This window comes from Enterococcus caccae ATCC BAA-1240, from assembly GCF_000407145.1.
Classification (GTDB): domain Bacteria; phylum Bacillota; class Bacilli; order Lactobacillales; family Enterococcaceae; genus Enterococcus_L; species Enterococcus_L caccae.
Genome location: NZ_KE136473.1, coordinates 608,840 through 666,510 on the forward strand (window position 1 = coordinate 608,840; position 57,671 = coordinate 666,510).

Consider the following 57,671-nt stretch of genomic DNA (forward strand, 5'->3'; position numbering starts at 1 on the left):
AGCGTTGAAAGAAATGTCTTCACCAAATGCGAATATTCGTCGTGATGGTCACGTAATTACAGTGAAAAGTGACGAGTTAGTACCTGGAGATATTGTTTTATTAGAAGCTGGAGATGTTGTACCAGCAGACTTACGTTTGTTGGAAGCCGCTAGTCTTAAAATTGAAGAAGCAGCTTTGACTGGTGAATCTGTACCAGTTGAAAAAGAAGCAACTGTTTTAGAAGGAACATCTGACGATATCGGTATCGGTGATCGGATCAATATGGCTTATTCTAACAGTAATGTTACTTACGGCCGTGGAATCGGTGTAGTTGTCGGTACAGGAATGAACACAGAAGTTGGTAAAATCGCTGGCATGTTAGCCAACGAAAAAGAAACAGAAACACCATTAAAACAAAACTTAAACCAATTAGGTAAGATGTTGACGATTGCAATCTTAGTGATTGCAGCTGTGATGTTTGTTGTGGGTATGATGAATGGTCGTACATGGATCGATATGTTATTAACATCGATTTCATTAGCTGTTGCAGCGATTCCAGAAGGATTGCCAGCTATCGTTACGATTATTTTAGCTTTAGGAACTCAAAAGATGGCGAAGAAAAATGCTATCGTCCGCAAATTACCTGCAGTTGAGACATTAGGTAGCACAGACATTATCTGTTCTGATAAAACAGGTACTTTAACTTTAAACCAAATGACAGTTGAAGCACTTTACACAGACAATGAAGTAAAACCTGCAACAGATGCCGTTGCAATGGACAATATGGCATTAAAAATCATGAACTATACAAATGATACAAAAATCGCGCAAGACGGTTCGTTGATCGGTGATCCAACCGAAACAGCGCTTGTGCAATATGGTTTAGACCATGACTTCAATGTAACAGAAAAAGTTGCGGCTGAACCTCGTGTGGCTGAAATTCCATTTGATTCAGATCGTAAGTTAATGACAACTGTTCACCAATTAGCAGATGGTACATTCTTAGTCGCTGTAAAAGGTGCACCAGATGAATTACTAAAACGTTGTAAGGAAGTTTTATTAAACGGTCAAACACCAGCAATGGATGACAAACAACGTCAAGAAATTTTAACAACCAACACAAAATTAGCCAAACAAGCATTACGTGTTTTAGGGATGGCATACAAAATCGTTGATGCAGTTCCAGCTGAAATGGATTCTGATTTAGTTGAAAAAGACCTAGTATTCGCAGGGCTTGTCGGCATGATCGATCCAGAGCGTAAAGAAGCAGCGGAAGCTGTTAAAGTGGCAAAAGAAGCGGGCATTCGTCCAATCATGATCACAGGTGACCACAGAGATACAGCAGAAGCAATCGCAGCTCGTCTTGGTATTATTAAAGAGGGCGATGATGATGCCGTAATCACAGGTGCAGAACTAAACGAATTATCTGACGAAGCATTTGCTAAAGTCGTTGAAAATTATTCCGTTTATGCACGTGTTTCTCCAGAACATAAAGTACGTATCGTTAAAGCATGGCAGCAAGAAGGTAAAGTTGTAGCCATGACAGGAGACGGTGTCAATGATGCCCCAGCTCTGAAAGCAGCCGATATCGGTATTGGAATGGGGATCACTGGTACAGAAGTATCAAAAGGTGCCTCTGATATGGTTTTAGCGGATGATAACTTCTCAACAATTATCGTAGCGGTTGAAGAAGGGCGTAAAGTCTTCTCAAATATCCAAAAAACGATTCAATACCTACTTTCTGCCAACCTTGGGGAAGTATTAACACTATTTATCGCAACAATGCTAGCTTGGGATACCTTACTACCTGTTCACTTATTGTGGATCAACTTAGTAACCGATACCTTCCCTGCAATTGCATTAGGTGTAGAACCTGCTGAACGTGACGTGATGAGCCATGCTCCACGTGGGAAGAAATCAAACTTCTTCTCTGGTGGTGTCTTGAGTAGTGTGATTTATCAAGGGATCACGCAAGGTGCATTGACTCTGATCGTATACAAAATGGCGATCGAATTCCCAGCTCATACAGCAGCCAATATGCCAAACTTATCTGCAACAGCATTGTATGACCTACAACATGGTGATGCGTTGACGATGGCCTTTGCAACATTAGGCTTGATTCAATTGTTCCACGCATTTAACGTGAAGTCTATTTACCAATCAATCTTTAAAGTTGGCTTGTTTAGAAACAAATCATTTAACTGGGCTATTTTAGTATCGTTCCTATTACTTGCAGCAACGATTCTAATTCCAGGATTCAATGACTTGTTTAGCGTAACGTCGTTAGATGCTTACCAATGGGCCATTGTTGCCGGAACATCATTTGCGATTATTCCAATCGTTGAAATTGTAAAATTTGTTCAACGTAGAATGGGTAAGAGCTAAAATAATAAGCCTGAAGTAGGAATGTATCTAAGGATACGTTCCTGCTTTTTTTGTTATAGTAAAATAACTTACAAAAAAATAATTTTTTAAGGTCAAAACAAGTCAAAAAAGTGGACAAATTTTCAGATTGCGGTATTATTAATATAGATATTTAGCTTTAAACTATGGAGGTTACAGATATGAACTATTTAGATGAAAATGAAGAAACAGAAGAAAAACAACAACCTAATGCGTTTATGAAAAAACTTTTTGAAGAACGAACAATTTTGATTTATGGCGAAATCAATCAAGATTTAGCACGAGAAGTGACTTCTCAATTACTGTTGCTTGCAGCAATGGGGGATGAACCAATCAAAATTTTCATTAATAGCCAAGGTGGACATGTTGAAGCTGGCGATACGATCCATGATATGATCAAATTTGTGAAACCAGAAGTGATCGTAATCGGAACAGGTTGGGTCGCAAGTGCTGGTATTACGATCTATTTAGCTGCGGATGCGAAGAACAGATACAGCTTGCCAAATACACGCTACATGATTCATCAACCAGCTGGTGGAGTCCAAGGGCAAAGTACAGAGATTCAAATCGAAGCCAAAGAAATTATCCGTATGCGTGAACGTGTAAATCGCCTGATTGCTGAAGCGACAGGTCAAACATACGAAAAAATCGCGAAAGATACAGACCGTAACTTCTGGATGTCAGCGGATGAAGCCAAAGAGTATGGTATGATTACTAAAATTATCAAAACGAGCGACGAAATTAAATAAAACGGCAAAAAAACTGCAAACAATTTTTTGTTTACAGTTTTTTTGTCTGAAAATTTAGCAGTATACTCTACTTTTGCAGATTTTTCTTGTCATATACCACTGAAAAAGTGTAAAATTGAGTGATTACTAAAAGAAAGTAGGAAAGAATGTGAAACCAAATTTAGGGTATTATGTGCAAAATATCAATGATATTGTAAAAGAAACAGAAGAAGTCGGCGAAAAAATGAACGACTATTACGAAGAAGTTCGTAAAGCAATTGATGAAGGAAAAGCATCAGATTTATCGCCAGAAAGAATTGCAGAGATTCAACGCATCTTTCAAGATGGAACAAAAGAATATACAACGATGTTGGAAAAAGTTTCTCAGTTACGCCCACCAGCACGAGTAATGGGCATCCATAAAAAATTCGAACGTTCATATATCGAATATTTAGCTGGATGCAACGAAATGATTTTATCTTTAGATCCTGAAAAAGGTGTGGATATCGATTTATTCAATCATTCAGAAGAAAAACAAGATAAAGCGACAGATGATATTTCATTTGCCATCACGCGAATGAGCAATCTTTTGCTGAAAAAATAAAAAAATAAATGAAAAAATGACGAAAAAAAGTCGAGGTTAATTTGTTTTTAATGTTATTTTTAGTAGACAAAACAAAAAAAGTGTTGTATTATGTATTCATACCAACAACAACCTTTTTATTTTTCATTTTACTCTTATTGAGTAATACTCCTTTTCCATCGGCCTCTTCAGCCGGTGGTTTTTTATTGTTTTTACTTTTTATTAATTGTTTAATATAATTAATATGATTTATTTTTTATATAGATTGTTATATTATTTTTTTGTTTTTTATGGAAGAATTTTTTATTAAATAGAAAAAGGAATCAAGCAAAACGACAAACGTTTTGCTTGATTCCTTTTAGAATATGTTACAGTCGTGTGGCTTAATTTTCTACGTTACGAACATAATCATCAAAATACTGAACCAAATCTGATTTGATCTTTTGATATTCAGCTTCTGTATACTCACGTTCTTCAATCGTTCCATTAAAAAATGGAATCTCCAACTCTTCGCGTAAGCGATCTACAACTTCGCTTTGATCCATTTGGGCACCTTCTTTACCTGTTGTCTACTCTATTATAAAACATTAAAATCATTCGTCAACTGCTCAAAAGATTCTTTCATAGCAGATAACTTACTGTAAAGTATGGTGCTATCGTCGTCTTCAAGGAAAAAGACTTGTTTTAATTCAAAATAAAAATCTTCAAAAGCTTTAAAAAAAGGTTGAACCTCTGAGGCAGCTAGTTCACTGTTGCTATAGTAAAAAACACGTACACTATGATAATACGTAAACACCTCATTGACATTCAACAGAATGCGCGTGTCCTCAGGTCGTGGACGACTAGTGACTAGATCATATAAAGATAAACTTTTCGTATGGATCTCAGATAGATAAGATAAAAGTAACTCTACTTTTTCATTGCTTGCTGACATTAAATCGACCTCCAATTTCTCTTATTATAATAAAAAATGGAAAGAAAGAGAAATGGGACACTCAAGTAAAAAGAAAAATTTGCGAAAAATGAAAATAAAAGAAAAATGTTGACAAAAAAATGAGGATACTCTAATATTAGTTTCAATAATAAAACTCATTGAAAAGAAGAGTACACAAGCAGACATTAAACTCTAGCTGTTACTGGCTAGAATCAGAGAGCTTTCATTTGGTGAAAGAAAGTAATGAACACTTGTCGAAAATGATCTTGGAGAGGAAAAGTCAGTTTGATTTTTACGGCAGCTACCGTTAACAAGGCACCAAATCAAGAAGCAATTCGGCGTTTGGATCGAGATGGAAATATTTTCCAATAAAGGTGGTACCGCGACAGTCGCCCTTTACTAGTCTAAAGCTAGTAGAGGGCGGCTTTTTTATCCCTTTTTAATGAGAAGAAATAGAAAGAGGTGGTCATTATGCAAGAAGATGACATGTGTATCAGCAGTGTAAAAACAATAAATAAAATAAAAAATAGAAAAGGAATGAAGCATAATGACAAACACTAACTATCAATTCGAAACGATCCAAATTCACGGTGGACACACACCGGATAAAGAGACGAATTCCCGAGCGGTTCCAATTTACCAAACAACCTCTTATACATTTGATGACACACAAGATGCGGCTGAAAAATTTGCGTTATCTAAAGCAGGCAATATCTATACAAGGATCACGAATCCTACAACAGCAGTATTGGAAGATCGTTTGAACGAATTAGAAGGCGGTGTTGGTGCTGTTGCAGTAGCATCGGGGACAGCGGCTGTTACGTATGCAATTCAAAATTTGGCAAGTGCAGGTGATCATATTGTTTCAGCATCAACATTATATGGCGGAACATTTAATCTATTTGCACATACATTACCAGAATTTGGAATCACAACCACATTTGTTGATCCAGATCAGTTAACAAATTTTGATGAAGCCATCAAAGAAAACACCAAAGCAATTTTTGTAGAAACGATTGGTAATCCAATCACGAACGTAGCAGATTTGGAAGCCATCGCAGAAATTGCTCATAAACATGAGCTACCACTAATTGTGGATAATACATTTGCAACGGCCTATTTAAATCGTCCTTTTGATTTTGGCGCGGATATAGTTGTGTATTCAGCGACAAAATTTATTGGCGGACACGGTGTTGCTTTAGGTGGTGTCATCATTGATTCAGGCAAGTTCAATTGGGCGAATGGCAAATTTCCCAAGTTAGTTGATCCAGATCCAAGTTATCACGGACTTTCTTATACAAAAGACATAGGCGCAGCCGCTTATATTACACGTTTAAGAGTTTCTTTATTAAGAGATACAGGTGCAGCCATTTCCCCTTTTAATAGTTTTTTGCTGATCCTAGGTTTAGAAACATTATCTTTAAGGCTAGAACGTCATGTAGAAAATGCCCAAACAGTAGCAGAATTTTTAGCGAAACACTCGAAAGTTGAATGGGTCAATTATCCTGGTTTAGTGCACAACAACTATCATGGACTGGCAGAAAAATATTTACCTAAAGGTGCAGGATCAATCTTTACATTTGGTGTGAAAGGCGGTGCGGAAGCAGGAAAAAACTTGATTGATCATGTTGAATTATTTTCACTACTAGCCAATGTAGGTGACGCAAAGTCATTGATTATCCATCCCGCTTCAACCACGCATTCTCAATTAAGTGAGGAAGAACTAAAAGCATCTGGTACTTCTCCAGAGCTAATCCGTGTATCCATCGGGATCGAGAATATTGAGGATATCTTAGCTGATTTAGAGCAAGCCTTGGATAAATTGTAATCGAAAATCAAGTGCCAAAATAAAACTAAACATCAGTTTTGTTTTGGGCTTTAAATCTGAATAAACGGTTGGAGCAGAAGCAACTACTACGTTCTACTTCTGTCACATTACTCCCTCTATTTCCTGAGTGCTAAAGCACTAAGCTTTGAAGGCTTCGAAATAAGAGGAGTTAAAAATTTCTGTTCTAACCTCTATCTTAAAAAATTCTCATAAAACTATTGACTTTGATTAAAAAGTTCTGTATCTTTAACACTATAGTTTGAATTATTAAAAAATTCTGACAATAAAGGATGTTGAAAATAATGAACAAGCAGACAACGACAATTACATTCTTATTATTACTGAAGGACTCATCACACTGATTCTAGAAACCAGCTGCCATATAGCTTTTTCTTATCAGACGTTGAGAGTCCTGTTTTCGCATTGCATGAACGGGATGAGCAAACATCCCATATTCGTGGGATGTTTTTTTATTGCAAAACATGCTGAGAAATACAATGAATGAAGTGAGTTGATGATGAACAGTACAAGATTTGCAAAGCAAAGTTTGCGTCCAAAGAGCCAGTGTTACGCAATACTTGGCGAACGAAGAGAGGGGTCTCATTCGTTTCATTTAACCAAATAATTAAAAAATGAAGATTGTAGAAGGGATGTATGAACATGAACACTATCCAATTTTTTGACACCACTTTAAGAGACGGCGAACAAACACCAGGTGTAAATTTCAATACCAAAGAAAAAGTCCAAATTGCCAAACAACTAGAAAAATGGGGGATCGATACGATCGAAGCGGGATTTCCGATTGCATCCGTTGGTGATTTTGAAGCGGTCAAAGCCATCGCAGAAAATGCTGAAAAGATGACCGTTGCAGGACTTGCTCGTTGCCAAAAAGCCGATATCGATCGCGCCCATGAAGCCTTGCAAAATGCTAAACATCCGCAAATCCATGTGTTCTTAGCGACAAGTCCAGTTCATATGGAATACAAACTAAAAATGACACCAGATGAAGTGATTGCTTCTATTAAAGAACATGTCAGCTATGCTAAAACAAAATTCGAGAAAATCCAATTTTCACCAGAAGATGCAACCAGAACAGAAAAACAATTTCTATTAAAAGCCGTTCAAACCGCAATCGATGCAGGTGCTACGATCATCAACGTTCCAGACACAGTTGGCTATTCTAACCCAACGGAATACGGGGCACTATTCAAATTTTTGATTGAAAATATCCAAAGCGACCAAGAAATTATTTTCTCTTCTCATTGTCACGATGACCTAGGAATGGCGACGGCCAATGCCTTAGCAGCTATCGAAAACGGCGCTCGTCGAGTGGAAGGAACAATCAATGGTATCGGTGAACGAGCGGGTAATACCGCACTTGAAGAAGTAGCGTTGGCACTATATATTAGAAAAGATTTCTACGAAGCCCAAAGCAACATCACACTGAACGAAACTAAAAGAACCAGCGATCTCGTCAGCCGTTTATCTGGTGTGGCAGTACCAAGAAATAAAGCCATCATTGGAGCAAATGCTTATGCACATGAATCTGGCATCCACCAAGATGGCGTATTGAAAAACCCAGATACTTACGAAATCATCACACCATCACTTGTTGGGGTAAACGAAAACTCATTGCCACTGGGTAAACTTTCAGGACGACACGCGTTTGCTACAAAAATGGATGCACTTGGTTATCAACTAACAGAAGAGGAACTAAAAGATGCCTTTAAACGTTTCAAATCACTAGCGGACAAAAAGAAACAAGTTACAGAAGATGATCTAATCGCACTAATGGTTGGACAATCTCAAGAATCTAGTGAAGATTACCGCTTAGAACGTGTCCAACTACAATACGTTTCTGATGGTAGTCAAGGAGCTATTGTCTCCATTAATACAGGAGAAGATGAAAGTAAAACAGAATCAGCGATCGGATCTGGTAGTATCCAAGCGATTTATAACTCGATCGATAAAATATTTGTTCAAAAACCAGAACTACAAGAATATTACATCAAAGCCATTACAGGTGGTGAAGATGCACAAGCAGAAGTACATGTAACAATAGCAGATAGTGAAAAAAATAAACAATTCAACGGCATTGGGATCGATTTTGATGTCCTACAGGCTTCAGCGAAAGCTTATGTCAAAGCCAGTGAACAATTTCAAAAAGAAGTGGGGAAAAACAAATGAGTAAACGTATCGTAGCATTACCAGGAGATGGCATTGGAACAGAAATCATGGATAGTGCACTAACCATTTTAGAGGAAATCATGGTTCAGGATAATCTTGATTTTGACATTGAACATTTTGCTTTTGGTGGTGCTGGCATTGACGAAAAAGGTGATCCCTTACCAGAAGAAACTCTGAATGCTTGTGAGAACGCAGATGCTATTTTACTTGGCGCTATTGGTGGGCCAAAATGGGACAATGCGCCAAAGCGACCTGAACAAGGTTTACTGGGTCTGAGAAAAGCCTTAGGACTTTTTGCCAATATCCGTCCAATTTCCGTACCTGATGCAGTGATTCATTTATCTCCATTAAAAGAAGAAAATGTTCGTGGTGTTGATTTTGTGGTCGTACGTGAACTAACAGGTGGTATCTACTTTGGTGAAAAAAAACTAGGGGAAACAGAAGCCTCAGATCTTTGTACCTATTCAAAAGGTGAGATTCAACGAATTATCAGAAAAGCTTTTGAAATTGCTCGTACTAGAAAGAAAAAAGTCACTTCTGTCGATAAAGCTAATGTCCTAGCAACAAGTAAATTATGGCGTAAAACAGCAGAAGAAGTGGCACAAGAATTTCCAGATTGTACATTAGAACACCAATTAGTCGATTCAGCGGCAATGGTCATGATCCAAAAACCAAAAGCCTTTGACGTGATCGTTACAGAAAATCTATTTGGCGATATCCTAAGTGACGAAGCATCAGTGATTCCAGGCTCATTAGGGATGATGCCAAGCGCTAGCCACAGCGAATCGGGCCCCTCATTATACGAACCAATTCACGGATCAGCACCTGATATTGCGAATCAAAATATCGCCAATCCAATGTCGATGATCTTATCCGCAGCAATGATGTTACGCCAATCATTTAGCTTAGAAAGTTCAGCAAAGAAAATCGAAGATGCCTGTGATCGTGTCATGAATCAAGGGATCCTAACAACAGACTTAGGTGGTAAAGCGACAACTACAGACTTTACCGAATCCGTACTAAAAGAATTGAGAGGTGCTTAGCATGGGAAAAACACTATTTGATAAACTTTGGGAACAACATGTGGTATCAGGCGTCGCTGGAGAACCGCAACTACTTTACGTCAATCTTCATCTGATCCACGAAGTAACGTCGCCACAAGCATTTGAAGGACTAAGAGAAGCAGGGCGAAAAGTTCGCCGACCAGATCGAACATTTGGCACGATGGATCACAATGTACCCACACAAGATATCTTTAATATCACCGATTTGGTAGCAAAAAAACAAATTGAAGCTTTGCAGAAGAACTGTGAAGAATTTGGCATAACTCTTTGTGATAACGGCAGTGATCGTCAAGGAATTGTGCATATGGTAGGACCAGAAACAGGCTTGACACAACCAGGAAAAATCATCGTTTGTGGGGACTCTCATACGGCTACACATGGCGCATTCGGAGCGTTGGCATTTGGTATCGGAACAAGTGAAGTGGAACATGTTTTTGCCACACAATGTATTTGGCAAAATAAACCAAAATCAATGGGTGTGAAAATTACTGGAAAACTTGCAAAAGGCGTGTATGCCAAAGATATAATTCTAGCCTTGATCGCAAAATATGGCGTTGATTTTGGTGTGGGACATGCGGTTGAATTTTACGGCGAAACGATTGAAAATCTAACGATGGAAGAACGCATGACCATTTGTAACATGGCCATTGAAGGCGGCGCAAAAATGGGGATGATGGCGCCAGATGAAAAAACTTTTGAATATGTACGTGGCAGAGAATATGCGCCAGAAGATATGGAAGCGGCAATCGCTGATTGGAAAAAACTACCCAGCGATCCAGATGCGGTTTACGATGCCAATTTAGAACTAAACGCTGACGAATTGGTCCCATTTGTAACATGGGGCACAAATCCGGAAATGGGCATCCCGATTACAGGAACTTTCCCTGAAATCAAAGATATGAATGATGAACGTGCGTATAACTACATGGATCTAAAACCAGGACAACGCCCATCAGATATCGAAATCGGCTACGTTTTTATCGGCTCATGTACCAACGGTCGACTATCCGATTTGGAAGAAGCGGCTCGTATCGTAAAAGGCAAAAAAGTCAAAGAAGGTATTACCGCAATCGTAGTACCAGGGTCAAGACCTGTAAGAAAAGCCGCTGAAAAAATAGGGTTAGATAAAATTTTTACCGAAGCAGGTTTTGAATGGCGTGAACCAGGTTGTTCCATGTGTCTAGGCATGAACCCCGACCAAGTCCCAGCTGGCGTTCACTGTGCCTCAACGTCCAATCGAAACTTTGAAGGACGCCAAGGCAAAGGCGCAAGAACGCATCTTTGTAGCCCAGCAATGGCGGCAACCGCAGCAATTATTGGAACATTTAAAGATATTAGAGAGGAGCTTGGTGCATAATGGAGGCATTTACACAACATACAGGAACCACGGTTCCACTAATGAACGACAATATCGATACCGATCAAATCATTCCAAAATCATTTCTAAAACGAATCGAAAAAACAGGTTTTGGTGAGTTTCTATTCGATGAATGGCGTTACTTGCCAGACCGTACACCAAATCCTGAGTTTACGTTGAACGAACCACAATACAAAGATGCGACAATTTTGATTTCTGGTGATAACTTTGGGTCCGGCTCATCGAGAGAACATGCGGCTTGGGCGCTTGATGATTATGGTTTTAGAGCAATTATTGCAGGAAGTTTTAGTGATATTTTTTATATGAATGCCACGAAAAATGGCTTGCTGCCGATTGTCTTGAAACATGAAGAATTGGATGCCTTGGCTGGACTTGGAGCGGATGAAACGATCACAATCGATTTACCTGCCCAACAAGTCATCACGCCGAATGGGACGTATTCATTTGAGATCGATAGTACTTGGAAGCATAAGTTGGTGAATGGGTTGGATGATATTGCGATCAGTTTGACGCATGATGATGAAATTGCAGCTTACGAAGCGAAGATTCCAGCTTATTGGCGATAAGAAATAGAAAAAGTGCTACATCGATGAATGATTTCGATGTAGCTTCTTTTCATTACATCGTTAGGAGCGTGAAATCAATGGAATGGGATGCAAAGAAATATAACACGACACATGATTTTATTTTTAAATATGGGGCGGGTTTGTTGGGATTATTGCCGAAAGAACCGAAAAAAGTATTAGATATTGGTTGTGGGACAGGCGAATTGACGAATCAAATGGCGGAACTTGGGCATGAAGTGACGGGGATCGATCAATCGGTCAATATGATCAATCAAGCAAAAGAAAGCTATCCTGATTTGATGTTTTTGCAGGAGGATATCTTAAATCCCTCTGATCAAATTGGATTGTATGATGTTGCTTTTTCAAATGCCGTTTTTCATTGGATATCGGATCAGGATTTATTAGTGAAAAATATCAGTGAACATCTAAAGCAAAATGGGCAGTTGATTTGTGAGTTTGGTGCTGTTGGAAATGTTCAGGCGATTAGAGAAGTTTTTGGGCGTGAGTTAAATGCGTTGGGCTTCCCTTTCGTGGAGCCGTTTTGTTTTACGTCAGTTGAAGACTATCGGGTTTTACTTGAAAAGAATCATTTTGAGGTAGTCGAGATTTTAGAATATGAACGGCCGACACCGCTTAAAGGTAGCGAATCTGGTTTGAAAGAGTGGATGGAACAGTTTTATGCTGTTGAGTTGGGGGAATTGTCAGATGGTCAGAAAGAGAAGTTACTGGCGAATATGGAGCGAGATTTGAAGCCAAAATTGTGGAAAGAGGATCATTGGGAAGCGGATTATCGGAGATTGAGGATAAGAGCTTGCAAATTATAGGTAACAGTAGTCTTGGAGATTACAGGAATGCATTTAATATAAGTAATGCGAAAAAACGTTTTCATTTTTTGTCTCTTATGGTAAGATATAATTAACAAAAACAAAAGAGTGATTCAAATGAAAAAATTTAAAATGTTGTGTGTTGTTATTATGATGGTATATTATGGGACTTTGTCGGTAACCAATGTTTATGCTAATGAAGCAGAGAAGACTCAAGTAAAGTCTCAACAGTTATCAGAAATACAAAAATAAGAAGTGATTCAATTAGCACAAGAATTAGGCGTTAAAACAGATACCGATGAAATAATTATAACAGACAGTCAAATGGTTAAACTGCTTGAAAAAAGCGGTGTTGATACTAGTCAAATAATGTTACCTAGAAGAGATGGCGTTACGAAAATCATATCACGAGGTAGGGGTTCTTGGGATGTGTATATTAGTGCTACATGGATTCAAAATTATTATTGGGTGTTGGGAGCGGCTGCGGGTGTTATTGCAGCAATTGCACCAGGAATTGGATGGGGATTAGCCTATTCTATAGTAGCTTCTGTTGCAGGTCTTGTTGGACAGAATAGCAAAAATGGTGTAATTGTTCGTGTAAGAAATTGGGGAATTTCTTCTATGTCTTATCAATAAAAAAGAAAGAATGTGATTGATGATGACGATGAATAAGCAAAAAAGATTTATAGGTGCACTATTTGTGTTTGTCATTTATGTAGGAGCAAATTATTTTTTGATTCATGGGAATATCGAAAATAATTATTTGGTAAGTTTGTTGATGGTTCTTGTAAATAGCATTTTTATTATAATGTTGAGAATACTACTGAATGGACTTTTTGAAGTTAGCAAAAGTTTAATCGTTATTTCGATTATAGTATTATTGATACTATTAGGAGTACCTTTATTGTTTGTTGTTTTGAATTAGTCAGTAACTTAGGTTATGGGTGTTTTATAAATAAAGTTTCTATAATAATATGTAAGAAAAAAATACTATTACACTAGAGATACAAACAGAAACATGCAAATTTGTCAGCGCAAAAGAATTCGTAATCAAAGCCTATAAAAACAAAAACTGAATGGCTAATTTCAATGGAACGATAACAGTTTATCTTTTTCCTAGTCATTGGTCAATGACTAGGAAAATGCGAATGATTCAGAGGAAATCAGACAGTTAACACAAAGTATTTTAGATCAAGCAAGGGTAGTTAGTGTGAATGTAGGGAATCCAAGAGATGTGATGGATTTGATTAGGATGCAAAAGTAAATATATGTACATCAACAAGACAGATAGTTTGGGAAATGATAATTTTCTAGGTTATCTGTTTTTATATACAATTTAGAAACTAAAAATAGTACTTAAACTGGTATTGATGACTGAAAGTTATAATTTTTTCAAAACTAATCATATTAAACATTTAAAATATATATATTTACATTTAGTTATTTAAGAATTACAATTGAGTGTATATACTATCATGCAATCTTAGTAGCTAGACGTTCACTTTTAACCACGGGAGGATAAAAGCTGCTAAAAGAACGATAATTAATGGATTGTAGATATGAGGAATTTAAACACAAACAAGCATCTGGTGATTGGAGTAGTACTAATTATTTGTTTAACAATGGCAGTAGTAGAGGGAAGTTATAAGAACTCCAATACTATGTTTGATCCGACAAAACAAATTACAAGTATGTTATAGTTTACTTATTAATGATGAGGTGTAAGGGATGATTACAAGAAAATTTATAGTAATAGGAGTAGGAATAGTTTTAGTTATTATTCTAGGTATCGGAGGGAAAGTGTATATGGATAACAAACGATTCAATGATGAAATGGTAAATGTGGTAAAAAGTGGTCAAGCAAAAAGGGAGATAGAAATAGGGTTAAAAAACTTGGATTCAAAAGCTTTAACACCAGAGGGAATTATCAAATCTTATGAAATAGATTATGAGAGTATAGAACACAATCCTATGGGAGGAATTATGTTTGACGTAATTATAAATGATGATGAAAAACTTAGAGTGTATAATCTTTTAAATAAAAATACAGAAGATGGCACTTTAGAAAATTCTGGTGGTGGAAATACAGCGGAATTAGAAGAGTTGTTAAAAAAAGGAAAGAATTAGTATGGGATATTCTGATAAAGAAAATGTCGATATAGCGCAAATGGAGTATCGTTCATATAAAGAGGGTGACCCAGTTAAAATAAATAATAATGGTACTACGATAGGCTATGTATCAAAAGTAGTAAATGATAAAAAAACAGGGGAACAGTCTTTTATCATCACTGACGGCAATCCCAAAGTACAAAAACCGTCAGAAGTGAATAACGTAACGGTACTGTATCAAGGTTCTACAAGTCCAGAGAAAATAGGCAGTCAAGCTGGAGAAGTGAAGCGTGATTGGTGGGATAACAATAAGCAAATACTAAGTAATATAGAGAAAAGTTATAAGAATCCTAATACTATATTCGATCCGACACAACAAATGAAATCTTCTGCTAAAACGTTGAATAATGCGATGGACAAGTATTTAAATGCTCGTTTTGATGTATATGGTCATTCCCAAGCTTCTTCAAATGCACAATATGCTTTAGGAGCATTAGATTCAAAAGATAAGTTGAACCGAGTGAATGGTGCCTTTCTTTATCAAGGGCCGAATGCGTATTGTATGATGACAGAAAAGCAACGAAAACGAGTAGCTCAGTTAAAAGACCGTATCTTTAATTTCGTAGATGAAAAAGATATTGTTCCGATTGGATATAGACATACGGATTGGAACATTAAATTGCGACATGTAGGAACGCTTATTTTTATTGATTCAAAGAAAAAAGGAATGATTGACCAACATATGTGGGGTGGGTATCAGTTTAAAAATGGACAATTACAAGTAACGAAGGAATCGTTAGTACAATTCCAACAAGCAAAACATGTCTATAATAGGTTGATCATGCGTGATCAAGTAAAGAACTTGGAACAATTAAGGAAGAAATTTACTGCAAGTGGTGGCAGTTTATCTGCGGGTGAGCAAATTTATTTAGATGATAGTCAAGCCTTAGCAGTTGTGAGTCATGCTTCCTCAGAATTTGAAACGGCAATGTTATCAGTTGTGATGGTGTATCAAAAAGGCATACAAAACGCAGAAAAATTATGGACAGAAACGTTAACGGATGCTCGTTCGATCGGAGTAGAGTTATCAGAAAGTGAAATCATCTCTGCATTAGCAAGTGGTGGTTGTACGAAACAAAGTATTGTGACTGAACCCGTGAATGAGTATAAAGAAAAGATAAATAAAGCAAAAAAAATGGCTGAAAAATTCCAACAATTAGCAAAAGAAATACGAGGTAAGATTACCGAATTAGTCCAACGAGACCAAGAATTAGCAAAACAATTAAAAGGGCTTGTGTCGTAAATAATGGAAGCAGAAGAATTACTACGAGATTATCAAAGAAATAGGGCAGAATTAGAAGAACGAGAAGATACCGTGAAACGATATATGCGAAATGGACAAGACTATACCCAAGACATCTTTTTTCAGGTGCGTCAGTTGCTAAGAAAAAGAGGCACTTCTGTGGAATCAATAATGGAAACCCAACGAGAATTACAGCGAAATGAAGACCATTATTTAGAAGAATTAGCACAGGAGCGCAAAGAGCTTATGTTGCAACAAGAAGAAGTCGAACAATTTTATCGAAAGAAACGTCAAGAATTAAAATAGCAGGAGGAAAAAGTTGTTGGTAAAAGCTGAAAAAAAGCGAAAGGAACGAGAAAAAGCGTTCCGAAAAGAGAGTCAGCGACTCGCAATAAAAGGGCTTGGAAAAAGTACGAATGAACAAAAAAATAAGGACAAAGAATCAATAAAAACACAAGGAGAAACCGAATTGAAAGAGGCAACTGCGATGATAGGGACGACAGGAAACTCATTTCAAGAATCGGTAAAAGGACAATTCGGGAAAAAAGTGACAGAAGTGTTTGAGCAGCAAAAACAAACACTGGATAATTTTTAAAAAGATGAATATTTTTGTTCTTTTAGAGTAGGTTCTAAAGTATAGATATTTTTTTCAAGGCCCGACATTACTTTTGAAATAGATAAACGTGCAACATATTTACTGATGACTTTATGGTTGTTGACTCTTTCTCTATACGGGATAATATATATAGTAAAATTTATGTAAAGTCCTTAAAAAAGACATGTATATATTTATTTCTCTTTGTTAGTATATAATTACAAAAGAAATCATTTCGCGGAGAGGAAGACTATTATGTCAACAATTATTCTTGTAATAGCTCTTTTAGCCCTTTTTTTAAATCGATTTTTTCTGCAAAAAATGTAGTGAGTTACTAAGCTCTTATAAAATTGTTTTAATAATCATAGTCATCTTAGAAATACTGAATGGATGCTGTAGCACCCATCTATTCTTTTTATCGATTTGAAATGGAAGAAATACACCGATTTCTAACTCTAACAATAATCCATGTTTGATTTCACCCTTAATATGATTTGCGGTATCTGTAACTGTACTTGCAGATAAGTCAAGTAATAATCCTCCTGAAAGTATAGCAATTGCGACGATTAACGCACAGCCTAAAATAGTTGCACCTCAATCATACCTTCTTAAAAAGTACCGCTAAGAATATATCCCATGAGCCGAAACCTTTTATCAGTACAACTATTTAGGTATAAGAACGGTATTGTTTTTTTGTTGAGAAGAGTAAGTCTGTATAGATAAATCATATGCGTTGATAATAGAGTGAACTTTTTTCTGTGCTATAATATGAGAACAGTAATTTGTTGATTGAAAATATGAAAATTACTAGTATCTTATTTTTAGCGTTTGGAGAGTTGATTACTAATGGTTTTAAAAATGATAGATTTGTGTGCAGGAATTGGTGGCATTAGGCGAGGATTTGAACTAACAGGGGAATTTAAAAATGTTTGTTCTGCAGAAATTGATCAATTTGCAATAAAAACATATAAGCATAATTTTGGTGATGATCCTACAGGAGATATAACTTCTAGACATTTTAAGGATAAATTAAAAAAAGTAGATTTTGATGTTTTATTAGCGGGGTTCCCCTGCCAAGCATTTAGTAGAGCTGGAAATCAAAAAGGATTTATGGATGCAACACGAGGAACAATATTTTTTGATATTGCTGAAATAATTGAAGAAAATAAGCCGTCAGTATTTCTTTTAGAAAATGTGGATAATTTATTTTCTCATGACAAGGGTAATACTATTTCTACTATTATGGAAGTATTGGTGCATGAATTGGATTACACTATTATTGGTGTTGAAGAAGATGATTTAGGAAATTTAACATGGGACCGAAGTTCATTTATAAGAAATTCTCGAAATTTTGGAGTTCCTCAAAATCGGCCTCGTGTGTATATAATAGGATTCAATAATAGAGTTTATGGACGAGATAATTTATTGGAAGCTGTAGAAGAACTACCAAAAAGAAGAGAGGATATAAATTTGTATAATGACTTAAATGATTTGATTGAAAAAGGGGCTCCTGCTAAATATTATCTAGCAGAAGGGATGTTAAATACTTTGGAAAACCATCGTAATAGGCATTCAAAAAAAGGAAATGGATTTGGTTATATGGTTGTAAACGATCCAGCCAGAAATTCTCCGCTTATATCCAATGCTGTTTTGGCTACAGGTGGATCGGGAAAAGAGAGAAATTTAATACTTGATAGTAATGAGTTTGCAGGAGTACATGTTAGTAATAAACAGACACCAATCAATTCTAAAGGAATTAGAAATATGACACCTAGAGAATGGGGGAAACTCCAAGGATTTATTAATTACGCTTTTGTAGATAAAAAAGGTCACGATCAATTTGAGTTTCCAAAAGATATATCTGATACTCAAAAATATAAACAGTTTGGAAATGCAGTAACCATCCCTGTAATTGAGAGTATGGCCAAGCACATAGTTAAAATATTACGTAAATTAGGAGATATATAATGAGTAATCTAAGAGGTAATAAGGGCGAATGGAGTGAACTATACGTACTTCTTAAAGTATTGGCAGACGGAAAAATTTATGGAGCAGATGAATTTTTAAATTTAAGAGAAGATATTTTCTATAATATATTAAAAGTTATGAGGTTGGAAAAGAAAAATGGTGTTTTTGAATATAATAGAAACTTAAAAAATATTCAAATAGTAGACATTGAAAATGAAATTAGTATAGAAGTTGATATATCTAAATTCATTTATTATTCTAATTTTTTATTTGACGAAATTAAAAATATTAAAGGTAGAGAAAAGAATTATATTACTGAAATTGATAGCTTTTTGAAAAGCATAAAAGTAAACAAATTAACTGCTGATAATAGTACAAAGAGTGATATAACCATTCAAGTTAGGGATTCAAATACTGGTTCTGAACCTATACTGGATTTTAGTATTAAATCTCAATTAGGCTCTCCACCAACACTATTGAATGCAAGTAAAGCGACTAATTTTAAATACGAGTTATCTGAAGTTTTGGAATTTAGTGAACTTAAAAGAATTAATAGTATAGAAGGGGGACCAAAATTTAAATTAAACGAGCTAGAGTCAAAAGGAATTAGTCTAGAATTTAAAGAATGCATGAATAAAAATTTTCAGTTTAACTTGCAGATGATAGATTATGAGATGCCTAAAATAGTGGCTGATGCATTATTGTATTCAAATTCAAAACAAGTTACTAAAATATCTGATATTTTTACAGATGAACATATCGAGGATAAAGATGATTTATGTCTGTATACACATAAATTCAAACAATTGTTAATGAATGTAGCTCTAGGAATGATGCCCAGTAAAAAGTGGAGTGGTGATGATGAAGCAACGGGTGGCTATATTGTTGTTAAACGGGATGGTGACCTAGCTTGTTTCCATTTGTACAATAGAAACTCACTTAAAAATTATTTATTCATCAGTTCTAAATTTGAAAGTGGCTCACAAAGTAGACATGATTTTGGAAAGTTATATAATGAAAATGGCAAAACTTTCTTTAATTTGAATTTACAAATTAGATTTGTAAGTTAGTGCTATTTGAACTATGATAATGTTAGGTGAAATTTAAGATCTCATAAAACAGAAATAACTCATAGAGGGTGGAACATTGCTTCCATCCTCTTCTTACATATAAGCAAATCACCTCAAAAATAAAGACGTACTTAATTTATTCAATCTGAAAGGACTGCAGCTTAAATTGCTAAACAACCTCATAGAAATAATGACAAAAAACGATTCCATTTTCGCCAAAAAAGAAGACGGAACAAATGTAAATTACTACATCTTTCCAGAATTCGAAATCCATCTAAACTCCGTCCCAGGAAACACAACCCAAGGATGGCACACCCACCAAAGCATCGAAGAAATACTAGTAATAACCGATGGACAAATCAGAGTTGAAACAATAGCAGACGGTAAAAAATCCCATAAAGATTGTCAAAAAGGTGATGTAATCCGCATGAATAACAGTCTACATAGAATCCTAAATCTTCAAAATACCGAAGCAACATTTGCCGTATTCAGATTTGTCCCTCAAGGAATGGATAATCGAGAAATAATAAAAAATGACAAAAAAGAATATAGCGATAGCGAAGTAGCAACCATTTTAAATAAGGAATAAAGCAACATTCAGAGGATGGATCATCTCCATCCTCTTTTATAACATACGCACTCTATTCCAAATCCATTTTCCTAACCTCAACCCCAGTCCCAACCTTCTCAGCCCTAACCATCTCCATCACCAATTCATCCCCCAACTCAATCAACCGATTATAATCCTCATAAAAAGCATGAAACATCTGCGCCCGAGCATAATACTCTTTCACAATCCGTTTCTTATTAATCGGCCCAGACCGAAACTGAAAAAAATGATCCAAAATCGCTAAAGGCTCCTGCCAAGAAGCCATCTTCTCCATAAAATCCCGTAACTCAATAATATCCTGATACGTAACCGCCTTTAAATGCTGTCCTTGTTTATCCATTCTCCTGATCTCCTTTAAATAAGGCGGAGAAAAGCCGATAAGCGCCAAACGAAACCCAAGCTCAAACCCAACTTCTCCCGCCAGTTTTTCCACTGAATTTCTGAATTCAGCGACTTTTTTCTATATACGCATTGACGAGGCAAACCTATAACCCAGCGTTACAAACGACTTTCAAAGCCTTGCGGTATTCATAACGCCTTTTCCCAGAGTAAAACAAAAAACGATACCGAACCAGTCAATACCGTCATCAATCAGCCAAACCAAACCCACAATTCACTCCTAAACAACCATCAACCTCATGAAATTCCCAAAACCAACTAGAATTTCAAAAGAAAATTAGGTACAATAAAGAAGCTAGTGCTTCGGTGCTAGCAAATTGGCAACTTGTATAGATTGGCTCTTAACTTTCTATGCAAGGCTTCATCGTGTGGTTGCCGCCAAACGATGAAGTGCCTTTTTGTTTTATCCAGTTTTTCATCGATTTTTAAAACGTTCCTCCTTTCAAACATAGTCGTAGGACAGAAAAAAAACGGCATTGAGCAGATGCCCAATACCGTCGACAATAGTCTAATCCCATATACACAACAACCAATCACGCCCAGAAAAAGCAAAGATTCCCTAGAAATCTCACCCTATTTTAGGTACAATAAAGAAGCTAGTACATGTTGCTAGCACTATTGGCAACTTGTTTGGACTTGCTCTTAAAGTCTTAACAAGGCTTCGATCGTAAGGTTGCCGCCGAACGATTGAAGTGCCAATTTTTATTTATATGTTTTGAACAGAGATTGAGAAAAAAACGTCTAGCTCCGAGAAGTAAGAAGGAATTCACGAAAAAAGTTCTTCAATTTTTTGTGAATTTCAGCTTATTTCAGTAGGAGCTTTTTTTGTACCACCGTTTATCCCAATCTCGATCCGAATTTCTATCCTACACAATTTATTATACAGAAAGCCAATCCCCACCGCAACGAAATTCAGCATTTCTACCCATTAAATAACATCAAAAACAGCTCTCTTATATATAAGAAAAAATAACAAAACTTTTATATTTTTCAACAATCAAAAATACGTGTTTTGATGCTAAGATAAAAAAATAATTTGCGAATCTTGGTCAAATCAAGCGTGGGTTTTTGTAGTTTATTGATAACAAGATTACTCTGTGTTAGTTTTTATATTTAAATTGTAAAATATGATTATCAATTATTGATGACAATCAAAAATATATTTGCTAAAATTATAACTAAAAAAGGAGTAAAGTGATGAGAAAGAAAAAAATAAGCTGGGGAATTTTGTTTAGTTTTTTTGTTGGTAGTCTAGTGTTTATGAATCCCCAAACGACAGTAGCACAAAGTAATTATGATTTTATTGAAGTAGATTTTAAAACAAGAGAGGAAAAACGTGTTTCGTTTGAGGAAGTCATGTATGAAGGAATGCCAGAAACCTTAGATGCGTATGATCCATCAAATCCGACAGGAAGAAAGATCGGTATCATTGGTGAAGACGATCGAAAACGGGTTGAGGATCCAACTCTATTTCCTTATTCACCAATTTCAACTGTCTTAACTTATAGAAATGCGGAAGGTACAGGAGGGGCTGGCCAAGGTAGTGGTGTTTTGATTGGTAAGGATACTGTATTAACTTGTGCGCATGCTGTATGGAGCAAAGAAAATGGTTTTTCTAAGCATACGAAAGTGACACCAGGAAGAATTGGTTGGAATAATTTGCCATTCGGAGAAACGACCGTTAGAAAAATGTATATTATGGCAAACTATGTAGAGAAGTCCAGTACGGTTGATTGGGATATCGCTATCCTGAAACTGGATAAATCGATTGGGAACCACACAGGTTGGTTAGGTGTCAATTACTTGGAAAATGAATCTGATGTATTCACACTGACTGGTTATCCGGGTGAATTTAGTGCGACAATGTATACAGATTCTAAAACGATTCCTGAATTTATCGATGGTAAACTTGCATGGGGAAAAGATGCGGTAGCCACAAAATTTGATGCTACAGGTGGTAACAGTGGTTCGCCAATTTATGATAGCAATAAACGCGTAAACGCAGTGATGTCTACAATTTATGGCACTGCAGGATGGGCGGAAACCGTTTTATCAAAAGGAAGTAGAATATCGAAAGAAAAATTTGCCATGATTTATCAATTTGTAAACGAGGCAGCTGTTGCTTCACCTGAAAAAGTTCAAATTCTTGATAAAAAAGAATTAGACAAGGTTTTATATAAAAAACCTCAAATATTTCAAGCTAAAATTTTACCACAAGAAGCCGATCAATCGATCAAATGGGAAAGTGCTGATCCAAGCATTGCATCCGTTGATAAAACAGGAAAAGTGACAGCACATAAAGTGGGTAGAACAGTGATTACTGCTCGTTCTGAAGAGAATCCTGAAGTATCAGATCATTTTACTGTGGTGACAGATGATCATTCTGATTATTATAGTGGTGAAGCAACGGCTGTTCTTTTAGGCGAAGAAATGACAGGCTATTTTGATTACGACTCGAGTGAGAGTATCGATTTAACTGGAAAATATGATGGAGATCAGGATGTATTTCTTTTTACAGCACCAGAAGATGGAGAATACAGCTACTATGATTATTCAGCAGCATCTCAATGCATGACACGCTTTATGTGGTTTTACGATACAGGAGAAAAGGGCTGGTCTAATTTTGGTTCGTTTCAAACATTCTCAATGAAAAAAGGGGAACGATTATTTATTGAGTTAGAAGAATTTAATTTATATGGACCACGTATGAATGTAGGTGGAAAATATAATTTTATCATTGATAAGAAAGAAAATGTTCATTTAGGAAACATAACAATCAAAGATGCACGAAATCAAGTGGTAACAGATCAAGTATTGGCTGGAAAAATAGGAGACAGCATTCAATTGCAACATGAGCTAGTAAATACAACAATTTTAAATCCGACATATAAAAATATTTTCTGGAAAAGTAATGATGAGTCAATTGCTACGGTAGATAAAAACACTGGACTTGTCACAGTGAAAAAATTAGGACAAGCAACAATTAGCGCCTATAATAGATATAGTTTCCTGTGGAATTATTCGAATCTTGAAGCTAAAGTACACTTAACAATAAAGTAAAGGACTAGTAAGTGGATTGAATTTGAGTAAATTTTTCAAGTTCATAAACAGTAAATTGTGCCTGAAGTTTATTTAATATATAGTCAAATTCCTCGGAAACGCCTACTGTAATTGACCGTTCTTCAAAATTAACTGATAACTTTTTAAATAGAGTCATCACTTCAAATTTTTGTTCAGTTTCTTCGTAATAGGTCAACTGAGCAATTTTATTGCTACATTTTTCATTGTCAATTCCCAACGTTGTTGGTGCTTATCAGAAAATTTAGCTAAATCTTTTAAATCATCAGTATGGAATAAAAGAGATCTCCCGCCTAAATATGCTCACTTTTTACCTCAACGAGGTTCGCGAAGATTAAACTTGGAAAATAAGACCTCCAAAAAAGGAGTGTGAGAATACCCCTCATACATTTTACTTGCAGCGGTCGCCTTTGGCTCCCTCGCTAAAACCTAAAACAAAGAATTTAAAGAGGTCATTGGAAGCCTCTCATCACTTGTGTAAGCCGTTTTAACTGTTTGCTTTAGTTATAATTATTTTCTGGTTACGGAGCCTTACAGGCGGTCAGGGAAAGCCCTAACAACCCTGTTGAAATAAGTCTTTTTTTTTAGCATTTCTTTTTTGACAAGCCAAAAACAGAACTAGTAGAATTAAATGCCGTTTAAAAGCCCTGAAATTCGATTTAAGGACTTTTGTCATCAGAATCGGCTAAATTTTCATCAGTCAGAAATCAAAACCGTTTAAAATGACTTTTAAACGCTATTTTTAGTGTGTGAGAAATTACATTCGTTATGCCGAGAAAACAATCGATCAGGATAAATTAAATAGGTGTTTTATAGTAGTTCAGGCACGTTTTTTTTAGAAGATTTTCAAGTTTAGATCGGTAAACACAAAAAAGGACACTCTCATGAGTATCCTAAGATGTCTTTTGACCGAATCACCAGAAAAAGACAATGAGCCGGAAAGAAAACGCTTGCTTAAAGTGAACTATGGTAAAATAGCATTGTAGTGAGAACTAAAAAAAGGATATGAAAATCTCTTTTCAAGTTTTTTCTTGTCGCTAGGCTCAAAAAATGATTATTGCGAGAGCATAAGGTAAAAATGGGTCCAAAAGCGGACCCAACCCGACAATGTCGGGATTTTTTTTGGTACCATGAAACGGATTGTTTTTACAGATTTGGTGCAACCATTCACATTTCTTTTAGCATGCAAAAACATTAAAATTAATTGGTTTACTTCTGAATTAAAAAAATACCTTACTAAATTTATCTATTCTCAGTTTTCTTTTAAAATCAAGTTGTTTTTGACCCATATTTTTCTTTCCATAAGCTCATTCTAGCGGAAGAAGACATAGTTGTTTTTTCCTCTGCTTCTATTTCAGAAACTGATTTTGTATCTTGTCCAGGAAATTTATAATTTTTTTCAAAGAAAGGATCAGCTAAACCATTTACATACTCAATATCCGATTCAAGTGATGCAGGTACAGATATTTTTAAATTTTTATTCTCATTAACATATCCTTTAATTGAGAATCCACCCATTGGATTTTTATTAGCTTGCGTTAATGTAACTGATTTAATATTGTTATAATTATATTTTAAAAACTTTTCAATTCTTGGTTTCTGTTCTTTCATGTAATAATTCATTTCGCTCTCTTCCATGCTTTTACATCCTCCAAACGCTAGTATAATTGTCAATATTAAAATACTTAACCATATATATTTTTTTCTTATCATAACACACCTCTTGTGATAGTATAGTTATTAATTACTAAATGATAATATAAGGAGGACTCGATGTCTAATAAAATTAAAGATGAAACTTTTTCAAAGTTATCTTTCGATAGTTACGAAGATGAAAATTTAACTATGGGAGCGGTGCTAAAGACAAATCTCAGTTTTCTTTTAAAATCAAGTTGTTTTTGATCCGTATTTTTCTTTCCATAAACTCATTCTAGCGGAAGAAGACATAGTTGTTTTTTCCTCTGCTTCTATTTCAGAAACTGATTTATTGTTGTTTGATTTATTATTTTTTTTATCAAAGTCAATATTGAGTCCATCAACATATTCAATATTTGTTCCAACTTCTCCTTGAACAGATATTGATAGATTTTCATCTCCGTTAATATATCCCTGTATAAAAAAACCGCCCATAGGGTTCTTTTGAGTACCTGTTAAAGTTACAGAATCGATGTTATTATAGTGATATTTTAAAAATTTCTCAATTCTTGGTTTCTGTTCCTTCATGTAATAATTCATTTCGCTCTCTTCCATGCTTTTACATCCTCCAAACGCTAGTACAATTGTCAACATTAAAATACTTAAACATATATATTTTTTTCTTATCATAACACACCTCTTGTGATAGTATAGTTATTAATTACTAAATGATAATACAAGGAGGACTCGATGTCTAATAAAATTAAAGATGAAACTTTTTCAAAGTTATCTTTCAATAGTTACGAAGATAGTCTTTTAAAAGTAGGTAGTGTTATTAGAACTGTAGATGGAAAGTTTGTTGTAATTAATTCTATTGATAAAGAATCCGGATTACAAGCAGTTGCGGTAGTAGATCAAGCTGATTATGACAAAATCCAAAATGGTGGACAACCTGATAATATTATCTTTGTTTCTCGTGGCTCTTCTGAACTAAAAGATTGGACGACAAATTTTAATCAATTAGGAACAAACCTATCAATAGATAAAATAAAAGAGAATTCTTCCAAAACGCAATACGTGAGATTTATTGCAGAAAATGCATCGAATACTATTAAAAATCCTATCCTTTCTCATTCATTAGCTGGCTGGAGTAAAGGTTCTGCCAGTGATAATCATCAATTTATTGAATATGAAAAATGGGTAAATAAGGTAGTAAATAATAGAAAACCTGCTGATTATAGTTTTACAGGTCATAGTCTAGGTGGTGCATTAGCTCAATTTATGGGCGTTATGAATAATAAAAATGCGACAACTTTTGCCGCTGCTCGCTGTTATCGTATTTTACCTAAAAAATACCGAGATTTAGTTGATCAAGGGTACTACAATAATAGAATTAGAGATTATAGACATGAACTTGATCCAGTGGGGTTTGTTCCTTTAGGAAAAACAATAGGTAAGCGTTTTTTAGTGCAGTCAAATTCTGCAAAATTTCCAGTAGTAGGCCATATGAATAAGTCATTTTCAGGTATATTCAATTCTGATGGGAGTATTAAAATATTCTATGATCCCTCTACTTTAAATGCATCAGGAAGAGATTTTATAAATCTTTCAGAATCTCTATTAAAGACATTACGACAACTTCAAAATTTTGAAGAGCGTGAAGGTATGGCTATTATGAATTTAATGAAATCGATTCAAAATGGACTGAATGGTGGCTGTTATTCTGAATTATCTGATTCAGACGTGAACGAAGTTATTCAATCAGTTTTCCCGTTTTGCAAAGGAAATACTCCAAGTACTTACAATACTGACGTATCACTTGAATTAAAAGCAAATATAAAAAAAGCAAGTCAAAATATTAGGAAAATAGGCATTGCTATGCAGAATTCGGCTACAAAAGCTGTAGACGAGGATAGAGCAGAAGCCAATTCATTCAAACTATAAAGAGGTTATTGACTATGAAGTTAGACGCATCTTATCAATCAAATATAAATTATTATCAGAGAAAAATTGATGAATACAATAGAGAAGCTCAGAAACCTAGTGATAAACAAAGCTTAACACACAAAACTACGAATGTTACTCTGTTGAAGATAGAGCTCGATTACTACAAAAAACAAGAGAAAAAGAGAGTACAAAAATTAGCGTTAATACAAGAATGTAAAACCGTCTGCAACGAATACAAACCTGGAGCTAAAAAAACTAAAAAAAATCTTAATTCAGATGCACAAAATGCAAGTAAAAAAGTTGTTGCGATAAAAGGAAAACAAATGATTAAAGGGAAAAGTGGTAAAAAATTGGAACAATCCTTGGTTGCTGTCCGTAACTCAGTTAATACCATTGAATTTAACAGTAATTCTTTTAGCTAACGCGATCATCTATAAAAAAGAAAGTTATGAAATAAAACTATAAATATTGAATCAAAAAAGGAGAGAATCAAAAGGTAGGAGCAATTTCAGTCACACCCGAACAACTAAAATCGCAAGCAAAGGTTTACACTCAATCTCAACAACAAATTCAAGATGCAATTTATAAAGTGAATTCTATGAATCAACAAATCGCGCAAGAATGGAAAGATCAAGCATTTCAATCGTATTTAGAACAATACAATCAATTAAAAGGAAATGTAAAAAAATGGAAGAATTACTGATTAGTATTAATAGTCAATTGAACAAATACGCGGATACAGTGGCGCAACGTGACCAACAAGACGCAAGCTCTTTTGGTTTGAATCAGACGTTATTTAATCACTTAGTAGACATAATCCAGATTAACCTTAGCAGCCCGCCTATCAACCGATAAGCGGGCTTTCTTTGTGAATTTCAATTGGTATAGGTAAAGAGGGCGTATGAGCACTAACTTTTATCAGTCAAAAACTTTGTGAAAAAGAACGTTAGCAGAGCGACTAGCGTGTTATATTCACACGTGCTGTTTGTCAGGATAACACGTGTGAAAGAGCATAAGGGAAATCTGTACCCACATGTTTAGGTATTCTAGCAGTGCTAGGTGTTTTGTGCGGGTACCTGAAAAGAGAGTGAGGAACACAATTCGAACATGTTTGGGACACGTTAGGAACATAGTAAGAACATATTTGGAACATAAAAAGAGCTTAGATATCTTCTGATAAAATGACCACTAAAATTTATAGTGCCCAAATATACCCATCTTTTCAAAAGGTGGAATTTTTGCGTGCAGTGACTTTCCATTGATCAAACCAAAAATCAAGAATCTCTCCGGAGAAAATGCCACCACTTTTTGTCCGGCATCAAATCAGGATCAGTTTTTGGTTCTTCAGCTGAAGGCTGTTTCTCTTCAGGATATTGAGATCCAATTTGCAATTGAGCTTCTAGCTGCTCGATTTGTTTATTTGACTGGAGGGTGAGTTGTTATTACTAATCGAGTAGTTTTTGCATGGTAACCAGTTGTTCATCTTTATTTGCGAGTTGAGTATTCTTATCTTCAAGTTCTTTTTTCAAAATATTAAAAGTTGAATCTGTCAAATTTTGGGTATGTGAAGCCGCGGAAGAGGATGGGACAGAAGTGTTTAATCCCGAGAAATAAGAAGGAATTCACGAAAATTGCTCTTCAAATTTTTGTGAATTTCAGCTTATTTCCGAAGGGATTGCTTCTGCTCCCACCGTTTATACGGATTCCACGTGAGTGGGATATGACTCGAAGAGTTATGTCCCGCTCACTTCTTCTAAAATTTTTTTATATCCGTTATTTCTAAGGCATGTAATTCCATTTTTTTGGTACGTAAAATTCCGTGGTAATTTCCCCGCTCTGTAGCGTGCCTTATCTTTAGAAATTCCGAGCTCATCAGCAATTTCTTTTATAGTTTTATTAGCCAATATTCTCACCTTCAGACTGGGCATCATTAAGAACTTGATCCCAATATTTTTCTAAGTCAAAATTTATAAGGGTAGCTAAGGTGTCTAAAAAATGTGTAGCATTTGGCATTCGGTAAGTATCAACTTCTCTAGCTTCAGAAAACAACTCAGCTTGTACTTCAAAAGAGAGATCACGGAATTTCATCGCTTTTTGAAAAAACTCTTCTTGAAGTTTTTTCTTTCTTCATCTTCTCTTTCAGCAGCAAGAATATCTTCTGGTACAGATTCTGAACGAATAGGTTTCGTTTTTTGATACCCAGAAGCACTAGATGAACTAAATTAACTTGTTAGTAATGGAGCGTAGAGGCTGATACGCTATCAAAATTATTTTGGAACATAAAATTATTCAATATCCATCAAAAAGTCAATAAATTCATTCTTTTTCTGCCAATCCAAAAATGATACGATAAAAGAGGTATAAATAAACAAAAAGGAGAAAAAAATGGAGTTGGGAAGGGTATATTCCGATGCTTATCGGAGAGGAATTTTGTTGGGGTTATTCTTTTTAGTGCCAGCAATAGTGGTGTATGGATTTATTCTATTTGGCAATGCAGACCAATTAGGGATACAGATTGGATTAGTGATTGGGACCGTTTTTACGGTCTTAGCGATTTTTCAATTTATCTTTAGAAAAGATGGGCTATACCTATATGAGGTTGGTTTGGAGCTAGTTCATTTTAAGCGTAAGAAAGTTCTGATGTATGAAGAAATCAGCTATTTTACGATTACCAGCAGTTGGAATCTAGCAGGGATTGGTTCAAGTTTTATCTCTTTTCGAAAGTCACCACATATTGTGATTTGTCTAAAGAATGGGAAAATGATCAAAACTTTTTTTGAAGCAAATCAGTTTGCTGCAAGTGAGTTAGGAAATAAAGTAACTTATGTAAAATCATAGTGTTTTAAGGTAAAAAACTGTCGAGAAGTTGTCGACAGTTTTTTTACGATTGTATAGAAGTATTTGATATCTTAAACTAAAAAATACACATACTGAGGATGGACAGAAGTGTAACGTAGGAGTTGCTTCTGTGCGTTACTGTTTATTCGGATAGGGTATGACTTGTCGCATTATGTCTCAGTTACTTGGATCCTATTATATTTTATATTGAAGTGACTTTGAAATTTACTATACATCAGCACTTGAAAACTGTTTTTCTATTATTTCACTATTTTTTTATTTTAACTATTTGTTATTATGTTTTTTTGTAATAATTATCATTTTATACCACAGATTTGCAATTTTTTTGTGTCACAAAGAAATATTTGATAGCTATAAGACATGTAAATGTGTCAAAATGGAAGTTGAAGTATTATAAGCTAGAAGACCATAATAGTAGGTAGAGGTGTTCGAGATATGTCAGGTATTAAAAGGAGTCTAACCATGGTGGGGAGCGTTTCAGCTCGATTTAGCCAAGTTGCTAGCGAATTTTTATCGGTAAATGAGGCTGTACACAAAGCAGAACGAACTACGGTTAGTGGGAATAGTAATGCAAAAAATAGCTTAACTAGTATTTACAGTTGTGGGCAACGTGTTTCCAAGATAATTGCTCGTGACAATCATACTATCCATTCGCTAACAAAAGAATCTAGCAAGATGGATCAAAAAATCAGAAAAGACGATGATTTTGCTCCATTCTCTCTAAAATTTGGAGGTGACAAGCACAAATGATTAAAGAAAAAGAACGCATAATCAACCAACGCTTACAGCAGATCAGTATTGATCAAGAAGAAAAACGCCAAGAGATATGCGAATTGGAAGAGTTGGAAGCGGATTATTTTTCAATCCATTATCAAGAACAACGCTATTACCAAGAACTGATCGGTAATAATCAAGGCTCACAATTTATCGATTATTTTATGGAATTAGATGATCAAGCTAATCGGTTACATCAATATGAACGCCAGCGTTTAGAAGACATAGCGGAACGTTTGGTAGATGAGGAAGTCCAGTTAAGGGATAGAAAAGAAGCGTTATTCCTTGAGAGGACTAGATTGTTTGCTGATAAGACCGTCGTGGAGGAGAATTGTTATGGCTATTGATTTTTATATAAGCGAAGTAAAAGCTCAAAGTGCGGTTGCAAAACAAATGGCCAAGGAATATATCCGATTTTGCAATATGCTGACAGATAGCGTTAATACATTCATGCATGCGCCGTTATCCAGTGAAACGTATGACTCAGCAAAGTTGTATTTCTCAGTTGTTTATCCTTCTTTAGCAAAGGGATTTATATTAGCATGTGAGGCTTTAATTGAAGCGCACAGTAAATTCCCAGAATCGTTTCAATCGTCGGTTGACACATGTGATGTAATCGAAGAACAAATAAGAGCTGAAATCGCCCAAGGACAAGCTTTATTGCAAAATATAGCACACGCGATGGCTAAAGAAAAAGAGCCTAACCCACGCATGCAGCAACGCTATCTAGGGGTACAAAGTTCGGTTCAGAAAAATGAAGAAAAACTACAGAAATTATATGAGTTTAATGCAAGTTCGCCCAATTTATTTTCAGAATTTGAAACACAGTTAGCTAATTTAGATGCAGGATTGGCAGAAGTAGAAAAAGGTGTGGCGTGGAATCCTGTTTCAGGAACTTTTGAGTTGTCTAGGATGAGTTTAACTTGGACGAAATCGATCGGGAAAGAGTGGGATAAACGGCAGAAAAAATTAGGTTCGTTTAAACATACTGAGATGCAAAAAAATTGGAAGGTTTACAGAATGGAGTCGGATACACGAGAACCCAACTTGAATTAATAGTGGGGAACTGGAAGAAGTAGTGCTAAATGAAGTTCTGTTAAGAACGAATGGTGAGCTTGAAGAGATAACTTTTATATGAAAAAAATTCGAAGAAAGAAGGATTGAAAGAATTAAAAATATTATAAAAGAGAACATAAAATAAACGCCAGCAGTGATGAAACAGACTGCTGGCGTTTATTCCCTCTTTAAATCTTTTCCCAAACTGGAGAACTTCCAGGCTGATTGCCTTGCGTCCACCATTTTGCTTTAAATGTTTGGCCTTGGAACGTCACAGTATCACCGCCACTATAAGCTTTTTTCGTTTCCCATTCCATAACAATAGTGGAAAGTGTTTTCCAAGCGTCTGATTGATCAGGGCGATTTCCTTGTGTCCACCATTTTGCTACGTACTCAATTCCATTATAAAGAACCTTATCACCTGCCGTATAAACCTTATTGTTTGCCCACGCAGAAAGGTTATTATCAGCTTCTTTGGTTTTTATTGTAAAGCGATCACTTTTGCTGGATTCTTGATTTCTATTATCAAATGCTGCAATTTGATAGGTGTAGGTTGTATTTGATTGCAATTGAGTGTCGCTAAATGAAGGTATTCTGACAGTGCTGATTTTTACACCATCACGGTAAATAGTGTAGCCAGCAATACCAATGGAGCTGCTTGAAGGAGCCCAATGTAACGTAAGAGAATCTTGGGTGATGTTGCTGGAAACAAGATTCGTTGGCTTACTTGGTGCAGGAGTTTCAACAATTGGTGCTGATAGTGTTTTTACTTGTAGATTTGCACTGTTAGCAGAAGTTTCTCCTGCTGTATTGACTGCAGCAACTGTATAGGTATAGGACGTTGCTGGCTGAACTGTTTTATCTATCAGTTCAGTTGTAGCTGTTCGAGCAACTTCTTTGCCATCGCGATAGACGATATATTCTTTTATGGCGGAGTTTCCTTGACTAGCCAACCAGTTCAATTTTACTGCATCATGTTTTACATCAAGTACAGAAAGGTTAGTGGGTGCTGCTGTTTTTTCTGGCTTGGCTGGGTCGATTGGACTGATTGGATTTTTTAGCTCATCACGGTATTCCCAAATTTTATGGGTCAATGCTGGGTATTTTTGAACGGCTTGTCTTGTTTCAGCTGTGCTAGGTAAGCCCCACATGTCAAAATAAGGGAGTAAATTTTTATTGGCAATTTTTGAAGCCGAAAGGATCAAGTATTGTTGTTTTTCTACATCACTCTTTAGATTTTTTGCTTCTTCTCTATATAATTTGTGTAGTTGAGGATAGAAATTATCTCCAAACGCTAATTCTAATTGCCAAAACATCCCTAATTTTACAAAAAGATCCGTGTTGCTATCGTAGTTTTTATTAGGTTGTTTAAAGTAGGTGAAGATTTTGTCATAGACATTGTTTCGCTCTAAGCGACTTCTAACCCCTAGTTGTTTTTCGCTACGCAAACTATAAATATTTACAGTTACTTCTGTTTGGTTTTTCCAAGTCATCCGATTCATTTGATAGGTATGACCTAATTCATGCATCGGGCCCCAAATAGAATCGATGTTAGCCGCGAGAAGGTTTGTCATTCCAGTACCTTTAGAATAAGCAGTGTGACTAAACCAAGCATACATGTAATAACCAGGTTCTTGAGTTTCACGCATATGTTGGATTAAGCCACGGTTTTTTCTGTGTAGAGAAGAACTGTCATCTAAGCCTGCGGTCTGATCATGAAAGGTAATCACTTTATCGTAAGTCTCTACGATTTGTTTTGGATTTTTTACTTTGTCTATGGTTGCTTTAGAGCCTGTGATCAACATACGTGTTCCCAATAGTTCATATCCTGGTGCATTGGGATTTTGCTGTACTTGTTTTTGCCAATCAGCTTCTGTTGTTTTTCCTAAAATAAATCGAGGAAGCCGAACGCCACCATCGACTGATACAACCAACTTTTGTTGGGCAGTAGCAGTAGTAATGTTTTGTAAATGAATAATCCCTTCATTGGTATTATTGATCGTATTCTTTCCTTTTTTCAAGGGGATTCTTTGTGGATTCCCATCTCGGGATTGTGTTAAAGTAATTGGCGAAATCGTATAGGTTGGCATCTGTGTTTGATCTGTGTTTTCGTCAATATAGATTGTGATAGTGTCTGTACTTCTTTTGTAAACCCCAGTTGATTGGTTATTACTAGGACCAAACGTATTGTCTAATTGATTTTTTCGATAAATAGCTGTGTCTTCTGATTGCAAAAGTTCTGATTTAACACCTGGCTGTTGCTCACTAAGTTTTAGTTGATTTTGTACAAGTGTTTCACCGTTTACAGATTGAGCATAGACATCGGGTGTTTGGAAAAGGCCAGTTGCAGCCAACGCTAACAGTGAAGTCCCCAGTGAAATATAATATTTCTTCTTTTTCATTTTATTTTTGCCCCGCTTTCTTTTTAATTAAATTCAGTATAAATTAGTGTTTTCTCATTTTTTAGCCAAAATTAGTCAAAAAAATTCTGTTTTTTGATCGCCAGCTACTGTTTTCTAAACAGTAACATGACGAAAGATGTGATTAGGATGAAATTTGGATTTGATTTCACTGAGTGGAGTTCTTCGTTTTTGACCAGTAGAAAAATATCTAACCAAAAAAGGGCGTAAAAAGCTCTCTTTTTGGATGACTAAAATAGTTGTTAATAGGATTCTCTTATTTTTAGGAATTTAATATCATTTAAAATTTTAGGGGTGTATATATTTAATCCTTTTAGATTAAATATATACACTTTTTTAATTTATAAACTATTTTTTTGAAATATTATTTCGTTTTTTATTTAAAAATGTTGAAAAAAAGATTCTTTAAATGTATGATGAGGGTGTCGATAAAAGCAAGGTCTGACATCGATAGATTTCTGCTTACTTTATTAATGAACAAAACGAACAACAGAAGGGGAGGGAACGGAAGAGAAAGTAGGTTGATTCGTAGTAGACAGTGTTTAGTTTGTCGGAATAAAGAGGCAGGTTTGTGCAGGTATGCAATAGTGTAGGTTTTAGTTTGAATTTTTTTGTAAGGGCTTTTATACGAGTTGAATGTGAAATAGGAGATGAGAGCATTGAAAAAGTTTACTGAATTTATTGAAGAACATTTAGCGGGTCCTATGGCGAAATTAGCGAATCAACGTCATTTGCGTGCAATTAGAGATGGGATCATCGCAACATTACCATTGATTATTATTGGTTCTTTTTTCTTGATCATTGCCTTTCCACCGCTGCCGGCAGATTGGGGAATTACACAGTTTCTAACGTCAAATGCCGCAACGATTTTATTGCCATATCGAATGACAATGTTTATTATGACTCTTTATGCAACGTTTGGTATTGGAGCAAGTTTATCTAAAACGTACAATTTAGACGTTATTTCAGGCGGGATTTTAGCGACGATCGCCTTTTTATTGACGTTTGTTCCAGTCAACATTCCAGAGGAAGCATTAGATGTAGCTGGTACCACTGGGTTTGTACTGCCGATGGCTAATTTAGGTGGTGGCGGGATGTTCGTTGGTATTATTACATCCATTTTGGCTGTTGAAATTTATCGAATCACAGACAAGTCAAGATTTAAAATCACCATGCCTGAACAAGTACCACCAGCCGTGGCTCGATCTTTTGAAACCTTGACACCCACGTTGATTGTTATTTTAGGTATATCAACACTGACTTACTTTATTGGGTTTGATTGGCATTCAACAATTTCTAAAATTGTAAGCCCTTTAGTAAGTGCAGCAGATAGTTTACCAAGTGTTTTATTCCTGATTTTTATGATTACATTCTTTTGGTCTTTCGGAATCCATGGCGTATCGATCGTAGGGTCATTAGCAAGACCATTATGGTTACAATTGTTAGATGGAAATACTGCAGCAATGGCTGCTGGTAAAGAGTTGCCAAATATTGCAGCAGAACCGTTTTATCAATGGTTTATCTGGATCGGTGGTTCAGGTTGTACGATTGGTTTAGCCTTATTGCTAGCGTTTAAGACAAAATCTCAATTTGCTTCAAAACTTGGAAAAGCAACCTTAGCACCAGCTATTTTTAATATCAATGAACCATTGATTTTCGGAACACCGATTGTGTTAAATCCGATTTTGATTATTCCGTTTATTTTAACTCCAATGGTTACAGCGACGATTGCTTGGTTTGCGACACAATTAGGTTTGGTAAATCGTGTGATTTTTACTGCACCTTGGACATTACCTGGACCAATTGGTGCATACTTAGCAACGGGTGGTGACTGGCGAGCAGCTGTATTAAATGTTATTTTGATTATTATTTCAATTGTGATCTATTATCCATTTGTTATGATTTATGATAATAATGAACTAGAAAAAGAACATGCTATCGTAAAATAAAGCGAGTGCAAGAGATTAGAAAGAGTGGAGCGAAACCGTCTCTAAACGAGTTTTCGTTCCTCATTTCGTTTAAAGTTGGAAGATAGGAGGAAATAAAAATGACGAAAATCTTGTTTATGGCAGTAAGTATTTTGTTTATCATCGGTGGGTTGATGTTAACTCATTATTTAAAAAAGAAGAATTTATTGCCTAATCGTTGGTTGATCGGCTGTTCTGTTTTTTTGATTGCATTAATACCGACCCTGATGTTTCCAACTATGTCAGAAATAATCAAACAGGTCATTTATGGGGTTAGTGGGCTATTGGCAGTCGTCTTTTTTGAAAGCAACCGTTTGCAAGTAGAAAAAAATAGGACAACGCAAAATCGATAAAGAAAGTAGGTATTTCAGTTTACCAAAATTCTAGTAGTATAGCCGAAATCTAAACGGAGATGAATTTAATAGCAAAATAAATTTTTAAATGAATAGTATTAAATTAGTAGAATAGAGGAGAAAAGATGGTGTATGCAATTGGTTTAATGTCTGGTACTTCATTAGACGGTATCGATGCAGCATTGGTGGATATTTCTGGTAAAAATGAAACAACAACCGTCAAGTTGATAGACTTTTTAACAGTGCCTTTTGGGAAGCCAACACTACAAAGAGTTCGTGAGGCTTTATCATTGGAGCATTCGGATGTAGAGAAAATTTGTTCGTTGAATATTGAGTTAGGTCAAGCTTTTGCTCAGGCTGCCTTAGATGTTTGTAAAAAATCAGGCATTTCTTTAGATGATTTAGCATTCATTGGTAGTCATGGGCAAACCCTTTTCCATATTCCCTTTGCTCGAGATACATTTTATGCTTCAACATTGCAAATTGGAGATCCAGCAATCATTTGTGAATGGACGAAAACGACTGTAGTTTCGAATTTTAGAGAGCGGGATATGGCTGTCGGAGGTCAAGGTGCGCCGATTGTTCCATATTCCGAATATGTGCTATATCAAAAATCGGATACAACAAGATTATTACAAAATATTGGTGGAATCGGTAATGTGACAGTGATTCCTAAATCAGGAGAAATCACAGACATGATTGCTTTTGATACTGGTCCAGGCAATGTTATCATGAATGAATTATGTTTGCAGTTTTATAATGAAGAATATGATAAAGGTGGAACCTATGCCAGTCAAGGGAAAGTAAGTCTAGCCTTATTAGATGAATTGATGGCACATCCTTATATTCAAAAACCATATCCAAAAACAACCGGACGGGAAGATTTTGGCAAACAATTCACTACAGCTTTGCTTGAAAAATGGCTGCTTGAACCAAATGATTTTATCGCAACAGCCACAATGTTTACTGCAAAATCAATTGCTAAAGCGGTTCAACCTTTTATCGCAGGACCAACTGAGTTGATTATTGGCGGAGGAGGCAGTTATAATCAAACGTTAATTGGAATGATCAGAACAGAACTTCCTGAAGTTCATGTACTGATTCAAGAGGACCTAGGCTTTTCTTCAGAAGCAAAAGAAGCAATTGCTATGGCGGTTTTGGCAAACCAAACATTACAACGTTGTTCAGGAAATGTACCCAATGCTACAGGTGCTAAAAAATCTGTCCCCTTAGGTAGCATTACCTATTATTGATAGTATCTTAATCGATGGGCGAGTAGACAAAATTCGCCCTTATTACATACAATGAAATGAATGAAGAAAAAGGAGCTGAAACAATGAGTGGCGAAAATATCCAAGGAAGAATTGTCAGTATGCTTGATGTATTACCAAATTCTGAACGAAAAATTGGTCGGACCATATTAGATAATCCATCAATGGTGATCGATATGACTGCTTCTGAGTTATCAAACTATGCTGGAACAAGTCCGGCAACAGTGATTCGTTTTTGTAAAAAAATCGATGTCCCTAGTTTTACTCAATTAAAAATCCGCTTGTCAGCTGAAATCGAAGCGCCTATTTATGAAGGATACTCGGATATCACGGCAAATGAATCAGTAGATGAAATCAAAACCAAGCTATTAGGTAATGCGTATCAATCAATGCAAGAAACAGTAGCTCTATTAAAAGAACAACGAGTTGAAACAATCGTGGATGTATTAGTTGCTGCTCCGATCATTTATGTTTTTGGAATCGGCGCTTCTTATTTAGTTGCCGAAAATATTGCGCAAAAATGGAATCGGATAGGTAAAACGGTTGTCTGCGTTCAAGACCCACATGTATTAGTGACGATTTTAGTTTCAGCACCAAAAGAAGCCGTGTTTTTCTGTATTTCACATTCGGGAGAAACAAAAGAAGTAGTAAGATTGCTTGACGTAGCAAAAAAGCATCAATTGAAAACAATTGGGTTGTCACAGTTTGGCAATAATACGTTGACAAATAAAGCGGAATACATGTTGCAAACAGTTCGTTCCAATGAAGCTGCATTAAGAAGCGCCGCAACGACTTCCCTGCACGATCAATTTATTGTGGTAGATGTTTTGTTTTATGCATATGCTTCACGAAATTTTGAACAAACAATAGAAATGATTCAAGAATCAAAAGCGGAAGTGAGAAAATATGAACATTAGAGCAGTGATTGTATTGTCTCTCTTTTTAATTTAGCAAAAGAGAAAAGGCTATTATCAAAGTTGTTTTATCACTTTGATAACGGCCTTTTATATTTTTTTCTAAATTTTCAAAGAAAGTGACGCAAAGTAAAAAACAAGTGCGGTGGCGTTCTTTCTATTTAAAATATACACACACACATTCAGGTGCATAAACATCTTTTTGAATCATAGTCAAAAGACCGGTTGCTTCATCACGACGATAAAGCGTTAAGTTATCGGTATTTTGATTTGCTGCAACGACAAATTTACCTGTAGGATCTAAATCAAAATCTCTAGGAATCTCGCCTTCTGTAGCAATCAATTGGATACGTTCTACATTACTGCCATTTTCTGCTACTGCGAAAACCGCAATCGAATCATGTCCACGATTTGATGCGTATACAAAGCGTCCATCAGCTGATATCCGAATCGCAGCACCACCATTGAATTCATTGAAACCATCTGGTAAAGTGGATACTTTTTGCACTTGTTCAAAGGAACCATCTGCTGCATTGTATGCTAAAACAGTCACTGTGCTGTCCAACTCACCAAAAAGATAGGCATATTGATTATTTGGATGGAAGACTAAATGACGAGGACCTGTTCCAGGTTCAGCGATATATTGAGCTACCTCAGATAATTTACCATCTTCGCTAACGTCATAGGTATAAACACGATCGGTGCCAAGATCACAAACTGCTAGCCGACGATCTGGCGTTAAGTCTGTATAATGAACATGCGCATTGTCTTGATTTTCATGAGGTCCAGTTGGCTCATCATGAACGATTTTATCAGTATGTTCCAACTGTCCATCCGCTAAAATACGATAAACATGAACAATTCCTTGGTGATAATTTGCACCAAAAACGAATTGTTTTTCTTCATCAATCGCCACATAACATGGAGGAGCGCCAGCTTCCGTTACTTTATTAAGTAAGTCAAAGTGCCCATTGTTATGTTTGTAAGCAGCCATACCACCTTCACCATCAACGGAAGTGACATTGAATAAGTCGCCTTTTTGATTGAGTGCTAAGTATGTTGGGCTAGTTTCTTCTACTAATAAAGTTGCGTCTGAAAGTGTTTCTTTTTCTGTATCCAGTGCTATCTGATAAATCCCTTTACTTTCTCTACGTGTATACGTCCCTAATAAAATTTGTTCCAGCATGAAATTCCCTCCATTTTTTACTGAATGTTTATAAGAATCAGCAATTGATTTAACTCTTTTAGTATACCATAAGAATTCCTTTATTTAGTAAATCTTTATAAATCCAATGTTCGCATTTTCACTTGATTTATGCTATTATATTTTAAGACTGTAACGACAGTCATTTTTAATTTTAGAGAGGTGACACGCATGTACGATAATACAAATAGCAACAATGGTGCAGTTCGCTGTTCATTCTGTGGTAAAACACAAGAAGAAGTGAAAAAAATCGTTGCTGGACCTGGTGTCTATATTTGTAATGAATGTATCGACCTATGTAAAGAGATTATTGATGAAGAATTTTACGATGAAGCCGTACGTGAATTAACGGATGTCCCGAAACCTCAAGAAATTTTGGATGTCTTAAACGAATATGTCATTGGACAAGATCAGGCAAAACGCTCATTAGCAGTGGCTGTCTATAATCACTATAAACGTGTAAATCAATCAGAAAATTCAAGCTCTGAAGATGTAGAATTACAAAAGAGCAATATTTGTTTAATTGGCCCAACAGGTTCTGGGAAAACATTTTTAGCCCAAACATTGGCTAGAACTTTAAATGTACCATTTGCGATTGCTGATGCAACTAGTTTGACAGAAGCAGGATATGTAGGAGAAGACGTAGAGAATATTCTATTGAAACTATTACAATCTGCTGATTTTAATGTGGAACGAGCTGAAAAAGGCATCATTTATATTGATGAAATCGACAAAATCGCCCGCAAGAGTGAAAATGTGTCGATCACAAGAGATGTTTCAGGTGAAGGAGTACAGCAAGCGTTACTTAAAATTTTAGAAGGAACAGTTGCCAGCGTGCCACCGCAAGGAGGACGCAAACATCCACATCAAGAATTCATCCAAATCGACACAACGAATGTCTTATTTATTGTCGGTGGAGCTTTTGATGGTATCGAAACAATGGTCAAAAATCGTTTAGGCGAAAAAACAATTGGGTTTGGTACAAATAACAGTAAGCTGAACGAGGATGAAAGTGTGATGCAACAAATCATTCCAGAAGATTTATTGAAATTTGGTTTGATCCCTGAATTTATCGGACGCTTACCAGTTACAGCTGCATTAGAGAAGTTGACGACAGATGATTTAGTTCGTATCTTAACTGAACCTAAGAATGCTTTAGTGAAACAATATCAAAAATTATTGTCTTTAGATGACACGGAACTAGAATTTGAAACGGATGCTCTTCGTGCGATTGCGAATAAAGCAATCGAACGCAATACTGGGGCTCGTGGTTTACGTTCAATCATCGAAGAGATCATGATGGATGTAATGTTTGATGTACCATCTGATGATACAATCGAAAAAGTTATCATTACTGAAATGGCTGTAGAAGGTACAGGCAAACCGGTAATCGTTTCAAATAAAAAAGATAAAAAAGCTGGTTAATTGAGGTTGGGACAGAAGTGTTTCGTTCCGAGAAGTAAGCGGGAATTGATGAAAAGTGTTTGTCAACTTTTTCAATTTCAGCTTAGTTCAGAGGAGTTGCTTCTGTTCCGCCGTTTTTTATTGAAATCAATCGGATCGGAGGTTAGAATATGAAGGTTCATAACGCTGAAATTATTATAAGTGCTGTATCACCAAAGCAATATCCAGAAACAGAACTTCCAGAAATCGCTTTAGCAGGACGTTCAAATGTTGGTAAATCATCATTCATCAATACGTTGATCAATCGCAAAAATTTAGCTAGAACCTCTGGAAAACCAGGGAAAACCCAAACATTGAATTTTTACCTGATTGAAGATGCATTGCATTTTGTGGATGTTCCAGGATATGGTTATGCCAAAGTTTCTAAGACAGAACGGGCTAAGTGGGGCGAGATGATCGAAACTTATATGACGACCAGAGAACAATTAAAAGCGGTCGTATCTTTAGTTGATTTACGTCATGCACCAACACAAGAAGATATTCAAATGTATGAGTTTTTAAAATACTATGAGATTCCAGTAATTATTGTGGCAACGAAAAAAGATAAAATTCCTCGTGGTAAATGGAACAAACATGAAAGCATCATCAAAAAAGCGCTGAATTTTGACAAATCTGATGACTTTATTCTTTTCTCTTCACAAACTAAAGAAGGGAAAGAAGAAGCATGGCAAGCCATTGAGAAATATTTACCATAAAAAATAGCGCCGACGACTTCATTGAGACGTCAGCGCTATTTTTTATTGTTCTTTTTTCTTCTCTTCTTTTTGTTCGGCTTTTGCTGCTTGCTTTTCTAATTCTTCTTTTGGCATTTCGACTTTTTTAGGATCAACTGCAAAAGAATCGAATAATTTATCTAGGTCGTCTGTGCGTTCAAATTTCAAGCCCATAGTGATTTGCTCCATTTCATTTTAGATTGGATAGAAGCTTATGCGACTGATTAGCGCTCACTTCTTTTCTCTAGTTTAGCATCCTTTCAGAAATTTGAATAGTTTTCTTTTTCAAATTATAAGAATTTATCTAGAAATAGTTCTACTTTCAATTTGTAAACTTGCATTCGATTATAAAACAGGGTATAGTTTTTTCGAATAGAGAAAAGAGGGACGAAATGGCAGGAAATATTTTTGTAGGTATGGTGCGTGGCTATCAGCGTTTCATTTCGCCTGGACTTCCAGCTAGTTGTCGCTATCATCCAACATGTTCACAATATATGATTGATGCGATTCAAACACATGGCAGCATCAAAGGTGTAACGATGGGAACGGCGAGATTTTTACGATGTCATCCGCTAACGAAAGGCGGTATTGATTACGTACCGTTGAAGTTCAGTTTAAAGAGAAATCCGGATCAAGAATACCATGGTCCTTACAATTATAGAAGAAACAAACACACTAAATAGATGAAGGCGGGCTTATAGGATGGCAATTTTAGCATTTGATTTTGGTGGTTCGGCAGTAAAACATGGAATTTGGGATGGTCAAGACATGACTAATAAAGGTAAGTTTAAAACACCAAAAACATGGGAAGAAATGAAAGCGTCATTATTAGCAGTATTGAATGAAGTAGAGCAAGAGTTGGTAGGTGTGGCGTTAAGTGCACCAGGAGTGGTAGATGTCCAAAAACAAATGATTAACGGAATTTCCGCTATTCCTTATATTCATGGTTTTAATATTTTTAAAGAACTAGAAGAACTATTCAATCTTCCTGTTACGATCGAAAATGATGCAAATTGCGCTGGTATAGCTGAGATTTATGAGGGAGCAGCGAAAGGCAAAAAAGAGGTTGCTTTTGTAGTTGTTGGCACTGGAATCGGTGGGGCAATTTTTCATAATGGACAAATCGCTAAAGGAGCCCATCTGTATGGTGGTGAATTTGGACTGATGTATCTAAATGAAGGAAAAACTTTTAGCAAATTAGGAACAGCTGTGCAAATGGCGTGGCGTTATTGCGAACGAAAAGGTGTGGCAAAGGAAACCTATTCAGGAGAAGAAGTCTTTGATTTGGCTGAGTCGGGTGATAAATTAGCAATAGAAGAAGTCAATAATTTTTACGAGTATTTAACACAAGGATTGTTTAGTATTCAATTTTCACTTGATCCAGAGATTATTGTTTTAGGCGGGGGTGTTTCTGCTAAAAAAGGCCTATTAGATGAAATTAATCGTCGAATGAAAGAAAAACTAGCGCATTTTGAATTGAATGATTTTGTACCTGAAATTGTAACGTGTAAGTATGAAAATGATGCGAACTTGATTGGAGCAGCTGCAAACTTTATTACGATTCAAAATAACAAGTAACGAATACGATGAAAACGTCTCATTGCTGATAACGAGGAGACGTTTTTTTTTGCTAAAATAACAAATAAAATTAAGAGGTTTAAGGCAGGAAGGATTCTTAATAATTTGAATTATAGAAATTTTCTGAAAATTCGTTGACATTTCTTAAGGAATTGATTATATTTGTATACATACTTCTTTAATAATTATATACGCGAAGAAAATTATCTGGCTTTACGAATTCGTTTAGCTTTAAAATCATCTAGCTTTTTGTGCTAGCTCTTTAAGAAAAAGATAAAAATGGATTGTGATAAAAAGCACCACATTCTGTTTTTCCTATGTTCAGTCAGAGCTGACCCGCACAACAAGCTTTAAAACCAAGGGGGAAACAAAATGAAAAAATTTAGCTTTTTATTTGCTAGTCTATTTTTATTAGCAGCATGTGGTCCAGCAGCTGGCGGAGGCGCAAGTGGTGGTGGAAATAAGGTTGACGGTGATACGATCAAAATCGGAATGAACATGGAACTTTCTGGAGATGTTTCAGCATATGGGAATGCTGAAAAAGAAGGAATCACATTAGCTGTTGAAGAAATCAACGAAGCTGGTGGTGTGTTAGGGAAAAAATTAGAATTGATCGAAAAAGATAATAAATCTGAAAATGGTGAAGCAACATCCGTAGCAGCTAACTTAACAGCAAAAGATAAAGTTGTTGCAGTCGTTGGCCCAGCAACATCTGGTGCAACAAAAGCGACAATTCCGAATATGACCAAAGCAGCAGTTCCTGTGATTACACCTTCAGGTACGGATGACAGCATCACTGTTGTAAACGATAAAGTTCAAGAATATATTTTTAGAGCATGTTTCCAAGATACATTCCAAGGTGTTATCTTAGCAAACTTTGCTCAAGACAACTTGAAAGCGAAAAATGTTGTGATTATTGGTGATAACTCAAGTGATTATGCAATTGGCTTAACGAAATCATTCAAAGATACGTTTAAAGGTAAAATCGCTAAAGAAGAAACATTTACTGCTGGAGATAAAGATTTCCAAGCCATTTTAACGAAAATCAAAGATCTTGATTACGATGCCATCTACATTCCAGGTTACTATGCAGAAGCAGGATTGATCATCAAACAAGCGCGTGAAATGGGGATCAATAAACCAATTCTTGGTGCTGACGGATTTGGCGATGAAAAATTAGTTGAAATTGCGGGCGCGAAAAATGTTTCAGAAGTTTATTACACTGGACACTTCTCAGAAAAAGCACCTGCAACAGACAAAGTAACGCCTTTTGTAGAGGCATTCAAGAAAAAATATGACAAACAACCATCTGCCTTCAACGCTTTGGGATATGATTCAGTTTACATGTTGAAACAAGCAATGGAAGATAAGGATTCAGCAGATTCAAAAGACATCACAGAAGGTTTAGCTTCATTAAAAGATTTTGTTGGTGTAACAGGAAAAATGACGATGGACAAAGATCACAATCCTGAAAAATCTGCAGTTGTATTAGGATTGACAGAAGGAAAAGAAACATCTGCAGATGCTGTAAATCCTTAAAGACCAAAATTAGTGAGACGAAAAAAAGAGGGTGAGACAAGGTTCCACGTTTTGTCCATCCTCTTTTTACTTTAAGCGAACAGCAATTATTCTAAAATATTGGACGTGATAAACATGGAAGTAGTAATCCAACAACTAGTAAATGGACTTTTTCTAGGGAGTATTTATGCGCTATTAGCGTTAGGGTATACAATGGTTTATGGGATTATTAAATTGATCAACTTCGCTCATGGAGAAATCTATATGCTAGGTGGATTTATGGGGTATTTCTTCATCAACAAGCTAAGTTTAGGATTTTTCCCGGCTCTGATTTTATCAATGGCAGGAGCAGCCGTGATAGGAGTTGTGATTGAATTTTTGGCTTACCGACCACTAAGAAAATCAACAAGAATTGCAGCCTTGATCACAGCGATTGGTGTGTCATTTTTACTACAAAATGGAATGATTTACTGGTTAGGACCAGAAAAAAAATCATTTCCTCAAGCAATTGAATTTAAAAATTATCAACTTGGTTTTATTCAAATATCAAACATTCAAGTTCTTATTTTAGTTATTTCACTAGTATTGATGATTGCCTTGCAAATGATTGTTAAAAAAACAAAAATGGGGAAAGCGATGCGGGCAGTTTCAGTTGATGCGGATGCAGCACAATTGATGGGGATCAATGTTAATCGTACGATTTCCTTTACGTTTGCATTAGGTTCAGCTTTGGCTGCGGCAGCTGGTATGTTGATTGGGCTGTATTATAATTCCATCGATCCAATGATGGGAGTTGTTCCAGGACTTAAATCATTTGTCGCTGCAGTTTTAGGTGGGATTGGCATTATTCCTGGAGCGGCACTAGGTGGTTTTGTAATTGGCTTATTAGAGACTGTTACAATTGCTCTTGGTTTTTCAGATTATAAAGATGCAGTTGTCTATGCATTACTGATTATTATTTTATTGATTCGTCCTGCTGGGATTCTCGGCAAGAATATCAAAGAGAAAGTGTAGGTGGCATACATGAAAAAGAATTTAAAATATAATCTCGTTTGGCTTTTGATTGCTGCGCTAGCCTATGCTTTTATCTATGTATTGTATGTGACGGGGGTCATCACACCGTTTACCGAATATACCTTGATTACGATCGGTATCAATATTATGTTGGCGCTAGGATTGAATTTAATTATAGGTTTTTCAGGTCAATTTTCTTTAGGGCATGCAGGTTTTATGGCGATTGGAGCGTATAGTGCGGCGATCATGTCTGTCAAATATCCAACAATGGGTGGATTTTTTAGCGGGATTTTACTAGGAATTGTTATATCAGGTATTGTAGCGCTATTAGTTGGAATTCCCACATTGCGACTTAAAGGAGATTATTTAGCAATTGCAACTTTAGGAATTTCGGAGATTATTCGAATTATTATTATTAATATGAAAGAGCTAACAAATGGACCAGCGGGGATTTTTGGTATTCCTCCGATGGTTAATTGGGTAATGGTCTTTGGTTTTGTTGTCGCAGTGACATTGGTCATCGTCAATTTTATCCACAGTGGTCCAGGGCGTGCGACAATGGCAATTCGAGAAGATGAGATTGCTGCCGAATCTATGGGGGTAAATACAACGAAATATAAAGTAGCTGCTTTTATCATCGGTGCGATTACTGCCAGTGTTGCAGGAGCTATCTATTCAAGTTATGTTCAAACGATCGCACCAAAAGATTTTGGTTTCATGAAATCAATTGATATTTTGATTATTGTGGTCTTTGGTGGAATTGGTAGCGTGACGGGTACTTTTATTGCCGCGATTGTATTAGGCATTTTAAACATGTTTTTACAAGATGCGGGTGCATTAAGAATGATCATCTATGCGTTGGCATTAATTATCATTATGATTTTCAAACCAGGTGGACTGCTTGGGACATGGGAATTTTCTGTAAAGAAATTATTCGAGAAAAAGGAGGACAAATCAAATGCCTCTATTGAAAGTTAATCATTTAACCAAAAACTTTGGTGGACTTGCTGCTGTTTCAAATGTCAATCTGTCTTTAGAAACGAATGAACTGATTGGATTGATCGGACCCAATGGTGCTGGAAAAACAACGTTGTTTAATCTTTTAACTGGTGTTTATGAACCAAGTGAGGGAACGGTCACATTAGATGTTTTAGGCAAAGAACATGTGTTAAATGGTATGAAACCATACAAAATTGCAGATATGGGACTAAGTCGAACGTTCCAAAATATTCGTTTATTTAAAGATTTAACAGTAATGGATAACGTATTAATCGCCATGAACAGTAAAAATAAAGAAGGAATTCTTACTAGCATTTTACGTTTCCCATCTTTTTATAAAAAAGAAGAAGAAATGGAAAAAAAGGTGCTGGAACTACTTGCGATTTTTGGTTTAGAAGACAAAGTTCAAACACTGGCTAAAAATCTTCCTTATGGTGAGCAAAGACGTTTGGAAATCGTACGTGCTTTAGCGACACAACCTAAAGTATTGTTTTTAGACGAACCAGCAGCTGGAATGAATCCACAAGAAACAGCTGAATTAACAGAATTGATCAGAAAAATTCAAAAAGAATTTCAAATCACGATTGTGTTGATCGAACATGATATGAGTTTGGTAATGGAAGTGTGTCAGAGAATTTATGTTTTAGAATATGGCAGAATCATTGCTGAAGGAAAACCAGAAGACATTAAAAACGATCCCCGTGTGATCGAAGCTTATCTTGGAGGTGAACTATAATGTTGACAATTGAAAATTTATCCGTCCATTATGGTGTGATTCAAGCTGTACGCGATGTAAATTTTAATGTAAAAGAAGGCGAAATCGTATCCTTGATCGGTGCTAATGGAGCAGGGAAAACGACAATTTTAAGAACGATTTCTGGATTGAATCGACCTTCGAACGGAACGATAACTTTCGAAGGGCAACAAATTCAAAAAATGGTTCCGCAAAAAATCGTTGCATCAGGATTGTGCCAAGTTCCAGAAGGTCGGCATGTTTTTGCTGGATTAACCGTTCAGGAAAATTTAGAGATGGGCGCTTTCTTGAGAAAAGATGGCGAATTAAAACAGGATTATGAAATGATTTTTGAGCGTTTCCCTATTCTAAAAGAACGAAAAAATCAAGATGCAGCTACTTTATCGGGCGGAGAACAACAGATGTTGGCTATGGGACGTGCATTGATGTCTAAACCAAGATTACTATTATTGGATGAACCATCAATGGGCTTGGCACCAATTTTTATTCAAGAAATTTTTAATATTATAAAAGAAATAAATAAACAAGGAACAACTGTTTTGTTAATTGAACAAAATGCTAAAATGGCTCTTTCCATTGCAGATCGAGGTTATGTTTTAGAAACCGGCGAAGTTGTTTTGAGCGGTCCAGGAAAAGAAATACTAGAAAGTGAAGAAGTGAAAAAAGCATATTTAGGAGGCTAATAGCATGAGTGTAAGTGATTTTATGACAAAAAATTTAGTCGTTGCACAACCAGAAATGAAAATCTTTGATGCCGTAGATTTGATGAAAAAAAATAATATTCATCGTTTACCCGTGGTCAAAAATGATCGACTGATCGGATTGATCACAGAAGGAACGATTCAATCTGCAATGCCCTCAAAAGCAACAAGTTTAAGCGTTTATGAAGTAAATTACTTGCTAAATAAAACCACTGTCGAAGATGTAATGGTCAAATCGGTTCAAACAATCAAGCCGGCAGCCTCTTTAGAAGATGGCATATTTAAAATGCGTCAAAACAACATCGGTGTATTACCGGTAGTGGATACAAATGAGACACTTGTTGGCATTATTACAAATAATGATATTTTTGATGCATTCTTAAAAATTACTGGCTATAATGACGGTGGGACTAGAGTGCAATTGCGAATTTTAGAAGATCACAAAGGAATTTTAGCTGAAATCACGAAACTGTTAGCAGAAAATAATTTTAGTATCTTAACGGTCATTGTTAACCGAAAAGAGCTAGAAACAGTTGTAGAACTGCAAATTGAAAGTCGTGAGACAGATAAAATTGAAAAAATTTTAAAAGAAGCAAATTATGATGTTTTTGAAGCTATATTTATGTCAAAAAAAGGATAAAAAAGAGAAAAGTGGCAAGAAATCACGATAAATTTTTTCCCGAAAAAGAGTTTGACTATTAGATTGGCATGTGATAGTTTTATATAGTGAGGTAAGCAACAATGCTTTTACTCACACCTGAATATTAAAGTATTCAACTCTTTAATATTCTTTCTTTATGTCCTCAAACAATAGGGGTTATTGTTGGTATAATTATTACAGATCATTCTGTAATTGATTATAAATATTTAAGATGGGAGGAAGAAAAATGAAAAAAGTTATTGGATTTATCGTTGCTGCGGTTGCAGTGTTTTGCTTTACTACAACTGCTTCTGCTGACGGTGCTATTTCAGCAACAGAACAAACTGTTGTTAATGAATTGAATGCCGGCTTAACAATCGGAGGTAAAACTTTCCATTTCGCAGCATCTGAAACAAATGCAGTTGAAAATCACTTGAAACGTGTTGATTTAACACAAGGTCAAGCAGATGAAGCTGTAAAAAATATCCAAGCAGCTCGTGCATTAGTTGGAGGCGTATCAGTTGATACTTCAAGAGCTAATTCTCTTGCAGGTGCAATTAAATTATTGCCTGCTAACGTAATTTCTCAAGTACAAAATTATGTGATTGCTGCTGGAAATGCTGTTGGTGTGAAAATCACTTTTGGTAGCAATGGTAACTTAATTATTACTGATGCTAATGGTGCGCCTGTTTACAATGCTGGAACTCCAGTGAAAAACACAGGATCAAATTACGCATTAAGCGGCATTACTTTTGGCTCATTGATCGTAGCTGCAGCAGGTGCAGTATTCGTGAGCAGAAAAAACAAACTAGCTTAATATGAAACAATTAAAAAGAGTAGGGGCATTTATTTACGTGCCTCTTCTCTTTATGTTTTTTGGCTATCTTATTATTTACATAATTGGCGCACCTGTCATTAATTTTGCTACGTCAGCGGTCGACTTAATTTCACTAAACGATGCTCCTTCTTTTGAACAAAAAGGAACAAATCTCTTTGAAAAAAGAAGTGAAACGAAAGAGCAAACCGCATCGGAAAAAGTAACCGAGAAAACAGCAGACCAAACAACTAATCGAACGGATCAAGGGTCAAAGCAAGTAGCTGCAAATGGTATTGAAATGACTGAAACCGGCGATTTAGCTTCTTCAAGTATGATTTACCCAGTAGTGGGAGATCAATTTGGTGAGGTAGTGATCGATAAAGTTGGAATTAATGAGCCTTTATATTATGGAGATAGCGAAGAAATTTTACGCCTAGGCGCAGGACAATACATTGGCAGTATGATTCCAGGAGATCTTGGGGCAACGTTGATTGGTGGGCATAATTTGCCTTCTTTTGGAAAAATCTATTACTTAGAACCTGGTGATAAGGTTGAGATTCACACTCATTACGGGAATTATACGTACCAAGTCACAGAAGTAAAAGTTGCTGACTATAAAGATCCTACAATCAACACAAAATTAGGCGATCGCTCAAAAAGATCACTGATTCTTTATACTTGTTATCCATTAGATGCGATTGGGTTAACACCGGAACGTGTTTTTGTTTCTGCAGATTATGTATCTGGACCGATCATCGATGAGAAGTCGTAAAGGAGGAGAATCAGTTAAATGAAAAAACGTGGTCAATTAATGAAAATTAGTTCTCGCTTTTTTATTGCTTTCTTATGTTCTGTATTTTTATTTGCGTTTTTGATCTTATTGACTTTACGCTTGACGTTGTTTAGTGAAAGTTATATTGAAAAACAAGCAACAAAAGCAGAGTATTATTCTAAATTGACAGAAGAAATCAATAGGCAAGTTGAAAATAGTTCTTTAGGAAGTAATATTCCAGAAGGGGTTTTAAATCAATCAATTAATCAATCGTTGGTGAAAACAGACGTAGATGCCTATTTCAAAGCGATGTACAATGCAGGAACAAAATACGTGATTTCTAATGAAGCAGAGATTCGAACGGCTGTTTCTAAGTCGATTACGGATTATATGAATGAAAAAGGAATCCAGGCGACACCAGAATCAGAGTCTGCTATAACAGGGATTTCAGATAATGCAGTTAAAATCTACAAAGGGTACGTTGAGTTGCCTTTTTTAGTTTCTTATGGACGGAAAATTATGAATTATAAATCCACCTTGGTTCTTTTTATGGGAATTTGTGGTATCTTATGGGCATTATTAAGCTTTGCGCTCTATTCTTCATTAAAAGGCTATTTTCATCGCTTATTTAGATATTGGTCTTATATTTGGGTAGGAAGCGGCTTGATGATGGTTGTAGTTCCTGCAATTATCTTAATGCAAGGGAATTTAAAAAGATTGGGAATTCAGTCTAAAGCGATGTATGAGTTTATCCAGACATATTTATCGAGTTTCTTATGGTTATTTATCATTGTAGGAGCAGTTTCGATCATAGTAGGGATTCTCTTTGGTGTTCTTAGCGAGGTCAAGAGAAAGCAATTATTTAGTGCTTGAATGAAAAAAGAAAGTGGCAAAAACGACTCTCGTTTTGCTCGACTTTCTTTTTTTCTTGTAACGTGCTAACATAGATAGTCGGAGGGATGAAGATGTCAAAGAAAAATAAAGATATAGAAGTAAAAATCGAAGAAACTGAAAAAAAAGTAAATGGTGAAACAATCACAGTAAGTACCTTGACGATCGGTAAAAAAGAAATCGGTCAAGTGATGGCACAAGAGACAAAAAAATTTGTTGTTGTGATTGATGGACGGAATGAAGCGACTATGAAAACGCTTGATGAAGCGATAGAATACATTATTCGCCAATGGAATTTAAACGACTAAAATAAATAACAACTTTTTTTCGAAAAAGGCTTGCTTTTTCTTCAAAAGTTTTGTATTATAACTAAGTCAGGTTGTTACTTAAAACCTTCTGGAGGAATAGCGAAGTGGCTAAACGCGACGGACTGTAAATCCGTTCCTTAGGGTTCAGTGGTTCGAATCCACTTTCCTCCATTTCAACCTTTGGGGTATAGCCAAGCGGTAAGGCAACAGGTTTTGATCCTGTCATGCGTTGGTTCGAATCCAGCTACCCCAGTTTTTTTACTAGAACAACTCATTGAGAGTTGTTCTTTTTTTGCCTAAAAAATGATGATGACTTTTGTTCTCTTTTTTTAGAATATATGATAAAGTGGATAAAAAGCATGAGGAGTGAACCCAATGAATATCAAAGAGAAAATAACTGAGACAGCGGAAAGAGTCTATGATTTAGCACGAGAAGGAAAATATGATGTTAATGTCAATCTTTTTTCAAAAAAGAAAAATAGTGATAAGGTAAAGGGTATCCAAGTAGTATCTGCTCGAGATACAGCACATACAAAAAAATGGCGTTCAAAAAATCGCTAAAACGATTAGCAAATAAAAATAGCCTGAAACAACATCATTAAAATGTTGTTTCAGGCTATTTTGTAGTATAGAGGTGTTATTTATCAATTTCTAGTCCTAAAACAGTCAGATGACCGTTTCCTACTAGTTTAATAACAAGTCGAGCCAAATGGTTTGGCGACATGTCTGTGTCACTTGTAATCCACCAGTGGAGGGTTCCTATAAAAATCGAAGTCATATACTCAATAATAAAATCAATCGGTACTTCTATATCATTCTCTGTAATTTTTAACTTAGAAAAAATATCAGCGTATTTTTCATAAATAATATCGGCTAATTTCTTTCGTAATAACTCATTGGAACTGCCATCCATGATTGTCAAAAAGAAACTTTTGTTTTTTTGAATATTGATGTAAATATTGGTAAGTAAAAATTCAATTTGTTTTACTTTGATTCGATTACTGACGATTATTTGTTCAGTATCAATAACAGAAGTAAATGCATCAATCGCAAAATCAAAAATTTGTTCATAAAGGTCTTGTTTGTCTTTAAAATGAGCGTAGAAGGTCGCACGATTGATCATTGCTTCGTCTGCAATGTCTTGGATTGTTATACAGTCATAGCCTTTTTCGTCCACTAAATGAAAGAAAGCTTCGATAATCATTTTGTGTGTTCGCATTACCCGTAGGTCGGTTTTCTTTGACATAAAAAATTCCTTTCGAAATAATCAACAGTTTTAGAAAGTTTGTTGCTTATCTCACAAATTTGGGTGTTTTGCTAGTTGCAATTACTTTAGAATCTTTCTAAAATATACATAAGTATTATATCAGACACCTTGTAGGATAATCAACAAAGTGTTGCGAAATAAAAGGGTTTGGAATTTAAGGAGATCAAGTGCATGACAATAAGAGCAGGAATAGACGTGGGTTCGACAACTGTGAAATTAGTAATTATTGACGAAGAAAATCATACGAAATTCGCCAAATACGAACGACATTACTCAGATGTAAAAGCAGCAACTGAAAAAGTATTGAATGAAGCGATGAATGAATTAGGTGAAGAGACACCGATCACAGTGACGATCACAGGATCAGGAGGGATGGGATTAGCGGATGTTTTGAATATTTCGTTTGTTCAAGAAGTGATAGCCTGTACGAAAACTGTGGAGAAAATCATTCCAGAAACAGATGTGGCGATTGAATTAGGTGGTGAAGACGCTAAGATCACTTTTTTTGAAGGAGCTTTAGAACAACGGATGAATGGGAGTTGTGCTGGGGGAACAGGTGCTTTTATCGATCAAATGGCGGTCCTATTGAAGACAGATGCGAATGGTGTCAATGAGCTAGCTAAAAACTATCAAACAATTTACCCAATTGCCTCAAGATGCGGAGTCTTTGCAAAAACAGATGTTCAGCCGTTGATCAATGAAGGCGCTGCTAAGGAAGATATCTCAGCTAGTATCTTTCAAGCTGTAGTCAATCAAACAATTGCAGGACTTGCCGCTGGTCGTAAAATCAAAGGAAAAATAGCTTTTTTAGGTGGGCCGCTTTTCTTTATGTCGGAACTTAGAAAGCGATTCATTGAAACATTAGATGTAAAACCAGAAGACGTGATTTTCCCAGAAAATCCCCAACTATTTGTAGCGATGGGGGCTGCAATCTACTCTGAAGGTGCAAATTCAACTACATTGTCTGATTTGATTCAACGTTTAACTAAAGGGGATCAAGAGCAATTAAAACCAACAGACACGCTGGAACCATTATTTCAAAATGAAGAGGAATTAGAAGCATTTAGAGAACGTCATAATCAAGCTAAAGCACAAGAAAGGTCATTAGCTGATCATCATGGTGTAGCGTTTTTAGGTATCGATGCAGGATCAACAACAACAAAAGTTACTCTGATTGACGAAGAGGGGAAATTACTATTTTCATTCTACGGAAATAATCAAGGGCAGCCATTAGAAACTACAATGCGTGTTTTGAAAGAGTTATACAAACAATTGCCGAAAGATGTCTTTATTGGAAAATCAGCGGTTACTGGTTATGGCGAACACTTAATCAAGAATGCATTAAAAGTTGATATTGGTGAAGTTGAAACCATGGCACATTACAAAGCGGCCAATCATTTTCAACCAGGTGTTGATTTTATTTTAGATATCGGCGGTCAAGATATGAAGGCGATGACCATCAAAGATGGTGTATTGTCTTCAATCCAGTTAAATGAAGCCTGTTCTTCAGGATGCGGTTCGTTCATTGAAACTTTTGCTAAATCATTGAATTTTGATGTTAAAAATTTTGCAATCGAGGCATTGAGTTCTAAAGCACCAGTTGATTTAGGTTCACGTTGTACCGTGTTCATGAATTCCAAAGTCAAACAGGTCCAAAAAGAAGGCGCATCAGTTGGGGATATCTCAGCAGGATTGTCTTATTCCGTGATTAAAAACGCACTATATAAAGTAATCAAAGTTCGTCGTCCAGAAGAATTAGGCAAGAAAATCGTGTGTCAAGGTGGAACTTTTTATAATGAAGCTGTTTTGCGTGCCTTTGAGATGATCAGTGAACGTGAAGTTGTTCGTCCATCTATCGCAGGGCTGATGGGCGCTTACGGCGCTGCCTTGATTGCGTTAGAAAACTATGAAATAGGAGAAGAAACGACAATTCTGGGACTTGAAGAGTTAGATACTTTTACAGCCGATAAAGAATTCACTCATTGTGGTCTTTGCGAAAATAACTGTATGATGACAGTGACGATTTTTTCTGATGGACGTCAATTTGTCACTGGGAACCGTTGTGAACGGGGTGCCAGAATCAAAGTAAAAAGAGAAGACCGAAAAGTCAATTTGGTTGATTATAAATACCGAAAACTCTTTAAATATCGACCTTTGAAAGAAAAAGAGGCAGTATATGGTAGAATCGGAATTCCTCGTGTTTTGAATATGTATGAAAATTATCCGTTATGGCATACATTTTTCACTGATTTAGGGTTTAGAGTAGAGTTATCACCACGGTCAAATAAGGAGTTATATGAACAAGGGATGGAAACAATCCCAAGTGATACAGCATGTTATCCAGCTAAAATTTCTCATGGTCATATTCAAGCTTTGGTTGATTCACAAGTGCCGATGATTTTTTACCCTGGTGTCGTTTTTGAACGTCAAGAATCAGCAGAGGCGGATAATCATTTTAACTGTCCAATCGTACAAAGTTATCCTGATGTTATTCGCAATAATGTCGATGATATTCGTGATGGGAAAGTCGATTACCGTAATCCTTATATTAATTTAGCTAATGAAGCCTCCGTAGCCAAAGTTTTAAGCGAAACATTTGCAGATTTGGGAATCTCGGCTGTACAAGTCACTCAAGCATTACGCCATGGATATGAAGAATTAGATGCGTTCAAAGAAGATATCCGTAATAAAGGAGAAGAAACACTTGTGATGCTGAATCAAAAAGGAGAAAAGGGGATCGTTTTATCTGGGCGCCCTTACCACTTAGATCCAGAAATCAATCACGGTATTGCGGATGTAATCACACAAGAAGGGTTCCATGTATTGACAGAAGATAGTATCTCTCATTTAAGCGATGTAGGCAATTTGCGCGTCGTCAATCAATGGGTCTATCATTCACGATTATACGCCGCAGCCCGTGTCGTCGCAAAGTCTAAAAACCTTGAACTCGTACAGCTAAATTCATTCGGTTGTGGTTTAGATGCGGTCACAACGGATCAAGTGGAAGAAATCATGACTCAATATGGGAAAATTTATACGGTCTTAAAAATCGATGAAGGGTCTAATTTAGGTGCAATACGGATTCGTTTGCGTTCTTTGAAAGCAGCAGTCGGTGAGCGAGAAAAAATGAATTTTAAACCAAAATTACAGCATGAAGAACCGGAGAAAATAATCTTTACCAAAGAAATGAAAAAGACTCACACATTATTACTACCAATGCTTAGTCCCATCCATCAATCAGGGCTAGTTGATGTGGCTTTAAAAGCTTCTGGGTATAATGTTGTTTGTTTACCAGCAGATGATCGTGAGGCTGTAAATGTGGGATTGAAATATGTTAATAATGACGCCTGCTATCCAGCAATCATTTCAATCGGACAATTAGTTGAAGCTTTGGAAAGTGGCGAATATGATTTAAATCATGTAAGTGTGATGATGACGCAAACAGGCGGTGGATGCCGTGCAACAAACTATATACCGCTTTTAAGAAAAGCGTTGAATGATGCTGGTTTTCCTCAGGTGCCGGTAGTATCAGTTTCAATGGGAAATAAAGGTGTAGAGTCTAATCCGGGATTTAAGTTTACTTTGCCTATGTTGAAACGTGTTGCCGTAGCTTTTTTATACGGAGATTTATTTGAACGGGTCGTTTATCGAACACGTCCTTATGAAACAGAAGTCGGAATGATTGATGCGCTTCATACGAAATGGTTGAAACAAATCGAGAAAAATGTGCGGAATGGTTCATTGACCTTATTCAACCGCAATATGAAAAAGATCATCAAGGAATTTGATGAGGTACCGCTAAACGAAGTCAAAAAAACAAAAGTTGGTGTTGTTGGAGAAATTTTGGTGAAATACTCACCGACCGCCAACAATGATATTGTTCGTTTACTAGAGGCTGAAGGAGCAGAGGCAGTAGTGCCTGATATTGTTGGTTTTATGAATTACTCTTTGTATAATCAAATTTGGAAATACGAGAATATGGGCATGTCTAAAAAAAGTAAAAACTTAGCTCAATTTGCGATTCGAATCATCGAATATGTTGAAAAACCAATGGACAAGGCCCTTAAAAATTCAAAACGGTTTGAAGGAATAAGTTCTATTCATGAATTAGCAGAAGATGCAGGTAAAATTCTTTCAATCGGAAATCATACTGGAGAAGGTTGGTTCTTAACAGGAGAAATGATCGAGTTATTGAAATCAGATGTAAACAACATTGTCTGTATGCAAC

At 35.9% G+C, this 57,671-nt stretch carries 57 protein-coding genes, 2 tRNA genes, 2 pseudogenes and 1 other annotated feature (2 of these 62 running past the window's edge); of the genes and pseudogenes, 49 read left to right on the plus strand and 12 right to left on the minus strand.

Annotation, left to right across the window (positions count from 1 at the left end):
• The 3 genes from I580_RS08385 to I580_RS08395 form a co-directional block, all read left to right on the plus strand.
• A protein-coding gene (locus I580_RS08385) for a cation-translocating P-type ATPase (RefSeq protein WP_010771531.1) crosses the window boundary here: on the plus strand, positions 1 to 2,365 show its 3' portion. 347 nt of this gene lie to the left of the window's left edge; 2,365 of the gene's 2,712 nt are visible here — the last part of the coding sequence; its start codon lies beyond the left edge, outside the window; the stop codon is at positions 2,363 to 2,365.
• A gap of 179 nt (positions 2,366 to 2,544) precedes the next feature.
• Positions 2,545 to 3,132: an ATP-dependent Clp protease proteolytic subunit gene (locus I580_RS08390; protein ID WP_010771532.1), complete on the plus strand. Its 588-nt coding sequence runs from the start codon at positions 2,545 to 2,547 to the stop codon at positions 3,130 to 3,132.
• 148 nt (positions 3,133 to 3,280) lie between these two features.
• Complete coding sequence (locus I580_RS08395) at positions 3,281 to 3,715, plus strand: hypothetical protein (protein WP_010771533.1); 435 nt, start codon at positions 3,281 to 3,283, stop codon at positions 3,713 to 3,715.
• Between the two features lie 362 nt (positions 3,716 to 4,077).
• Here the strand turns inward: I580_RS08395 and I580_RS17085 are convergent, their stop codons facing one another.
• The gene (locus I580_RS17085; protein ID WP_010763183.1) at positions 4,078 to 4,239 is read right to left on the minus strand and encodes a hypothetical protein; all 162 of its coding nucleotides are present in this window, start codon (positions 4,237 to 4,239) and stop codon (positions 4,078 to 4,080) included.
• Positions 4,240 to 4,271: 32 nt separating this feature from the next.
• Entirely contained in the window at positions 4,272 to 4,628 is a 357-nt protein-coding gene (locus I580_RS08400; protein ID WP_010771534.1) for a hypothetical protein, read from the minus strand.
• Between the two features lie 149 nt (positions 4,629 to 4,777).
• Positions 4,778 to 5,028 (plus strand) — a binding site (T-box leader).
• A 147-nt stretch (positions 5,029 to 5,175) separates the two neighbouring features.
• Between I580_RS08400 and I580_RS08405 the strand changes: the two genes are divergently transcribed.
• From I580_RS08405 to I580_RS08475, 14 genes are all read left to right on the plus strand, one after another.
• Positions 5,176 to 6,456: an O-acetylhomoserine aminocarboxypropyltransferase/cysteine synthase family protein gene (locus I580_RS08405; RefSeq protein WP_010771535.1), complete on the plus strand. Its 1,281-nt coding sequence runs from the start codon at positions 5,176 to 5,178 to the stop codon at positions 6,454 to 6,456.
• Between the two features lie 660 nt (positions 6,457 to 7,116).
• A complete protein-coding gene (locus I580_RS08410; protein WP_010771536.1) occupies positions 7,117 to 8,643 on the plus strand; it encodes a 2-isopropylmalate synthase in 1,527 nt (508 codons plus the stop codon).
• Entirely contained in the window at positions 8,640 to 9,686 is a 1,047-nt protein-coding gene (gene leuB / locus I580_RS08415; RefSeq protein WP_010771537.1) for a 3-isopropylmalate dehydrogenase, read from the plus strand. The genes I580_RS08410 and leuB overlap by 4 nt, the downstream gene beginning before the upstream one ends.
• Before the next feature lies 1 nt (position 9,687).
• Positions 9,688 to 11,064 (plus strand): 3-isopropylmalate dehydratase large subunit, encoded by a 1,377-nt coding sequence (gene leuC, locus I580_RS08420; RefSeq protein ID WP_010771538.1) that lies wholly within the window; start codon positions 9,688 to 9,690, stop codon positions 11,062 to 11,064.
• Complete coding sequence (gene leuD, locus I580_RS08425; protein WP_010771539.1) at positions 11,064 to 11,651, plus strand: 3-isopropylmalate dehydratase small subunit; 588 nt, start codon at positions 11,064 to 11,066, stop codon at positions 11,649 to 11,651. Before leuC ends, leuD begins: the two co-directional genes overlap by 1 nt.
• A 77-nt stretch (positions 11,652 to 11,728) precedes the next feature.
• Positions 11,729 to 12,475, plus strand: coding sequence for a methyltransferase domain-containing protein (locus I580_RS08430; protein WP_010771540.1), 747 nt, complete (start codon positions 11,729 to 11,731; stop codon positions 12,473 to 12,475).
• Between the two features lie 255 nt (positions 12,476 to 12,730).
• A complete protein-coding gene (locus tag I580_RS08435; RefSeq protein ID WP_010771542.1) occupies positions 12,731 to 13,111 on the plus strand; it encodes a hypothetical protein in 381 nt (126 codons plus the stop codon).
• 1,092 nt (positions 13,112 to 14,203) lie between these two features.
• Positions 14,204 to 14,602: a DUF1310 family protein gene (locus I580_RS08445; RefSeq protein ID WP_010771544.1), complete on the plus strand. Its 399-nt coding sequence runs from the start codon at positions 14,204 to 14,206 to the stop codon at positions 14,600 to 14,602.
• A 1-nt stretch (position 14,603) separates the two neighbouring features.
• The gene (locus I580_RS08450) at positions 14,604 to 15,887 is read left to right on the plus strand and encodes an Mbeg1-like protein (RefSeq protein WP_010771545.1); all 1,284 of its coding nucleotides are present in this window, start codon (positions 14,604 to 14,606) and stop codon (positions 15,885 to 15,887) included.
• A 3-nt stretch (positions 15,888 to 15,890) separates the two neighbouring features.
• Complete coding sequence (locus tag I580_RS08455; protein ID WP_010771546.1) at positions 15,891 to 16,193, plus strand: hypothetical protein; 303 nt, start codon at positions 15,891 to 15,893, stop codon at positions 16,191 to 16,193.
• A gap of 16 nt (positions 16,194 to 16,209) precedes the next feature.
• A complete protein-coding gene (locus tag I580_RS08460) occupies positions 16,210 to 16,482 on the plus strand; it encodes a hypothetical protein (RefSeq protein WP_245558639.1) in 273 nt (90 codons plus the stop codon).
• An 846-nt stretch (positions 16,483 to 17,328) separates the two neighbouring features.
• Positions 17,329 to 18,450, plus strand: coding sequence for a DNA (cytosine-5-)-methyltransferase (gene dcm / locus I580_RS08465; protein WP_010771548.1), 1,122 nt, complete (start codon positions 17,329 to 17,331; stop codon positions 18,448 to 18,450).
• Complete coding sequence (locus tag I580_RS08470; RefSeq protein WP_010771549.1) at positions 18,450 to 19,520, plus strand: HpaII family restriction endonuclease; 1,071 nt, start codon at positions 18,450 to 18,452, stop codon at positions 19,518 to 19,520. Before dcm ends, I580_RS08470 begins: the two co-directional genes overlap by 1 nt.
• A 190-nt stretch (positions 19,521 to 19,710) precedes the next feature.
• Positions 19,711 to 20,109 carry a cupin domain-containing protein gene (locus I580_RS08475; RefSeq protein ID WP_245558640.1) on the plus strand — a complete coding sequence of 133 codons (399 nt, stop codon included), beginning with the start codon at positions 19,711 to 19,713 and terminating at the stop codon, positions 20,107 to 20,109.
• A 52-nt stretch (positions 20,110 to 20,161) separates the two neighbouring features.
• Here I580_RS08475 and I580_RS08480 read toward each other — a convergent pair whose 3' ends face one another.
• The gene (locus tag I580_RS08480; protein WP_010771551.1) at positions 20,162 to 20,470 is read right to left on the minus strand and encodes a hypothetical protein; all 309 of its coding nucleotides are present in this window, start codon (positions 20,468 to 20,470) and stop codon (positions 20,162 to 20,164) included.
• Between the two features lie 1,256 nt (positions 20,471 to 21,726).
• Between I580_RS08480 and I580_RS08485 the strand changes: the two genes are divergently transcribed.
• A complete protein-coding gene (locus I580_RS08485) occupies positions 21,727 to 23,589 on the plus strand; it encodes an Ig-like domain-containing protein (RefSeq protein ID WP_010771552.1) in 1,863 nt (620 codons plus the stop codon).
• A gap of 4 nt (positions 23,590 to 23,593) precedes the next feature.
• On the opposite strand, the gene I580_RS08490 is transcribed toward I580_RS08485, so the two are convergent.
• Positions 23,594 to 23,827, minus strand: a complete 234-nt coding sequence (locus I580_RS08490) for a RepB family plasmid replication initiator protein (RefSeq protein ID WP_034860189.1) — start codon at positions 23,825 to 23,827, stop codon at positions 23,594 to 23,596.
• A gap of 1,049 nt (positions 23,828 to 24,876) precedes the next feature.
• On the minus strand, positions 24,877 to 25,245 hold the full coding sequence (locus I580_RS16445) for a DUF1433 domain-containing protein (RefSeq protein WP_010771553.1): 369 nt from the start codon (positions 25,243 to 25,245) through the stop codon (positions 24,877 to 24,879).
• A 135-nt stretch (positions 25,246 to 25,380) separates the two neighbouring features.
• Here I580_RS16445 and I580_RS17330 point away from each other — a divergent pair, with 135 nt between their 5' ends.
• A complete protein-coding gene (locus I580_RS17330; protein ID WP_010771554.1) occupies positions 25,381 to 25,509 on the plus strand; it encodes a hypothetical protein in 129 nt (42 codons plus the stop codon).
• Here the strand turns inward: I580_RS17330 and I580_RS16450 are convergent.
• Complete coding sequence (locus I580_RS16450) at positions 25,495 to 25,857, minus strand: DUF1433 domain-containing protein (protein WP_155855915.1); 363 nt, start codon at positions 25,855 to 25,857, stop codon at positions 25,495 to 25,497. The genes I580_RS17330 and I580_RS16450 overlap by 15 nt on opposite strands.
• Positions 25,858 to 25,992: 135 nt before the next feature.
• Here I580_RS16450 and I580_RS08505 point away from each other — a divergent pair, with 135 nt between their 5' ends.
• The 4 genes and pseudogenes from I580_RS08505 to I580_RS17395 form a co-directional block, all read left to right on the plus strand.
• Positions 25,993 to 27,186 (plus strand): Tle-like phospholipase domain-containing protein, encoded by a 1,194-nt coding sequence (locus I580_RS08505; protein ID WP_010771556.1) that lies wholly within the window; start codon positions 25,993 to 25,995, stop codon positions 27,184 to 27,186.
• A 14-nt stretch (positions 27,187 to 27,200) separates the two neighbouring features.
• Positions 27,201 to 27,611, plus strand: coding sequence for a hypothetical protein (locus tag I580_RS08510; protein WP_010771557.1), 411 nt, complete (start codon positions 27,201 to 27,203; stop codon positions 27,609 to 27,611).
• Between the two features lie 50 nt (positions 27,612 to 27,661).
• Positions 27,662 to 27,969, plus strand: a pseudogene (locus tag I580_RS08515) (WXG100 family type VII secretion target); the annotation flags it as partial.
• Positions 27,970 to 28,771: 802 nt separating this feature from the next.
• Positions 28,772 to 28,894: pseudogene (locus tag I580_RS17395) on the plus strand (DUF3788 family protein); the annotation flags it as partial.
• Between the two features lie 28 nt (positions 28,895 to 28,922).
• Here the strand turns inward: I580_RS17395 and I580_RS16925 are convergent.
• Together I580_RS16925 and I580_RS08520 are read right to left on the minus strand one after the other, a co-directional pair.
• A complete protein-coding gene (locus I580_RS16925) occupies positions 28,923 to 29,093 on the minus strand; it encodes a hypothetical protein (RefSeq protein WP_155855916.1) in 171 nt (56 codons plus the stop codon).
• Positions 29,086 to 29,277: a hypothetical protein gene (locus I580_RS08520; RefSeq protein WP_010771560.1), complete on the minus strand. Its 192-nt coding sequence runs from the start codon at positions 29,275 to 29,277 to the stop codon at positions 29,086 to 29,088. The genes I580_RS16925 and I580_RS08520 overlap by 8 nt, the downstream gene beginning before the upstream one ends.
• A 297-nt stretch (positions 29,278 to 29,574) precedes the next feature.
• Here I580_RS08520 and I580_RS08525 point away from each other — a divergent pair, with 297 nt between their 5' ends.
• The 4 genes from I580_RS08525 to I580_RS08540 all read left to right on the plus strand — a co-directional run bounded on the left by I580_RS08525 (position 29,575) and on the right by I580_RS08540 (position 31,878).
• Complete coding sequence (locus tag I580_RS08525; protein WP_010771561.1) at positions 29,575 to 30,027, plus strand: hypothetical protein; 453 nt, start codon at positions 29,575 to 29,577, stop codon at positions 30,025 to 30,027.
• A 483-nt stretch (positions 30,028 to 30,510) separates the two neighbouring features.
• Positions 30,511 to 30,798 carry a TIGR04197 family type VII secretion effector gene (locus tag I580_RS08530; protein ID WP_245558641.1) on the plus strand — a complete coding sequence of 96 codons (288 nt, stop codon included), beginning with the start codon at positions 30,511 to 30,513 and terminating at the stop codon, positions 30,796 to 30,798.
• Positions 30,795 to 31,169 (plus strand): YecA/YgfB family protein, encoded by a 375-nt coding sequence (locus tag I580_RS08535; protein WP_010771563.1) that lies wholly within the window; start codon positions 30,795 to 30,797, stop codon positions 31,167 to 31,169. Before I580_RS08530 ends, I580_RS08535 begins: the two co-directional genes overlap by 4 nt.
• On the plus strand, positions 31,159 to 31,878 hold the full coding sequence (locus I580_RS08540) for an LXG domain-containing protein (RefSeq protein WP_010771564.1): 720 nt from the start codon (positions 31,159 to 31,161) through the stop codon (positions 31,876 to 31,878). Before I580_RS08535 ends, I580_RS08540 begins: the two co-directional genes overlap by 11 nt.
• Before the next feature lie 188 nt (positions 31,879 to 32,066).
• Here the strand turns inward: I580_RS08540 and I580_RS08545 are convergent, their stop codons facing one another.
• The gene (locus I580_RS08545) at positions 32,067 to 34,280 is read right to left on the minus strand and encodes a M60 family metallopeptidase (protein WP_010771565.1); all 2,214 of its coding nucleotides are present in this window, start codon (positions 34,278 to 34,280) and stop codon (positions 32,067 to 32,069) included.
• Between the two features lie 668 nt (positions 34,281 to 34,948).
• Here I580_RS08545 and I580_RS08550 point away from each other — a divergent pair.
• The 4 genes from I580_RS08550 to I580_RS08565 all read left to right on the plus strand — a co-directional run bounded on the left by I580_RS08550 (position 34,949) and on the right by I580_RS08565 (position 38,806).
• Positions 34,949 to 36,247: a PTS sugar transporter subunit IIC gene (locus I580_RS08550; RefSeq protein WP_034860191.1), complete on the plus strand. Its 1,299-nt coding sequence runs from the start codon at positions 34,949 to 34,951 to the stop codon at positions 36,245 to 36,247.
• Positions 36,248 to 36,345: 98 nt separating this feature from the next.
• Positions 36,346 to 36,618, plus strand: a complete 273-nt coding sequence (locus I580_RS08555; RefSeq protein WP_010771567.1) for a hypothetical protein — start codon at positions 36,346 to 36,348, stop codon at positions 36,616 to 36,618.
• A gap of 125 nt (positions 36,619 to 36,743) precedes the next feature.
• Entirely contained in the window at positions 36,744 to 37,871 is a 1,128-nt protein-coding gene (gene anmK, locus I580_RS08560) for an anhydro-N-acetylmuramic acid kinase AnmK (RefSeq protein WP_010771568.1), read from the plus strand.
• A gap of 83 nt (positions 37,872 to 37,954) precedes the next feature.
• Complete coding sequence (locus tag I580_RS08565; protein WP_010771569.1) at positions 37,955 to 38,806, plus strand: MurR/RpiR family transcriptional regulator; 852 nt, start codon at positions 37,955 to 37,957, stop codon at positions 38,804 to 38,806.
• A 154-nt stretch (positions 38,807 to 38,960) separates the two neighbouring features.
• Here the strand turns inward: I580_RS08565 and I580_RS08570 are convergent, their stop codons facing one another.
• Positions 38,961 to 39,989 (minus strand): lactonase family protein, encoded by a 1,029-nt coding sequence (locus I580_RS08570; protein WP_010771570.1) that lies wholly within the window; start codon positions 39,987 to 39,989, stop codon positions 38,961 to 38,963.
• A 189-nt stretch (positions 39,990 to 40,178) separates the two neighbouring features.
• Between I580_RS08570 and clpX the strand changes: the two genes are divergently transcribed.
• Together clpX and yihA are read left to right on the plus strand one after the other, a co-directional pair.
• Positions 40,179 to 41,432 carry an ATP-dependent Clp protease ATP-binding subunit ClpX gene (gene clpX, locus I580_RS08575; RefSeq protein ID WP_010771571.1) on the plus strand — a complete coding sequence of 418 codons (1,254 nt, stop codon included), beginning with the start codon at positions 40,179 to 40,181 and terminating at the stop codon, positions 41,430 to 41,432.
• A gap of 149 nt (positions 41,433 to 41,581) precedes the next feature.
• On the plus strand, positions 41,582 to 42,166 hold the full coding sequence (gene yihA / locus I580_RS08580; RefSeq protein WP_010771572.1) for a ribosome biogenesis GTP-binding protein YihA/YsxC: 585 nt from the start codon (positions 41,582 to 41,584) through the stop codon (positions 42,164 to 42,166).
• Between the two features lie 42 nt (positions 42,167 to 42,208).
• Here the strand turns inward: yihA and I580_RS17090 are convergent, their stop codons facing one another.
• Complete coding sequence (locus tag I580_RS17090) at positions 42,209 to 42,358, minus strand: SPJ_0845 family protein (protein ID WP_010771573.1); 150 nt, start codon at positions 42,356 to 42,358, stop codon at positions 42,209 to 42,211.
• A gap of 218 nt (positions 42,359 to 42,576) precedes the next feature.
• Here I580_RS17090 and yidD point away from each other — a divergent pair, with 218 nt between their 5' ends.
• From yidD to I580_RS08655, 15 genes are all read left to right on the plus strand, one after another.
• Positions 42,577 to 42,867 (plus strand): membrane protein insertion efficiency factor YidD, encoded by a 291-nt coding sequence (gene yidD / locus I580_RS08585; protein ID WP_010771574.1) that lies wholly within the window; start codon positions 42,577 to 42,579, stop codon positions 42,865 to 42,867.
• Positions 42,868 to 42,886: 19 nt separating this feature from the next.
• Positions 42,887 to 43,762 (plus strand): ROK family protein, encoded by an 876-nt coding sequence (locus tag I580_RS08590; RefSeq protein ID WP_010771575.1) that lies wholly within the window; start codon positions 42,887 to 42,889, stop codon positions 43,760 to 43,762.
• Between the two features lie 372 nt (positions 43,763 to 44,134).
• The gene (locus I580_RS08595) at positions 44,135 to 45,301 is read left to right on the plus strand and encodes an ABC transporter substrate-binding protein (RefSeq protein WP_010771576.1); all 1,167 of its coding nucleotides are present in this window, start codon (positions 44,135 to 44,137) and stop codon (positions 45,299 to 45,301) included.
• A gap of 114 nt (positions 45,302 to 45,415) precedes the next feature.
• Positions 45,416 to 46,294, plus strand: a complete 879-nt coding sequence (locus tag I580_RS08600; protein ID WP_010771577.1) for a branched-chain amino acid ABC transporter permease — start codon at positions 45,416 to 45,418, stop codon at positions 46,292 to 46,294.
• A 9-nt stretch (positions 46,295 to 46,303) separates the two neighbouring features.
• Positions 46,304 to 47,272 (plus strand): branched-chain amino acid ABC transporter permease, encoded by a 969-nt coding sequence (locus tag I580_RS08605; protein ID WP_010771578.1) that lies wholly within the window; start codon positions 46,304 to 46,306, stop codon positions 47,270 to 47,272.
• Positions 47,253 to 48,029, plus strand: coding sequence for an ABC transporter ATP-binding protein (locus I580_RS08610; protein ID WP_010771579.1), 777 nt, complete (start codon positions 47,253 to 47,255; stop codon positions 48,027 to 48,029). The genes I580_RS08605 and I580_RS08610 overlap by 20 nt, the downstream gene beginning before the upstream one ends.
• Positions 48,029 to 48,730 (plus strand): ABC transporter ATP-binding protein, encoded by a 702-nt coding sequence (locus tag I580_RS08615; RefSeq protein ID WP_010771580.1) that lies wholly within the window; start codon positions 48,029 to 48,031, stop codon positions 48,728 to 48,730. The genes I580_RS08610 and I580_RS08615 overlap by 1 nt, the downstream gene beginning before the upstream one ends.
• Before the next feature lie 4 nt (positions 48,731 to 48,734).
• Positions 48,735 to 49,388, plus strand: a complete 654-nt coding sequence (locus I580_RS08620) for a CBS domain-containing protein (protein ID WP_010771581.1) — start codon at positions 48,735 to 48,737, stop codon at positions 49,386 to 49,388.
• 247 nt (positions 49,389 to 49,635) lie between these two features.
• A complete protein-coding gene (locus tag I580_RS08625) occupies positions 49,636 to 50,205 on the plus strand; it encodes a hypothetical protein (protein WP_010771582.1) in 570 nt (189 codons plus the stop codon).
• Between the two features lies 1 nt (position 50,206).
• The gene (locus I580_RS08630) at positions 50,207 to 50,977 is read left to right on the plus strand and encodes a class D sortase (RefSeq protein WP_010771583.1); all 771 of its coding nucleotides are present in this window, start codon (positions 50,207 to 50,209) and stop codon (positions 50,975 to 50,977) included.
• Positions 50,978 to 50,995: 18 nt separating this feature from the next.
• Positions 50,996 to 51,850, plus strand: coding sequence for a hypothetical protein (locus I580_RS08635; protein WP_010771584.1), 855 nt, complete (start codon positions 50,996 to 50,998; stop codon positions 51,848 to 51,850).
• Positions 51,851 to 51,942: 92 nt separating this feature from the next.
• A complete protein-coding gene (locus I580_RS08640; protein ID WP_010771585.1) occupies positions 51,943 to 52,176 on the plus strand; it encodes a DUF2969 domain-containing protein in 234 nt (77 codons plus the stop codon).
• Between the two features lie 90 nt (positions 52,177 to 52,266).
• Positions 52,267 to 52,347: transfer RNA gene (locus I580_RS08645), tRNA-Tyr, on the plus strand.
• Between the two features lie 10 nt (positions 52,348 to 52,357).
• A tRNA-Gln gene (locus I580_RS08650) sits at positions 52,358 to 52,429 on the plus strand.
• A gap of 122 nt (positions 52,430 to 52,551) precedes the next feature.
• Positions 52,552 to 52,737, plus strand: a complete 186-nt coding sequence (locus I580_RS08655; protein ID WP_010771586.1) for a hypothetical protein — start codon at positions 52,552 to 52,554, stop codon at positions 52,735 to 52,737.
• A 76-nt stretch (positions 52,738 to 52,813) separates the two neighbouring features.
• Here the strand turns inward: I580_RS08655 and I580_RS08660 are convergent, their stop codons facing one another.
• Positions 52,814 to 53,422 carry a TetR/AcrR family transcriptional regulator gene (locus I580_RS08660; RefSeq protein ID WP_010771587.1) on the minus strand — a complete coding sequence of 203 codons (609 nt, stop codon included), beginning with the start codon at positions 53,420 to 53,422 and terminating at the stop codon, positions 52,814 to 52,816.
• A 192-nt stretch (positions 53,423 to 53,614) separates the two neighbouring features.
• Between I580_RS08660 and I580_RS08665 the strand changes: the two genes are divergently transcribed.
• A protein-coding gene (locus I580_RS08665) for a 2-hydroxyacyl-CoA dehydratase (RefSeq protein WP_010771588.1) crosses the window boundary here: on the plus strand, positions 53,615 to 57,671 show its 5' portion. The gene runs 194 nt beyond the window's last position; only the first 4,057 of its 4,251 coding nucleotides appear in the window; it begins with the start codon at positions 53,615 to 53,617; the stop codon falls past the right edge of the window.

Bases quoted from the DNA above. Each gene is read 5' to 3' on its own strand.
- I580_RS08570 (WP_010771570.1), bottom strand. From the start codon at position 39,989: ATGCTGGAACAAATTTTATTAGGGACGTATACACGTAGAGAAAGTAAA.
- I580_RS08660 (WP_010771587.1), bottom strand. From the start codon at position 53,422: ATGTCAAAGAAAACCGACCTACGGGTAATGCGAACACACAAAATGATT.
- I580_RS08445 (WP_010771544.1), top strand. From the start codon at position 14,204: ATGATTACAAGAAAATTTATAGTAATAGGAGTAGGAATAGTTTTAGTT.
- I580_RS08620 (WP_010771581.1), top strand. From the start codon at position 48,735: ATGAGTGTAAGTGATTTTATGACAAAAAATTTAGTCGTTGCACAACCA.
- I580_RS08565 (WP_010771569.1), top strand. From the start codon at position 37,955: ATGAGTGGCGAAAATATCCAAGGAAGAATTGTCAGTATGCTTGATGTA.
- I580_RS08555 (WP_010771567.1), top strand. From the start codon at position 36,346: ATGACGAAAATCTTGTTTATGGCAGTAAGTATTTTGTTTATCATCGGT.
- I580_RS08600 (WP_010771577.1), top strand. From the start codon at position 45,416: ATGGAAGTAGTAATCCAACAACTAGTAAATGGACTTTTTCTAGGGAGT.
- I580_RS08625 (WP_010771582.1), top strand. From the start codon at position 49,636: ATGAAAAAAGTTATTGGATTTATCGTTGCTGCGGTTGCAGTGTTTTGC.
- I580_RS08545 (WP_010771565.1), bottom strand. From the start codon at position 34,280: ATGAAAAAGAAGAAATATTATATTTCACTGGGGACTTCACTGTTAGCG.
- I580_RS08590 (WP_010771575.1), top strand. From the start codon at position 42,887: ATGGCAATTTTAGCATTTGATTTTGGTGGTTCGGCAGTAAAACATGGA.
- I580_RS08540 (WP_010771564.1), top strand. From the start codon at position 31,159: ATGGCTATTGATTTTTATATAAGCGAAGTAAAAGCTCAAAGTGCGGTT.
- I580_RS16445 (WP_010771553.1), bottom strand. From the start codon at position 25,245: ATGGAAGAGAGCGAAATGAATTATTACATGAAAGAACAGAAACCAAGA.
- I580_RS08525 (WP_010771561.1), top strand. From the start codon at position 29,575: ATGGAGTTGGGAAGGGTATATTCCGATGCTTATCGGAGAGGAATTTTG.
- I580_RS08480 (WP_010771551.1), bottom strand. From the start codon at position 20,470: ATGGATAAACAAGGACAGCATTTAAAGGCGGTTACGTATCAGGATATT.
- I580_RS08390 (WP_010771532.1), top strand. From the start codon at position 2,545: ATGAACTATTTAGATGAAAATGAAGAAACAGAAGAAAAACAACAACCT.
- I580_RS08505 (WP_010771556.1), top strand. From the start codon at position 25,993: ATGTCTAATAAAATTAAAGATGAAACTTTTTCAAAGTTATCTTTCAAT.
- I580_RS08450 (WP_010771545.1), top strand. From the start codon at position 14,604: ATGGGATATTCTGATAAAGAAAATGTCGATATAGCGCAAATGGAGTAT.
- I580_RS08610 (WP_010771579.1), top strand. From the start codon at position 47,253: ATGCCTCTATTGAAAGTTAATCATTTAACCAAAAACTTTGGTGGACTT.
- I580_RS08475 (WP_245558640.1), top strand. From the start codon at position 19,711: ATGACAAAAAACGATTCCATTTTCGCCAAAAAAGAAGACGGAACAAAT.
- I580_RS08455 (WP_010771546.1), top strand. From the start codon at position 15,891: ATGGAAGCAGAAGAATTACTACGAGATTATCAAAGAAATAGGGCAGAA.
- clpX (WP_010771571.1), top strand. From the start codon at position 40,179: ATGTACGATAATACAAATAGCAACAATGGTGCAGTTCGCTGTTCATTC.
- I580_RS08535 (WP_010771563.1), top strand. From the start codon at position 30,795: ATGATTAAAGAAAAAGAACGCATAATCAACCAACGCTTACAGCAGATC.
- anmK (WP_010771568.1), top strand. From the start codon at position 36,744: ATGGTGTATGCAATTGGTTTAATGTCTGGTACTTCATTAGACGGTATC.
- I580_RS08520 (WP_010771560.1), bottom strand. From the start codon at position 29,277: ATGAAATTCCGTGATCTCTCTTTTGAAGTACAAGCTGAGTTGTTTTCT.
- I580_RS08635 (WP_010771584.1), top strand. From the start codon at position 50,996: ATGAAAAAACGTGGTCAATTAATGAAAATTAGTTCTCGCTTTTTTATT.
- I580_RS08655 (WP_010771586.1), top strand. From the start codon at position 52,552: ATGAATATCAAAGAGAAAATAACTGAGACAGCGGAAAGAGTCTATGAT.
- I580_RS08530 (WP_245558641.1), top strand. From the start codon at position 30,511: ATGGTGGGGAGCGTTTCAGCTCGATTTAGCCAAGTTGCTAGCGAATTT.
- leuC (WP_010771538.1), top strand. From the start codon at position 9,688: ATGGGAAAAACACTATTTGATAAACTTTGGGAACAACATGTGGTATCA.
- leuB (WP_010771537.1), top strand. From the start codon at position 8,640: ATGAGTAAACGTATCGTAGCATTACCAGGAGATGGCATTGGAACAGAA.
- yihA (WP_010771572.1), top strand. From the start codon at position 41,582: ATGAAGGTTCATAACGCTGAAATTATTATAAGTGCTGTATCACCAAAG.
- I580_RS08410 (WP_010771536.1), top strand. From the start codon at position 7,117: ATGAACACTATCCAATTTTTTGACACCACTTTAAGAGACGGCGAACAA.
- I580_RS17090 (WP_010771573.1), bottom strand. From the start codon at position 42,358: ATGGGCTTGAAATTTGAACGCACAGACGACCTAGATAAATTATTCGAT.
- yidD (WP_010771574.1), top strand. From the start codon at position 42,577: ATGGCAGGAAATATTTTTGTAGGTATGGTGCGTGGCTATCAGCGTTTC.
- I580_RS08640 (WP_010771585.1), top strand. From the start codon at position 51,943: ATGTCAAAGAAAAATAAAGATATAGAAGTAAAAATCGAAGAAACTGAA.
- I580_RS08595 (WP_010771576.1), top strand. From the start codon at position 44,135: ATGAAAAAATTTAGCTTTTTATTTGCTAGTCTATTTTTATTAGCAGCA.
- I580_RS08615 (WP_010771580.1), top strand. From the start codon at position 48,029: ATGTTGACAATTGAAAATTTATCCGTCCATTATGGTGTGATTCAAGCT.
- I580_RS08605 (WP_010771578.1), top strand. From the start codon at position 46,304: ATGAAAAAGAATTTAAAATATAATCTCGTTTGGCTTTTGATTGCTGCG.
- dcm (WP_010771548.1), top strand. From the start codon at position 17,329: ATGGTTTTAAAAATGATAGATTTGTGTGCAGGAATTGGTGGCATTAGG.
- leuD (WP_010771539.1), top strand. From the start codon at position 11,064: ATGGAGGCATTTACACAACATACAGGAACCACGGTTCCACTAATGAAC.
- I580_RS08510 (WP_010771557.1), top strand. From the start codon at position 27,201: ATGAAGTTAGACGCATCTTATCAATCAAATATAAATTATTATCAGAGA.
- I580_RS08550 (WP_034860191.1), top strand. From the start codon at position 34,949: ATGAGAGCATTGAAAAAGTTTACTGAATTTATTGAAGAACATTTAGCG.
- I580_RS17085 (WP_010763183.1), bottom strand. From the start codon at position 4,239: ATGGATCAAAGCGAAGTTGTAGATCGCTTACGCGAAGAGTTGGAGATT.
- I580_RS08470 (WP_010771549.1), top strand. From the start codon at position 18,450: ATGAGTAATCTAAGAGGTAATAAGGGCGAATGGAGTGAACTATACGTA.
- I580_RS16450 (WP_155855915.1), bottom strand. From the start codon at position 25,857: ATGGAAGAGAGCGAAATGAATTATTACATGAAGGAACAGAAACCAAGA.
- I580_RS08400 (WP_010771534.1), bottom strand. From the start codon at position 4,628: ATGTCAGCAAGCAATGAAAAAGTAGAGTTACTTTTATCTTATCTATCT.
- I580_RS08630 (WP_010771583.1), top strand. From the start codon at position 50,207: ATGAAACAATTAAAAAGAGTAGGGGCATTTATTTACGTGCCTCTTCTC.
- I580_RS08430 (WP_010771540.1), top strand. From the start codon at position 11,729: ATGGAATGGGATGCAAAGAAATATAACACGACACATGATTTTATTTTT.
- I580_RS17330 (WP_010771554.1), top strand. From the start codon at position 25,381: ATGTCTAATAAAATTAAAGATGAAACTTTTTCAAAGTTATCTTTCGAT.
- I580_RS08485 (WP_010771552.1), top strand. From the start codon at position 21,727: ATGAGAAAGAAAAAAATAAGCTGGGGAATTTTGTTTAGTTTTTTTGTT.
- I580_RS08405 (WP_010771535.1), top strand. From the start codon at position 5,176: ATGACAAACACTAACTATCAATTCGAAACGATCCAAATTCACGGTGGA.